The sequence below is a fragment of the Xanthomonas sp. WHRI 6106 genome (assembly GCF_040202405.1).
Classification (GTDB): domain Bacteria; phylum Pseudomonadota; class Gammaproteobacteria; order Xanthomonadales; family Xanthomonadaceae; genus Xanthomonas; species Xanthomonas cannabis.
Genome location: NZ_JBEGFC010000005.1, coordinates 1 through 57,119, shown reverse-complemented (window position 1 = coordinate 57,119; position 57,119 = coordinate 1). Strand labels below are relative to the sequence as shown.

The 57,119-nt window shown below is 66.2% G+C and carries 47 protein-coding genes, 2 tRNA genes, 1 other RNA gene and 2 pseudogenes (1 of these 52 running past the window's edge); 40 read left to right on the top strand and 12 right to left on the bottom strand.

Annotated features, from left to right (window positions below; translation table 11 throughout):
• From ABQZ09_RS09300 to ABQZ09_RS09190, 23 genes are all read left to right on the top strand, one after another.
• A protein-coding gene (locus ABQZ09_RS09300; RefSeq protein WP_002811076.1) for an integration host factor subunit alpha crosses the window boundary here: on the top strand, positions 1-263 show its 3' portion. The gene continues 37 nt to the left of window position 1, outside the view; the window shows 263 of its 300 coding nt (coding positions 38-300); the start codon falls outside the window, past its left edge; it ends in the stop codon at positions 261-263.
• Entirely contained in the window at positions 244-600 is a 357-nt protein-coding gene (locus ABQZ09_RS09295) for a MerR family transcriptional regulator (protein ID WP_005995911.1), read from the top strand. Before ABQZ09_RS09300 ends, ABQZ09_RS09295 begins: the two co-directional genes overlap by 20 nt.
• Positions 601-659: 59 nt before the next feature.
• Positions 660-736 (top strand) — tRNA-Pro (locus ABQZ09_RS09290).
• Positions 737-1,207: 471 nt separating this feature from the next.
• Positions 1,208-1,906, top strand: coding sequence for a polysaccharide biosynthesis/export family protein (locus ABQZ09_RS09285; protein WP_039410841.1), 699 nt, complete (start codon positions 1,208-1,210; stop codon positions 1,904-1,906).
• On the top strand, positions 1,888-3,327 hold the full coding sequence (locus tag ABQZ09_RS09280) for a GumC family protein (RefSeq protein ID WP_228891164.1): 1,440 nt from the start codon (positions 1,888-1,890) through the stop codon (positions 3,325-3,327). Before ABQZ09_RS09285 ends, ABQZ09_RS09280 begins: the two co-directional genes overlap by 19 nt.
• A gap of 243 nt (positions 3,328-3,570) precedes the next feature.
• Positions 3,571-5,025 carry an undecaprenyl-phosphate glucose phosphotransferase gene (locus tag ABQZ09_RS09275; RefSeq protein WP_039410847.1) on the top strand — a complete coding sequence of 485 codons (1,455 nt, stop codon included), beginning with the start codon at positions 3,571-3,573 and terminating at the stop codon, positions 5,023-5,025.
• A 94-nt stretch (positions 5,026-5,119) separates the two neighbouring features.
• Entirely contained in the window at positions 5,120-6,409 is a 1,290-nt protein-coding gene (locus tag ABQZ09_RS09270; RefSeq protein ID WP_349776834.1) for a polysaccharide biosynthesis protein GumE, read from the top strand.
• Entirely contained in the window at positions 6,406-7,497 is a 1,092-nt protein-coding gene (locus ABQZ09_RS09265) for an acyltransferase family protein (protein WP_349776741.1), read from the top strand. The genes ABQZ09_RS09270 and ABQZ09_RS09265 overlap by 4 nt, the downstream gene beginning before the upstream one ends.
• Before the next feature lie 13 nt (positions 7,498-7,510).
• Positions 7,511-8,599: an acyltransferase family protein gene (locus ABQZ09_RS09260; RefSeq protein WP_349776740.1), complete on the top strand. Its 1,089-nt coding sequence runs from the start codon at positions 7,511-7,513 to the stop codon at positions 8,597-8,599.
• A gap of 68 nt (positions 8,600-8,667) precedes the next feature.
• On the top strand, positions 8,668-9,810 hold the full coding sequence (locus ABQZ09_RS09255; RefSeq protein WP_228313979.1) for a glycosyltransferase family 4 protein: 1,143 nt from the start codon (positions 8,668-8,670) through the stop codon (positions 9,808-9,810).
• On the top strand, positions 9,807-10,856 hold the full coding sequence (locus ABQZ09_RS09250; RefSeq protein WP_349776739.1) for a glycosyltransferase: 1,050 nt from the start codon (positions 9,807-9,809) through the stop codon (positions 10,854-10,856). The genes ABQZ09_RS09255 and ABQZ09_RS09250 overlap by 4 nt, the downstream gene beginning before the upstream one ends.
• A 17-nt stretch (positions 10,857-10,873) precedes the next feature.
• Entirely contained in the window at positions 10,874-12,367 is a 1,494-nt protein-coding gene (locus tag ABQZ09_RS09245; protein WP_146093227.1) for a lipopolysaccharide biosynthesis protein, read from the top strand.
• 64 nt (positions 12,368-12,431) lie between these two features.
• Positions 12,432-13,634: a GumK N-terminal domain-containing glycosyltransferase gene (locus ABQZ09_RS09240; protein ID WP_166745124.1), complete on the top strand. Its 1,203-nt coding sequence runs from the start codon at positions 12,432-12,434 to the stop codon at positions 13,632-13,634.
• A gap of 42 nt (positions 13,635-13,676) precedes the next feature.
• Complete coding sequence (locus ABQZ09_RS09235; RefSeq protein WP_349776738.1) at positions 13,677-14,471, top strand: polysaccharide pyruvyl transferase family protein; 795 nt, start codon at positions 13,677-13,679, stop codon at positions 14,469-14,471.
• 4 nt (positions 14,472-14,475) lie between these two features.
• Positions 14,476-15,270 carry a WecB/TagA/CpsF family glycosyltransferase gene (locus ABQZ09_RS09230; RefSeq protein WP_039410871.1) on the top strand — a complete coding sequence of 265 codons (795 nt, stop codon included), beginning with the start codon at positions 14,476-14,478 and terminating at the stop codon, positions 15,268-15,270.
• Between the two features lie 34 nt (positions 15,271-15,304).
• Positions 15,305-15,766 carry a cupin domain-containing protein gene (locus ABQZ09_RS09225; RefSeq protein ID WP_184375160.1) on the top strand — a complete coding sequence of 154 codons (462 nt, stop codon included), beginning with the start codon at positions 15,305-15,307 and terminating at the stop codon, positions 15,764-15,766.
• A 90-nt stretch (positions 15,767-15,856) separates the two neighbouring features.
• Complete coding sequence (locus tag ABQZ09_RS09220) at positions 15,857-16,870, top strand: TraB/GumN family protein (protein ID WP_349776737.1); 1,014 nt, start codon at positions 15,857-15,859, stop codon at positions 16,868-16,870.
• A 223-nt stretch (positions 16,871-17,093) separates the two neighbouring features.
• On the top strand, positions 17,094-18,125 hold the full coding sequence (locus ABQZ09_RS09215; protein WP_228313975.1) for a 3-oxoacyl-[acyl-carrier-protein] synthase III C-terminal domain-containing protein: 1,032 nt from the start codon (positions 17,094-17,096) through the stop codon (positions 18,123-18,125).
• Entirely contained in the window at positions 18,125-18,973 is an 849-nt protein-coding gene (locus ABQZ09_RS09210; protein ID WP_228313974.1) for an MBL fold metallo-hydrolase, read from the top strand. The genes ABQZ09_RS09215 and ABQZ09_RS09210 overlap by 1 nt, the downstream gene beginning before the upstream one ends.
• Complete coding sequence (locus ABQZ09_RS09205) at positions 18,970-19,929, top strand: NAD-dependent epimerase/dehydratase family protein (protein ID WP_228313973.1); 960 nt, start codon at positions 18,970-18,972, stop codon at positions 19,927-19,929. Before ABQZ09_RS09210 ends, ABQZ09_RS09205 begins: the two co-directional genes overlap by 4 nt.
• Positions 19,920-21,074: a glycosyltransferase family 21 protein gene (locus tag ABQZ09_RS09200; protein WP_228313972.1), complete on the top strand. Its 1,155-nt coding sequence runs from the start codon at positions 19,920-19,922 to the stop codon at positions 21,072-21,074. Before ABQZ09_RS09205 ends, ABQZ09_RS09200 begins: the two co-directional genes overlap by 10 nt.
• A 7-nt stretch (positions 21,075-21,081) precedes the next feature.
• Complete coding sequence (locus tag ABQZ09_RS09195; protein WP_349776736.1) at positions 21,082-21,663, top strand: hypothetical protein; 582 nt, start codon at positions 21,082-21,084, stop codon at positions 21,661-21,663.
• Positions 21,653-22,909 (top strand): glycosyltransferase, encoded by a 1,257-nt coding sequence (locus ABQZ09_RS09190; RefSeq protein ID WP_349776735.1) that lies wholly within the window; start codon positions 21,653-21,655, stop codon positions 22,907-22,909. Before ABQZ09_RS09195 ends, ABQZ09_RS09190 begins: the two co-directional genes overlap by 11 nt.
• 190 nt (positions 22,910-23,099) lie before the next feature.
• On the opposite strand, the gene dxs is transcribed toward ABQZ09_RS09190, so the two are convergent.
• The 5 genes from dxs to ABQZ09_RS09165 all read right to left on the bottom strand — a co-directional run bounded on the left by dxs (position 23,100) and on the right by ABQZ09_RS09165 (position 29,213).
• Positions 23,100-25,016, bottom strand: a complete 1,917-nt coding sequence (dxs, locus tag ABQZ09_RS09185; protein ID WP_228314301.1) for a 1-deoxy-D-xylulose-5-phosphate synthase — start codon at positions 25,014-25,016, stop codon at positions 23,100-23,102.
• Between the two features lie 225 nt (positions 25,017-25,241).
• Positions 25,242-25,898: an HNH endonuclease gene (locus ABQZ09_RS09180; protein WP_228313969.1), complete on the bottom strand. Its 657-nt coding sequence runs from the start codon at positions 25,896-25,898 to the stop codon at positions 25,242-25,244.
• Between the two features lie 365 nt (positions 25,899-26,263).
• Positions 26,264-28,057, bottom strand: coding sequence for an acyl-CoA dehydrogenase C-terminal domain-containing protein (locus ABQZ09_RS09175; RefSeq protein ID WP_349776734.1), 1,794 nt, complete (start codon positions 28,055-28,057; stop codon positions 26,264-26,266).
• A 37-nt stretch (positions 28,058-28,094) separates the two neighbouring features.
• Positions 28,095-28,571, bottom strand: a complete 477-nt coding sequence (locus tag ABQZ09_RS09170) for an LEA/WHy family protein (RefSeq protein WP_349776733.1) — start codon at positions 28,569-28,571, stop codon at positions 28,095-28,097.
• Positions 28,572-28,676: 105 nt separating this feature from the next.
• Positions 28,677-29,213 carry a lipocalin family protein gene (locus ABQZ09_RS09165; RefSeq protein ID WP_184554945.1) on the bottom strand — a complete coding sequence of 179 codons (537 nt, stop codon included), beginning with the start codon at positions 29,211-29,213 and terminating at the stop codon, positions 28,677-28,679.
• 179 nt (positions 29,214-29,392) lie between these two features.
• Between ABQZ09_RS09165 and ABQZ09_RS09160 the strand changes: the two genes are divergently transcribed.
• Positions 29,393-29,468: transfer RNA gene (locus ABQZ09_RS09160), tRNA-Phe, on the top strand.
• Between the two features lie 276 nt (positions 29,469-29,744).
• Complete coding sequence (locus ABQZ09_RS09155; protein ID WP_228313965.1) at positions 29,745-30,020, top strand: hypothetical protein; 276 nt, start codon at positions 29,745-29,747, stop codon at positions 30,018-30,020.
• Positions 30,021-30,080: 60 nt separating this feature from the next.
• Here ABQZ09_RS09155 and cho read toward each other — a convergent pair whose 3' ends face one another.
• From cho to ABQZ09_RS09145, 3 genes and pseudogenes are all read right to left on the bottom strand, one after another.
• Positions 30,081-30,935: an excinuclease Cho gene (gene cho / locus ABQZ09_RS09150; RefSeq protein WP_349776732.1), complete on the bottom strand. Its 855-nt coding sequence runs from the start codon at positions 30,933-30,935 to the stop codon at positions 30,081-30,083.
• A 232-nt stretch (positions 30,936-31,167) separates the two neighbouring features.
• Positions 31,168-31,284 (bottom strand): annotated as a pseudogene (locus ABQZ09_RS19890) (KGG domain-containing protein); the annotation flags it as partial.
• Positions 31,282-31,947, bottom strand: a pseudogene (locus ABQZ09_RS09145) (class I SAM-dependent methyltransferase); the annotation flags it as partial. The pseudogenes ABQZ09_RS19890 and ABQZ09_RS09145, both read right to left, overlap by 3 nt.
• A 311-nt stretch (positions 31,948-32,258) precedes the next feature.
• Between ABQZ09_RS09145 and ABQZ09_RS09140 the strand changes: the two are divergent.
• A complete protein-coding gene (locus tag ABQZ09_RS09140) occupies positions 32,259-33,884 on the top strand; it encodes a hybrid sensor histidine kinase/response regulator (RefSeq protein ID WP_184554937.1) in 1,626 nt (541 codons plus the stop codon).
• Positions 33,885-34,061: 177 nt separating this feature from the next.
• On the opposite strand, the gene ABQZ09_RS09135 is transcribed toward ABQZ09_RS09140, so the two are convergent.
• From ABQZ09_RS09135 to ABQZ09_RS09120, 4 genes are all read right to left on the bottom strand, one after another.
• Positions 34,062-34,340 (bottom strand): oxidative damage protection protein, encoded by a 279-nt coding sequence (locus ABQZ09_RS09135; RefSeq protein WP_039410902.1) that lies wholly within the window; start codon positions 34,338-34,340, stop codon positions 34,062-34,064.
• A gap of 22 nt (positions 34,341-34,362) precedes the next feature.
• Entirely contained in the window at positions 34,363-35,436 is a 1,074-nt protein-coding gene (gene mutY / locus ABQZ09_RS09130) for an A/G-specific adenine glycosylase (RefSeq protein ID WP_349776730.1), read from the bottom strand.
• 341 nt (positions 35,437-35,777) lie between these two features.
• Positions 35,778-37,478 carry a signal recognition particle-docking protein FtsY gene (gene ftsY / locus ABQZ09_RS09125; RefSeq protein WP_349776729.1) on the bottom strand — a complete coding sequence of 567 codons (1,701 nt, stop codon included), beginning with the start codon at positions 37,476-37,478 and terminating at the stop codon, positions 35,778-35,780.
• Between the two features lie 171 nt (positions 37,479-37,649).
• Positions 37,650-38,366 (bottom strand): AraC family transcriptional regulator, encoded by a 717-nt coding sequence (locus ABQZ09_RS09120; protein WP_081419243.1) that lies wholly within the window; start codon positions 38,364-38,366, stop codon positions 37,650-37,652.
• A gap of 160 nt (positions 38,367-38,526) precedes the next feature.
• Between ABQZ09_RS09120 and ABQZ09_RS09115 the strand changes: the two genes are divergently transcribed.
• The 14 genes from ABQZ09_RS09115 to ABQZ09_RS09050 all read left to right on the top strand — a co-directional run bounded on the left by ABQZ09_RS09115 (position 38,527) and on the right by ABQZ09_RS09050 (position 56,772).
• Positions 38,527-39,465 carry a proline racemase family protein gene (locus ABQZ09_RS09115; protein ID WP_039410908.1) on the top strand — a complete coding sequence of 313 codons (939 nt, stop codon included), beginning with the start codon at positions 38,527-38,529 and terminating at the stop codon, positions 39,463-39,465.
• Positions 39,466-39,542: 77 nt separating this feature from the next.
• Positions 39,543-40,763: an NAD(P)/FAD-dependent oxidoreductase gene (locus ABQZ09_RS09110; protein WP_349776833.1), complete on the top strand. Its 1,221-nt coding sequence runs from the start codon at positions 39,543-39,545 to the stop codon at positions 40,761-40,763.
• Entirely contained in the window at positions 40,760-41,005 is a 246-nt protein-coding gene (locus tag ABQZ09_RS09105; protein WP_039563793.1) for a 2Fe-2S iron-sulfur cluster-binding protein, read from the top strand. Before ABQZ09_RS09110 ends, ABQZ09_RS09105 begins: the two co-directional genes overlap by 4 nt.
• Positions 40,998-42,311, top strand: coding sequence for an FAD-dependent oxidoreductase (locus ABQZ09_RS09100; protein ID WP_349776728.1), 1,314 nt, complete (start codon positions 40,998-41,000; stop codon positions 42,309-42,311). Before ABQZ09_RS09105 ends, ABQZ09_RS09100 begins: the two co-directional genes overlap by 8 nt.
• Entirely contained in the window at positions 42,308-43,216 is a 909-nt protein-coding gene (locus ABQZ09_RS09095) for a dihydrodipicolinate synthase family protein (protein WP_039563791.1), read from the top strand. The genes ABQZ09_RS09100 and ABQZ09_RS09095 overlap by 4 nt, the downstream gene beginning before the upstream one ends.
• A gap of 50 nt (positions 43,217-43,266) precedes the next feature.
• Positions 43,267-43,343: non-coding RNA, sX9 sRNA (locus ABQZ09_RS09090), on the top strand.
• Positions 43,344-43,564: 221 nt separating this feature from the next.
• Positions 43,565-45,181: an aldehyde dehydrogenase family protein gene (locus ABQZ09_RS09085; RefSeq protein ID WP_349776727.1), complete on the top strand. Its 1,617-nt coding sequence runs from the start codon at positions 43,565-43,567 to the stop codon at positions 45,179-45,181.
• Positions 45,178-46,377: a M24 family metallopeptidase gene (locus tag ABQZ09_RS09080; protein WP_349776726.1), complete on the top strand. Its 1,200-nt coding sequence runs from the start codon at positions 45,178-45,180 to the stop codon at positions 46,375-46,377. Before ABQZ09_RS09085 ends, ABQZ09_RS09080 begins: the two co-directional genes overlap by 4 nt.
• 117 nt (positions 46,378-46,494) lie before the next feature.
• On the top strand, positions 46,495-48,312 hold the full coding sequence (locus ABQZ09_RS09075; RefSeq protein WP_349776725.1) for a DUF885 domain-containing protein: 1,818 nt from the start codon (positions 46,495-46,497) through the stop codon (positions 48,310-48,312).
• Positions 48,309-50,144: a DUF885 domain-containing protein gene (locus ABQZ09_RS09070; protein ID WP_349776724.1), complete on the top strand. Its 1,836-nt coding sequence runs from the start codon at positions 48,309-48,311 to the stop codon at positions 50,142-50,144. Before ABQZ09_RS09075 ends, ABQZ09_RS09070 begins: the two co-directional genes overlap by 4 nt.
• 623 nt (positions 50,145-50,767) lie before the next feature.
• Positions 50,768-52,339: an APC family permease gene (locus ABQZ09_RS09065; RefSeq protein ID WP_349776723.1), complete on the top strand. Its 1,572-nt coding sequence runs from the start codon at positions 50,768-50,770 to the stop codon at positions 52,337-52,339.
• Positions 52,329-54,677: a DPP IV N-terminal domain-containing protein gene (locus ABQZ09_RS09060; protein ID WP_349776722.1), complete on the top strand. Its 2,349-nt coding sequence runs from the start codon at positions 52,329-52,331 to the stop codon at positions 54,675-54,677. The genes ABQZ09_RS09065 and ABQZ09_RS09060 overlap by 11 nt, the downstream gene beginning before the upstream one ends.
• Positions 54,674-56,314 carry a DUF5597 domain-containing protein gene (locus ABQZ09_RS09055; RefSeq protein WP_228313953.1) on the top strand — a complete coding sequence of 547 codons (1,641 nt, stop codon included), beginning with the start codon at positions 54,674-54,676 and terminating at the stop codon, positions 56,312-56,314. The genes ABQZ09_RS09060 and ABQZ09_RS09055 overlap by 4 nt, the downstream gene beginning before the upstream one ends.
• Before the next feature lie 245 nt (positions 56,315-56,559).
• Positions 56,560-56,772 (top strand): hypothetical protein, encoded by a 213-nt coding sequence (locus ABQZ09_RS09050; RefSeq protein ID WP_349776721.1) that lies wholly within the window; start codon positions 56,560-56,562, stop codon positions 56,770-56,772.
• Positions 56,773-57,119: the final 347 nt, after the last annotated feature.

Here is a 57,119-nt window from a genome sequence, read left to right as displayed (position 1 = left end):
TTGACGAGGTCGGTCTGAACAAGCGCGAGGCAAAGGAATTTGTCGACGCGTTTTTCGACGTGCTGCGCGATGCCCTGGAGCAGGGTCGTCAGGTGAAGCTGTCGGGTTTCGGCAACTTCGATCTGCGGCGCAAGAATCAACGGCCCGGTCGCAATCCCAAGACCGGCGAGGAAATTCCGATCTCGGCCAGGACGGTGGTGACCTTCCGCCCGGGCCAGAAGCTCAAGGAACGGGTGGAGGCTTATGCTGGATCCGGGCAGTAATCGCGAGCTACCGCCAATCCCGGCCAAGCGCTACTTCACCATCGGTGAGGTCAGCGAGCTGTGCGACGTCAAGCCGCATGTGTTGCGGTATTGGGAGACGGAATTCCCCAGCCTGGAGCCGGTCAAGCGGCGTGGCAATCGCCGGTACTACCAGCGACACGACGTGTTGATGGTGCGTCAGATCCGGGGGCTGCTGTACGAGCAGGGTTACACCATTGGTGGCGCACGCCTGCGTCTGGAAGGCGACGGTGCCAAGAGCGAGTCGGCACTGAGCAACCAGATCATCAAGCAGGTGCGGATGGAGCTGGAAGAAGTACTTCAACTGCTGCGCCGCTAGGAAAACGCTTCACAAAGCCGCTATAATCGCAGGCCGTCCTCGCGACGGGTGCAGCACTTCGGGGTATAGCGCAGCCTGGTAGCGCACTAGTCTGGGGGACTAGTGGTCGTCGGTTCGAATCCGGCTACCCCGACCAAACAGCAAAGCCCATGTCCTCAGGACATGGGCTTTTTTGTTGCGCTGCAACATTGCATTTTTATGTCCTGGCGTGGCCTGGCCGATACGCAGATCGGCATATCGCATTGCAGCATGAGCCGCATGCTAGCGCCCGGTTTCCACGGTCCGGTTCGCTATGGACCTGGGTCACGGAATGATGCTAAGTGCCCGAAAACGTTCTAGATCATTAGCGAAAGATCAGGATGTGGGTCACGTTTTGTTAACGCGCTAACGACGAACTTGAATCAATAGGCCAACGCCGTCAAAAAAATGGCGAGCTGCGTCTTGCGGTGGATTCTTTCTGTGCCATAGTGCAGTGCAACACGTCATCCCTGTCGTGATCCCGATGTCCTGGGATAAACCTCTCTGTCGTACGTTCGTGCTGGCGTGTTGGCCGGTTGAATGCTGCGCGAGCTCCTGTCCCACCCAACCGAGGCAGCCAGCCACACGCATGAAGAAACTGATCGGACGATTCTGCCAAGGCCTCAGCCTGGCGTTGATCTGCTCGATGACACTGGGCGCTTGCAGCACCGGGAAGGATATGGCGACGTCGTTGCCGCTTCCCGATCCGCTCGCAATGTCGGCGGTGCAACCCGAGTATCGACTCTCCCCAGGCGACCTGTTGCTGGTCAAGGTGTTCCAGGTCGACGATCTGGAGCGGCAGGTCCGCATCGATCAGAACGGTCACATCTCGCTGCCCTTGATCGGCGACGTCAACGCCGCCGGGATGGGCGTGGGGGAACTCGAAAAGATGGTCGCCGATCGCTATCGCGGTGGCTATCTGCAGAACCCGCAAGTGTCGGTCTTCGTGCAGGAGTCCAACGGCCGTCGCGTGACCGTGACCGGCGCGGTCGATGAACCCGGCATCTATCCGGTGATCGGTGCCAACCTGACCTTGCAGCAGGCCATCGCGCAGGCCAAGGGCGTCAGCACCGTGGCCAGCCGCGGCAATGTCATCGTGTTTCGCACGGTCAACGGGCAGAAGATGATCGCGCGTTTCGACCTGACCGAAATCGAAAAGGGTGCCAACCCTGACCCTGAAATCTACGGCGGCGACATCGTTGTGGTGTATCGCTCGGATGCGCGCGTCTGGTTGCGCACCATGCTGGAACTGACCCCCTTGGTGATGGTGTGGCGCGCTTACCGATGAGTATGAATTCCGACAATCGTTCTTCGCCGTCGCATCGCCACGGACACCTTGAACTGGCAGACGTCAGCCTGATGGATTACTGGCGCGCCCTGGTGTCGCAGCGGTGGCTGATCATCCTGATCACCATCGGTGCGGTATTGCTGGCCCTGGTGATCACCTTGCTGATGCCGGAAAAGTATCGGGCCACCAGCACGCTGCAGATCGAGCGTGACTCGCTCAATGTGGTCAACGTCGACAACCTGATGCCGGTGGAATCGCCGCAGGACCGCGACTTCTACCAGACCCAGTACCAATTGCTGCAGAGCCGATCGCTGGCACGCGCGGTGATCCGCGAAGCCAAGCTCGACCAGGAGCCGGCGTTCAAGCAGCAGGTTCAGGAGGCGCTGGAAAAAGCAGCGGCAAAGAACCCGGAAGCGGGCAAGACGGTGGACTCGCGCCAGGCCATCATCGAGCGCAGCCTCACCGACACCTTGCTTGCAGGTCTGGTGGTCGAGCCGATCCTCAATTCGCGTCTGGTCTACGTCAATTACGATTCGCCGGACCCGGTGCTGGCAGCCAAGATCGCCAACACCTATCCGAAGGTATTCATCGTCAGCACGCAGCAGCGTCGCATGAAGGCGTCTTCGTTCGCGACCAAGTTCCTGGCAGAGCGCCTGGAGCAACTGCGCTCCAAGGTGGAAGATTCGGAAAAGACGCTGGTGGCATATTCGACCGACGAGCAGATCGTCTCGGTCGGCGACGACAAGCCATCGCTGCCGGCGCAGAACCTGACCGACCTCAATGCATTGCTTGCGTCGGCACAGGACGCACGTATCAAGGCCGAGGCGGCCTGGCGCCAGGCCGCCTCCGGTGATGCCATGTCGCTGCCGCAGGTGCTCAGCAGCCCGCTGATCCAGACCCTGCGTGGCGAGCAGGTGCGCCTGACCAGCGAGTACCAGCAGAAGCTGTCGACGTTCAAGCCGGATTACCCGGAAATGCAGCGCCTGAAAGCGCAGATCGAAGAATCGCGCAGGCAGATCAATGGCGAGATCATCAACGTGCGCCAGTCGTTGAAGGCCACCTACGATGCATCGGTGCATCAGGAGCAATTGCTCAACGAACGTATCGCCGGCCTGCGCAACAACGAGCTCGACCTGCAAAGCCGCAGCATCCGCTACAACATGCTCAAGCGCGACGTCGACACCAACCGTCAGCTCTACGATGCGCTTCTGCAGCGCTACAAGGAAATCGGTGTGGCCAGCAACGTGGGCGCCAACAACGTGACCATCGTCGACACTGCAGATGTGCCTACGTCGAAGACTTCGCCGAAACTCAAATTGAACCTCGCATTGGGCTTCATCTTTGGCGTATTCCTGGGTCTGGCGGTGGCGCTGGTGCGGTATTTTCTGCGCGGGACCGGGCCGGAAACACGATTGAACTGACATCGTGGTGTTGCAAAACAGTGGTTAATTAAAGTGACAACCGATTCAGCGTGGAAAAGGTTGGATCCCGTATGTTTCGGGCTCCTTCGTTTGAAAGTTTGTCTCTGTTGAAACAAAGGGCTGTCGGGCGATCTGGGGTCGGTAGGTATTACCGCGGTGATCGCTCGACGGAGATGATTGAAAGCTCGCGTGCGACTCGTATGTTCCCCCGCATGCACCGTATCGAGTTTGGAGGACATCCCCATGCTTTTGGCAGACCTGAGTAGCGCGACTTACACGACATCTTCGCCGCGATTGTTGTCCAAGTACTCGGCCGCGGCCGACCTGGTGCTGCGCGTGTTCGACCTGACCATGGTGGTCGTGTCGGGCCTGATCGCCTATCGCATCGTGTTCGGCTCCTGGGTTCCCGCGGCGCCATATCGGGTTGCGATCGGTACCACGCTGCTGTACTCGGTGATCTGCTTCGCGCTGTTTCCGCTATATCGCAGCTGGCGCGGTCGCGGGCTGCTGAGCGAGTTGATGGTGCTGGGTGGTGCCTTCGGCGGCGTCTTTGCGCTGTTCGCGGTGCATGCGCTGATCGTGCAGGTGGGCGAGCAGGTCTCGCGTGGCTGGATCGGCCTGTGGTTCGTCGGCGGGCTGGCATCGCTGGTCGCCGCACGTACCCTGTTGCGCGGCTTTCTGAATCACCTGCGCGCCCAGGGCGTGGACGTGCAGCGGGTGGTGGTGGTGGGCTTGCGCCACCCGGTGATGAAGATCAACCACTACCTGAGCCGCAACCCGTGGGTCGGCATGAACCTGGTGGGTTACTTCCGCACGCCTTACGACATTGCCGTGACAGAGCAGCGCCAGTCGCTGCCGTGCCTGGGCGAGCCCGATGCGCTGATCGACTATTTGAAGGACAACCAGGTCGAGCAGGTCTGGATCTCGCTGCCGCTGGGCGAGCGTGACCACATCAAGCAGCTGCTGCAGCGTCTGGACCGTTACCCGATCAACGTGAAGCTGGTGCCCGACCTGTTCGATTTCGGGTTGTTGAATCAGTCCGGTGAGCAGATCGGCAACACGCCGGTGATCAATCTGCGCCAGGGTGGTGTGGATCGCGACAATTACTTCGTCGTCGCCAAGGCGCTGCAGGACAAGATCCTGGCCGTGATCGCGCTGATGGGCCTGTGGCCGCTGATGGCCGCCATTGCCGTGGGCGTCAAGATGAGCTCGCCAGGCCCGGTGTTCTTCCGTCAGCGCCGCCATGGCCTGGGCGGTCGCGAGTTCTATATGTACAAGTTCCGTTCGATGCGCGTGCATGACGATCATGGCACCACGATCCAGCAGGCGACCAAGAACGACACACGCATTACCCGTTTCGGTGCGTTCCTGCGCCGCAGCAGCCTGGACGAGTTGCCGCAGATCTTCAACGTACTCGGTGGCAGCATGTCGATCGTGGGTCCGCGCCCGCATGCAGCGCAGCACAACACGCATTATGAAAAGCTGATCAATCACTATATGCAGCGCCACTACGTCAAGCCGGGTATCACCGGATGGGCGCAGGTGAACGGCTTCCGCGGCGAAACCCCGGAGCTGCGCACGATGAAGAAGCGCATCCAGTACGACCTGGACTATATCCGTCGTTGGTCGCTGTGGCTGGATATCCGCATCATCGTGCTGACTGCGGTGCGCGTGCTCGGACAGAAGACCGCGTACTGATGAAGGCGGGGAGCGTGCGAGCGGGCGCGTCCGGCGCCGCGGGCGGTTGCACTGCAGCCGCTCCTTTCAAGCAGGCGTGTGCATGCTGATTCGAATGAGCGAGGCGACCCGCGTTCGCTGGCACAATCTGCTGATCGAGCTGACCTTGCTGGTCGGTGTCGGCTACAACCTGGTGCTGGCCCTGATCAATGCGAATGTGTTCACCGTCCGCCCGGTGATCACCTACGCGGTCGAGTTCATGGTGTATGCGGCCTGTTTCCTGCTGGGCCTGGGCTCGCTCAGCCGCAAGCGCATTGCGTTGATCATCAGCGGGCTGGGCTTGATCGTGCTGCTGATGTTCGTACGGTTCCTGGTGAACTGGCAGATCGACCCGAAGTTCTTCCGCGACGCGCTGGTGGTCTTCGCCTTCGTGGTGCTGGGGTCCGCGTACACCGGCTCGCTGCCCAAGCTGTTCATCCGCATGACCATCATCGTCTCGCTGGTCGCCGCGTTCGAACTGGCCATGCCAAGCGCCTACGGCGATCTGGTCAATCCCAAGAGTTTCTTCGTCAATGCGCGCGGGATGAGCGCCGAAGGCTTCTGGAACGAGGACAGCAACCTGTTCGTCAGCGCCACGCGCCCGGGCGAGCGTAATTTCCTGCCGGGTTCCAACCTGCCACGCGCCTCCTCGATGTTCATCGAGCCGGTGACGATGGGCAATTACATCTGCTTCTTCACCGCCATCGTGCTGGTGTTCTGGCGTTGGATGCGTCCGGCTGCCTTGATGCTGTCGGTCGGACTGATCGGCTTCATGATCGTCGCTTCCGACGGACGATTGGCCGCGGGCACCTGCGTGTTGATGGTGCTGCTGACACCCTTGCTGAAGCGCCTCGATCAACGATTGGCGTTTCTGGTGTTCCTGCTGGTGATCATGAGTGCGTGGCTGCTGGTCTGGGTGACCGGGATCACCGCCTACCAAGACACCACGATGGGCCGGGTGTTCTTCACCGTGCATTCGATGAACAACCTGTCGTTCAAATCCTGGATGGGCCTGGATTTTGCGCAGGCGTATCGCTACTTCGACAGCGGCATTTCCTACTTCATCGCCTCGCAGTCGATTGTCGGCGTGCTGGCGTTCCTGTTGTCGTATTCGTTCCTGCTGCTGATGCCCAGCAAGGAAGGGCAGCTATTCAAGAACCTGGCCATCTTTGCGTTCGCGCTGAGTCTGCTGGTGTCCAACGGCTACTTTTCGATCAAGACCTCGGCGCTGTGGTGGTTCGTCTGTGGCTGCCTGTGGCACATGCGTCCAACCTGGTCCGCGTCAGCCGCTCCCCAGACCTCGATCAAGGATGATCCAACGGCAGATGGCGCGCGGCTGCCGTTGCCCGCGGGAGCGGCACGATGAGCGCTGCCACGGCAGCCACATTGCCGGTCACGCCTGCCGCTGGCGACCGGATCACGACAGCGGGTCGTGCGCGCGATCAGCGGATCGATGCGGCCAAGGCGATCGCGATCCTGCTGGTGGTGTTCTGCCATGCCAAGGGCGTGCCGCACGGCATGACCCTGTTCGCCTACAGCTTTCACGTGCCGCTGTTTTTCATGGTGTCGGGGTGGCTGGCGGCTGGCTATGCGTCCCGCACCACCGGGTTGGACCGGCGCTCGTTGGGCAGGCATGCCCGCAGCCTGCTGCTGCCCTACGTGACGTTCTATCTGTTGGGTTATGCGTACTGGTTGTTGACCCGCAATATCGGCGAGAAGGCGGCGCGGTGGGGAAGCCATCCGTGGTGGGAACCGATCGTGTCGCTGTTCACCGGGATCGGCCCGGATCTGTACGTACAACCGCCACTGTGGTTTTTGCCGGTGATGCTGGTGACCGTGATTGCCTACATCCTGCTGCGCCACGTGCTGCCCCCGCTGGTCATCACGCTGGTGTCGCTGGTGCTGGCCTGGATCTGGATGAACTGGTTTCCGGGACAGGGCGTACGGTTGTTCTTCGGCCTCGATGTGCTACCGGTGTCCTTGTGTTTCTACGCGCTGGGCGCGTTGTTGATTCACCTGTCACCGCGGTTGCCGACGTCGCTGCCGATCAGTGCATTGGTGACCATGGTGCTGGCATTCGCGGTCGCGTGGTTGGCCCAGCGCAATGGACGCATCGACGTGAACATGCTGCAGTTCGGGCGCGAGCATGCGCTGTTCCTGCTCAGTGCGGTACTGGGCTCGCTGATGGTGATCTGCGCGGCGCGGTTGGTGCAGGGCTGGGCGTGGGTACAGTGGATCGGCCGCAACACCTTGCTGGTCCTGTGCACGCACATGTTGGTGTTCTTCGTCTTGTCCGGCGTTGCCGCAGTCGCTGGCGGGTTCGGCTCGGCGCGTCCCGGGCTGGGCTGGGCGGTGTTCGTCACGGTCTTTGCGCTGGTGGCATGCGTGCCGATGCGCTGGGTGCTGATGCGGTTTGCGCCCTGGGCCTTGGGTGCGCGCACGGTGACGGCATGAGCGGCGCTGCGGCATGACCACGGCTCCGTACTTGCCCGAGGTGGGACGCGACACGGCAGGCCCGGTCGTGCGGCCGGTGGCTGCGGCGACCCGCGACTGGCAGATCGATGCGGCAAAGGCCCTAGCCATCGTGCTGGTGGTGCTTGGGCATGCCAGCGGCATGCCGCCCGCGTACAAACTGTTTGCCTACAGTTTTCATGTGCCGCTGTTTTTCGTGCTCTCCGGATGGGTGGGCGAACGATTCGGGCGGCGTGCGTTGAATGCAGCGACAGCGGCCAAGCTGGCGCGCACGCTCCTGGTTCCGTATCTGGCTTTTTTCCTGGTGGCCTACGGTGTGTGGCTGTTGATGGCGGTGCTCAATCACGCCTTCCAGCAGCCGGGCGCACGTGCGTGGTGGGATCCGTTGACCGGCGTGCTCTGGGCCAATGGCACGCGTCTGTACGTGCTGCCGGCGTTGTGGTTCCTGCCGGCACTGTTTGTCACGACACTGGCCTACATTGCATTGCGCGCGCGCCTGAGTACGGGCGTGGTGGTGGCGATGAGTTTGCCGCTGGCGCTGGCATGGGCGCGTTGGTTTCCCGCGCTGCAGCTGCGGCTGCCGCTCGCGTTGGACGTGTTGCCGATTGCCTTGTTCTTCATTGCCATCGGCGGCTGGCTGTCGCGCTTTGCCGAGCAGTTGCGCGGCTTCGGTGCAGGGGCCTGGGCGGTGGCCTTGCCGTGCGTGGCGGCGGCCTGGGGACTGCTGGCCGGGTGGAACGGGCAGGTGGACGTCAACAACCTGCAGTTCGGGCATTCGGCCGCGCTGTTCGTGCTGGTCAGCCTGCTGGGAACCGCGATGACCTTGTGCGTGGCCTACTTCGTTCGCAACCGGCGGTGGGTGCAATGGATCGGTACCAATACACTGCTGATCCTGTGCACGCACACCTTGGTGTTTCTGGTGATCACCAGTGTGGTGGTCCGCACCGGCGTGATGGATCGCAGCCTGATCGGTACGCCGGCCTGGGCAATGGCGTTGAGTGCGTTCGCGATCGCCTGCGCTGTGCCGATGCGCATGGTGCTGGTGCGTATTGCGCCATGGATGTTGGGGTTGAAGCGTCAATGATGCGTTTTCAGAATCGACCGTCGTCGCAGCACCTGCGTGCGCGTCGCCGGCACAGGAGATTGGCGTAAATGAAAGTGGTGCATGTCGTCCGCCAATTCCACCCCTCGATCGGGGGGATGGAGGAAGTCGTCCTCAATGTCGCCCGCCAGCATCAGGCCACTAGTGCCGATACGGTGGAGGTGGTGACACTCGATCGCGTGTTTACCGACCCGGGGGCGCAGCTTGCGCCGCAGGAAACCTATCAGGGCCTGCCAATCCGGCGGATCGGCTATCGCGGTTCGTCGCGTTACCCGCTCGCGCCATCGGTGCTGGGCGCGATTCGCTCTGCCGATGTGGTGCATCTGCATGGCATCGATTTTTTCTACGACTACCTTGCGCTGACCAGACCGTTCCATGGCAAGCCGATGGTGGTTTCCACCCACGGCGGGTTCTTCCACACCGCCTACGCATCGCGCATGAAGCAGGTCTGGTTCCAGACCCTGACCCGGGCATCGGCGTTGGCGTATGCGCGGGTGATTGCCACCAGCGAGAACGATGGCGACCTGTTTGCCAAGGTGGTATCGCCAGCGCGCCTGCGCGTGATCGAAAACGGCGTGGACGTGGAAAAATATGCAGGGCAGGGCGCGACGACGCCTGGCCGAACGATGCTGTATTTCGGTCGCTGGTCGGTCAACAAGGGATTGATCGAAACGCTGGAGCTGCTGCAGGCCGCGCTCAAGCGCGACCCGCAGTGGCGGCTGATCATCGCCGGCCGCGAGTACGATCTGAACGAGGCCGACCTGCGCAAGGCCATTGCCGAGCGTGGTCTGCAGGACAAGGTGCAGTTGAGCATGTCGCCCTCGCAGGAGCAGTTGCGCACGCTGATGCAGCAGGCGCAGTTCTTTGTCTGCCTGTCGCGCCATGAAGGGTTCGGCATTGCCGCCGTCGAGGCGATGAGCGCAGGGCTGATTCCCATCCTCAGCGACATCCCGCCGTTCGTGCGGCTTGCCACCGAGTCGGGACAGGGCGTGATCGTCAATCGTGACAGGATCGACGCGGCGGCCGACCAGGTGCAGGCGCTTGCGCTGACCGCTGATGCCGACTTCGCCACGCGGCGTGCGGCCTCGATGGCCTATGTGAGCCGCTACGACTGGAAGCATGTGGTCGGGCGTTACGTGGACGAGTACCACGCCGCGCTGGGTACGCCGCGTCCGCAGGAGACGCTGCGATGAGCGCGCACGCAGCTGCATCGCTGACCCGTGCAGCGGCCCAGCCGCAGGTCACGGTGTTGTTTTCCACCGAAAGGCCCAACGCCAGCACCAATCCGTATCTGACCCAGCTCTATGACGCGCTGCCCGATGCGGTGCAGCCGCGCTTCTTCTCGATGCGCGATGCCTTGTTGTCGCGCTACGACGTGCTGCATCTGCACTGGCCCGAGTACCTGCTGCGCCATCCCAGTGCTACCGGCACCCTGGCCAAGCAGGTGTGCGCGGCCTTGTTGTTGCTCAGGTTGCAGGTCACCGGCACGCCGGTCGTGCGCACCCTGCACAATCTGGCGCCACACGAAGACCGTGGCTGGCGCGAGCGCAGCCTGTTGCGCTGGATCGATCGCCTGACGCGCCGCTGGATCCGCATCAATGCGACCACGCCGCCACGTCCGCCGTTCACCGACACCATCCTGCACGGCCATTACCGCGACTGGTTTGCGACGATGCCGCAGGGCACCACGGTGCCGGGGCGGCTGCTGCATTTCGGCCTGATCCGCCCGTACAAGGGGGTGGAAACGCTGCTGGAGGTGATGCGCGATGTCGGCGACCCGCGCCTGAATCTGCGCATTGTCGGTAACCCTGCCACGCCGCAGATGCGTACGCTGGTGGAAGACGCCTGCGCGCAGGATCCGCGCATCAGCGCATTGCTGGCCTATGTCGAGGAGCCGGTGCTGGCACGCGAGGTGAGCGAGGCCGAGCTGGTGGTGTTGCCGTATCGGCAGATGCATAACTCCGGAACATTGCTGCTGGCCTTGTCGCTGGCGCGTCCGGTATTGGCGCCATGGAGTGAATCCAACGCGGCCATCGCCGAGGAAGTGGGCCCGGGCTGGGTATTCCTGTATGAGGGTGAGTTCGATGCGGCCTTGCTGACGGGCATGTTGGACACGGTGCGCGCGGCGCCGCGCGGGCCGGCCCCGGATCTGTCGCAACGCGACTGGCCGCGCATCGGGCAGCTGCATTACCGCACCTATCTGGAAGCGCTGGGCAAGGACGGAGAAGCCGCGCTGTGACCGCAGCCCCCCCCTCGATGTCATCTTCTCCCACACCTCCGACGCCGCCGCAGCGCAGCCTCGGCTCGCGTGCTGCGGGCGGAGCGGCGGTGACCATGCTGGGCCAGTCGGCCAAGATGGTCGTTCAATTCGGCGGGATCATCCTGCTGGCGCGCCTGCTGACCCCGTACGACTACGGCCTGATGGCGATGGTGACCGCCATCGTCGGTGCGGCGGAAATCCTGCGCGACTTCGGCCTGTCGGCCGCCGCTGTGCAGGCCAAGCACGTCAGCCGCGAGCAACGCGACAACCTGTTCTGGATCAACAGCGGCATCGGGTTGACGTTGTCGGTGCTGGTGTTCGCCTCGGCGCACCTGATCGCCAACTTCTACAAGGAGCCGGCGCTGGTCACCATCTCCCAGGCGCTGGCGGTGACGTTTTTGATCAACGGCATGACCACCCAATACCGCGCGCACCTGAGCCGTGGGCTGCGCTTCGGGCAGGTGGCGCTGAGCGATGTGGGGTCGCAGGTGCTGGGCCTGCTGGCTGCGGTGGCTGCAGCGTTGCTGGGGTGGGGTTACTGGGCGCTGGTGGTGCAGCAGGTGGTGCAGGCGGTGGTGAACCTCGTCATTGCCGCGAGCTGCGCACGCTGGTTGCCCGGCGGCTATCAGCGCAGCGCGCCGATGCGCGACTTCATGAGCTTCGGCTGGAACCTGATGGCGGCGCAGCTGCTGGGATACGCCAGCCGCAACGTGGGCCAGGTGATCATCGGCTGGCGCACCGGTCCGGACGCGCTGGGTTTGTACAACCGCGCGTTCCAGCTGTTGATGATGCCGTTGAACCAGATCAATGCACCGGCCACCAGCGTGGCGTTGCCGGTGCTGTCGCAGTTGCAGGACGACCGCGAACGTTTCAGCGCGTTCTTGCTGCGCGGGCAGACGGTGATGGTGCATCTGATCGTGGCGCTGTTTTCGTTCGCCTGTGCGCTGGCGATGCCGCTGATCGTGCTGGTGCTGGGCGAGCAGTGGCGCGAGGCGGTGCCGCTGTTCCAGGTGCTCACGCTCGGCGGCATTTTCCAGACCGCGTCCTACGCCACGTACTGGGTGTTCCTGGCCAGGGGATTGATGCGGCAACAACTGGTGTATTCGCTGGTCAGCCGCATCGTGTTGATCGCCTGCATCTTCGTCGGCTCGCGCTGGGGTGCGATGGGCGTGGCGATCGGGTATTCGTTCGGTTTGCTGGTGACCTGGCCGCTTTCATTGATCTGGGTCGGCAGGATTTCCGATACGCCGGTCGCTGCGTTGTTCACCAATGCGGTACGCGCAATGGCGGCATACGGTATCGCCGGTGTCAGCGCCTACTACGCCTCGGTGACGGTCGGTGGCCCGCTGTGGGAGCAACTGGCAGTCGGCGCAGCCGTGATGGCCGCGGTGTGCCTGTTGATGCTTGGCATCTGGCCGGCATTCCGTCGCGATGTGATCTCCATCGTCAATATCCGCAAGTTGCTGACGCAGGCCAAGGCACGTCGATGAGATCGACATCGTCTTCGCCCGCGCTCGGTCATGCTTTCTTCCACTCATTCATAGGACACGGCCCATGAGCGCTACACCCGCCGCCGCTGCCGGCATTCGCCGGCCTTGCTATCTGGTCTTGTCCGCCCACGATTACCGCACCCCGCGCCGCGCCAACATCCACTTCATCACCGACCAGCTGGCGCAGCGCGGCACGACGCGGTTTTTTTCGCTGCGTTACAGCCGCCTGTCGCGGATGAAGGGTGACATGCGCCTGCCGCTGGACGACACCGCCAACACGGTGGTCTCGCACAAGGGGGTCGAGTGCTATCTGTGGCGCACGACGGTGCACCCGTTCAATACCCGGCGGGCGTGGCTGCGCGCGGTGGAAGACGCGATGTTCCGCTGGTATGCCGCGCATCCGCCACGTCAGCTGCTGGACTGGATGCGCGAGGCCGACGTCATCGTGTTCGAAAGCGGAATTGCGGTGGCCTTCATCGAGCTCGCCAAGCGCATCAACCCGGCGGCCAAGCTGGTGTATCGCGCATCCGACGGCCTGAGCACGATCAACGTTGCCTCCTACATCGAGCGCGAGTTCGACCGCGTCGCACCGACGCTGGATGTGATTGCGCTGGTGTCGCCGGCCATGGCCGAGGAGATCGCCAGCCGCGACAACGTCTATCACGTCGGGCACGGTGTGGATCACAACCTGGATCAGTTGGGCGACCCATCGCCGTACGGGGAGGGCATCCATGCCGTGGCGGTTGGATCGATGTTGTTCGATCCTGAATTTTTCGTGGTGGCCAGCAAGGCATTCCCGCAGGTCACCTTCCACGTGATCGGTTCGGGCATGGGGCGGCATCCCGGCTATGGCGATAACGTCGTCGTTTATGGTGAAATGAAGCACGTCGAGACGATTGGCTACATCAAGCATGCGCGGTTCGGCATCGCGCCCTACGCCTCGGAACAGGTGCCGGTGTATCTGGCCGACAGCTCGATGAAGCTGCTGCAGTACGACTTCTTCGGTTTGCCGGCGGTCTGCCCGAATGCGGTTGTCGGGCCGTATCAGCAGTCCCGCTTCGGCTATACGCCGGGCAATGCCGAGTCGATCGTTTCCGCAATCAGTCAGGCGCTGGAAGCGCCGCACGTGCGTTACCGTCAGTGCCTGAACTGGTCTGACACCACCGATCGCGTGCTGGACCCGGCCGCGTACCCGGAAACCCGCTTGTATCCGCAGCACACCGGCGCAGCCGCGCGTGCATCTTCGGAGGCCGCGCTCTCGCATTGATGCGGCGCACCTCACCCGTTTGAGTTCAGGAGACCCTTTGTCATGGCCAACGCTTTGCTGCAGAAATGGATAGAACATGCAGAACGTCGTGCATTGTTCTGGTGGCAGCCGAAAAACGCTGGCGTCAACATGGGGGACCACCTGTCCAAGGTGATCGTGTCCTGCGTGCTTTCGCTGCAGGACAAGACGCTGATCGAAAAGCGTGACCTCAGCAAGAAGCTCATCGCGATCGGGTCGGTGCTGCATTTTGCCAAGGACGGCGATACCGTCTGGGGCAGCGGGATCAACGGCAAGATTCCTGCCGAGCGCAATACCTTCAGCACGCTCGATGTGCGTGCGGTGCGCGGGCCCAAGACGCGCCAGTTCCTGCTGGACCGGGGCATCGCGGTGCCGGAAGTCTACGGCGACCCAGGGCTGCTGACGCCGATGTTCTTCCCGGCCGAAGCGCTCGGTGCGGTGAAAAAACGTCCGTTTGCGATCGTTCCGCATTTCAACGAGCCGGTCGAAAAATACAGCGCGTACGCGGACCATCTGGTGTTTCCGAACGTCAAGCCGGCAACCTTCATGAGCCAGCTGCTGGGCGCCGAACTGGTGGTCAGCAGTTCGTTGCACGGCCTGATCCTGGCCGAGGCATACGGCATTCCAGCCGTGTATCTGGACTGGGGCAACGGCGAAGATCGCTTCAAGTACGACGATTACTACTACGGCACCGGGCGCACCCAATGGCACTCGGGCAACAACGTGGAAGAGTGCCTGGCGCTGGGCGGCAACGGCAGCTTCGATCTGGAAAAACTGCAGGCCGGTTTGCTGGCCGCATTCCCTTACGACCTTTGGTGATTCGATGATGCAGGGCCAGCGCGTGGACAGGGACACAACGAGCGGCGCTGCCGCCGGCACTCCGGCCGGAGTGGTGATTCCGCTGGGTGGGTTTCCGGTGTTGTCCACCACCCAGGAAGCGTTCGCGCTGGACCTGTTTCACGCGTTGGCTGCACAGCAGCCGCGCCGGGTCTTTTTTGCCAACACCAACTTTGTCGTGCAGTGCCAGGCGCTGCGGATGCGCATGCGCGAGCCCGGCGTGCGCATCGTCAACGACGGCATCGGGATGGATCTGGCGGCGCGGATGATCCATGGCCGCCGGTTCGCCGGCAATCTCAATGGCACCGATCTGATTCCGTATCTGTGCCGGGAGAGCGCACAGCCGCTCAAGTTCTTCCTGCTTGGCGGCCGGCCCGGGGTCGGCAAGACCGCCGCTGCCACCTTGACCGGTACGCTGGGGCAGCAGGTGGTGGGCATGTGCGACGGTTACGGCGAGTTTGCCGCTGCCGGCGAGGGCCTGGCCGAGCGCATCAATCGCTCGGGTGCGGACGTGCTGCTGGTGGCCTTTGGCAACCCGCTGCAGGAGCGCTGGATCCTCGACCATAGCCACGCGCTGCGGGTGCCGCTGGTGTTCGGTGTGGGCGCGCTGCTGGACTTTTTGTCCGGCACCGCCAAGCGGGCACCGGACTGGGTCCGTCGCCTGCATATGGAATGGATGTACCGCCTGCTCAACGAGCCGCGCCGGCTGCTCAAGCGTTATAGCTGGGATCTGCTGGTGTTCTTCCGTACCTGTCTGCGCGCGGGCAAGCATCTTCCCTGATGCGCAGCGGCGGCGGCTGGCCTAGCATGCGTGCATGCATCCCACTGCCGCCGCCCTGATCCGATCGCTCGCGTTGTCACCCCACCCGGAAGGCGGGCACTTCCGGCGCGTCTACGCCTCCGCGCGCCAGGTCAGCGACAACGGCGTCGCGCGCCCGGCGCTGACTGCGATCCGTTTCCTGCTCACTGCCGGCCAATGCAGCGCCTGGCACCGCGTGGATGCGGAAGAAAGCTGGCATTGGCAGCAGGGCGATGCGCTGGAACTGCTGGTCTACGACGAACGTGACGGGCAACTGCGGCGGTTGATCCTGGACGCGGCCGAACGCGGCGAGCCGATGCATGTGGTTCCTGCGGGCTGTTGGCAGGCGGCGCGCTCGCTGGGTGACTTCACCCTGGTGGGGTGCACGGTGTCGCCGGGATTCGTGTGGGACGGCTTCGCGCTGCTCGACCAGGCGTCTCCCCTGGCGGCGCATCTTGCGACGCTGGTGACGCGCTAGCAGTGCTGCCGATGCTCGGCCGAACGCTTCCCTAACGCAGTGGTCGCAGGCTTGGCGTAATGTCCGCCGCAAACAGGGGGCGACCAGGTGATGCGACACAGGGCAGTGGGATGGGGCGCCGGCTTGCTGCTGGTGTCGATGCTGGCGACCGCCAGCGATCTGGCGATGCAGGACGCGGCCGCGCCGCCCCCGGTGGTCGACCTGGAGGCGCTCGTCGTCCGCGGGGTCCAGCCCGGGCCGGGCCTGTGGAAGGTGCGCAAGGGCGAGCACGTGTTGTGGATCCTGGGCACGCAGTCGCCGTTGCCCAAACGCCTGCAATGGCAATCGTCGGAAGTGGCCACCATCATCGGCCAGTCGCAGCAGGTACTGACGGCGCCGACGGTGCAGGTCGACGCGGACATGGGCTTTTTCGGCAAGCTCACCTTGCTGCCATCGGCGATGCAGGCGATGAAGAACGAGGACGGCCGCGAGTTGCGCGAGGTCCTGCCGCCCGACCTGTACGCGCGGTGGAAAGTGGCCAAGGCCCGCTACATCGGCAGCGATCGTGGCGTGGAACGCAAACGCCCGATGCTGGCCGCCGGCGAGCTGTACCAGGCGGCGCTGAAGCGTGCGGGCCTGGCCCGCTCGCCGGTGATCTGGTCGGTGGTGGAGCGCGCCGCCAAGCGCGCCGGCATCAAGCCCACTCCGACGGCGCTAGACTACAAGATCACCGACCCGCGCCAGGCGCTGAAGGAGTTTCGCGCCGGCGGCCTGGACGATATCGCCTGTTTCCGCAGCATCCTGGTGACGGTGGAGCGCGACCTGCCCACCATGGTCGAGCGCGCCAACGCCTGGTCGGTAGGGGATATCGAGGCATTGCGCCAGCTGCCGCGCGAAGATCCGCAGGCGGCGTGCATGCGCGCGATGGCCAGTTCCGATGCGGCAAGGAAGCGCGGCATCGACGATCTGGAGCGGCGCATGCGCGAGCACTGGCTTGCGATCGCCACCACTGCGCTGCAACGCAATCGCAGCACCTTCGCGGTGCTGCCGATCAGCCGTCTGACGGCCCCGGATGGATACCTGGCCCGATTGCAGGCGCTCGGGTATGCGGTGGAGGCGCCTTGAGCGCCTGACGCGGCAATAGGCGTGGAGGTGCACGGCACCGTTACGCACGCAGTGCATGCCGGAGTTCGCGCGCGATGCCGGACACGCAAGGCTTGCAGCCGTGCCAGCAGGGCGTGCCGCACGCCCTCGTGGGAGCGATGCCGCACTGTGGTGTGGAATGACACTGCAGAGGAATGGGCATCTCGCCATCCAGGACGGTTAGGCCGACTGTTCCAGCCAAGGTATGCTGCGCGCCTTCTTCGCCGAGAGCTCCGTGTTGAACGCATTGCCGCTGCGCATCCTGGGCACCGGGCGCCACGTCCCGGCCAGGCAGGTGACCTCGCAGGCGCTGGACGAGCGCTGGCAACTGCCGGCGGGAACCACCGTTGCCCGGCTGGGTGTCGAAACGCGTTACTACGTGGGCGAGGGCGAGACGGCATCTTCGATGGGCGCCGCTGCCGCGCAGCAGGCACTGGCAAACGCCGGCATCGATGCCGCTGAGGTGGATTGCCTGATCTCGGCCTGCAGCGTGATGGAGCAGCCGATTCCCTGCCAGGCGGTCTTGATCCAGCGTGCATTGGGGCTGGGCGATTCCGGCATTCCGGCATTCGATGTCAACGCGACCTGCCTGAGCTTTCTGGTGGCACTGGACACGGCGGCCAATGCGCTGGCACTTGGCCGCTATCGACGCGTGCTGATCGTCTCCAGCGAAGTGGCATCGGCCGGCCTGGACGACACGGTGCCGGCCACTGCCGGGCTGTTTGGCGATGGCGCCGCTGCAGTGGTGGTCGGGCGCAGCAGCGCAGACCACGGCTCGGCACTGCTGTCCAGCCGGCTGTCCAGCTACGGCAGCGGCGCGGACCTGTGCCGCATCCGCGGCGGCGGCACCCGTGCACCACAGGGCGACGACGACGCACGCGCTGCCTCACGCCTGTTCTGGATGGACGGCCGCGGCGCCTACCGGTTTGCAGCGCGCCATCTGCCCACATTCTGGGAGCAGTTGCTGCGCGAGGCCGGCACCAGCACGGCGCAGCTGCGCTGTCTGGTGCCGCATCAGGCCTCCGGCGGTGGGCTGGATCATGTCGTGCAGACGCTGGGGTTGCGCAGCGAGCAGGTCGTGCGCATCCTGCACGCCACCGGCAACCAGGTGGCTGCCTCGCTCCCGCATGCCTTGCATCACGCATGCGTGGACCGGCAGTTGCAACGCGGCGACGTGTTCGCACTGCTCGGTACCGGCGCCGGCCTGGCGATCGGTGGCATGGTGTTGCGGTACTGATGGCCACGCGCGTGTCCATCGCGCTGTTGCGTGTCGGTCACTGCCGTCATTGCGAGCGCATGGTGCGTGCGGATGGCCACTGGCATGCGGTGGAGTTCCCCGCGTTGAGCGTGTTGATCCGGCATCCGCAGCGCGGAGCGCTGCTCTACGACACCGGTTATGCCACGCATTTTTTCGATGCCACCGATCCCTGGCCGGAGCGTGTGTATCGCTGGACGACACCGGTGACCCTGCCCACGCACGAGACCCTGGGCGCGCAACTGGCGCGGTGCGGCGTGCAGCTGGAGGACATTGCCTGGTGCCTGATTTCGCATTTCCATGCCGACCATATCGGCGGTCTGCGCGACCTGCCGAATGCGCGCTTCATCTGCCTGGGTGCCGATTACCAGCAGCTGCGCAGCTGTTCACGCCTGGGCGGCTTGCGACGTGCCTTGCTGCCGCAGCTACTGCCAGACGACTTCGATCGGCGCCTGCAATTTGCCGAGCAGGCGCCGCAGCGCGCGCTGGGCGGCGCCTGGCAGGGGCTGGGCGCAGCCTATGACCTGTTCGAGGACGGCAGCGTGCTGGCAGTGCCGCTGCCCGGGCATGTCCCGGGGCAAATGGGCCTGTGGCTGCGCGATGCGCATGACCGGCAGGTACTGCTGTGCGCAGATGCGGTGTGGTCCCACGCAACCCTGGCTACCCTGCAGTGGCCGGCGTGGCCGACGCGCCTGCTGATGCACGACTGGCGCGCCTTCCAGCGCACCGTGCATCACCTGCATGGCCTGGCACAGGCGCACCCAGAGCTGGCCATCCTGCCGTCGCACTGCCAACCCAGTCTTGACCGTTACCAGCCGGAGTGGCGATGACGCTGCGCATTCTCGTGACCGGCGCGTCCGGTTTTGTCGGCGGCGCCTTCCTGCGCCGGTTCCAGGGGCAGCCCGGGCTGGAGATCCATGGCATCGGTCGACGTGCCAGCGATCTGCCCAACTACCATCGCATCGACCTGAGTCGGCCGTTCTCGCTGGAGTGGCAACCGGACGTGGTGATCCACGCGGCAGCGCTGGCCTCGCCCTGGGGGACGCGCGCGCAGTTCCAGCTGCACAACGTGCAGGCCACCGCCAATGTCATCGACTTCTGCAAGCAACACGGCTGCCCGCGTCTGCTGTACGTGTCCTCCAGTTCGGTGTTCTACCGGGAAGCGCATCAATACGATCTGGACGAGCACAGTCCGATCGGCCCGCACTTCGTCAATACCTACGCGCAGACCAAATACCTGGGCGAAACCCTGCTGGAGCGCTATCCGGGCCAGGCGTCGGTGCTGCGTCCGCGTGCGGTGTTCGGACCGGGGGACACGGTGCTGTTTCCACGCGTGATCGCCGCCGCACGCAAGGGCGCGCTGCCGCGTTTCATCGGGCAGACCCAGCCGGTGATCGGCGATCTGATCTACATCGATACGCTCTGCGATTACCTCTATCGCGCGGCCACGGCGCCGCAGTTGCAGCGGTCCTACAACCTCACCAACGCGCAGCCGGTGGATGTGCAGCAGCTGTTGCTGGAGGTGCTGGCGCGGCTGCATCTGCCCATGCCGCAACGCCAGGTCCGCATCGGCACTGCGCTGCGCATGGCCAGCGTGGTCGAAGGTCTCTACCGCGTGCTGCGGTTACGTGGCGAGCCGCCGATCACCCGGTTTGGGGTGGGCGTCTTTGCCTATTCCAAGACCTTCAATCCACACCGCATGCTGGCCGATCTGGGCCTGCCCAGTGTTGGTCTGGATGCAGGCATCGAGGCATTCGTGCGCTGGCAGGCTGCACAGTGGGCCTAGCCACGCTCGCCCTGGCTGCCGCGTATCTGGGCCTGCTGCTGATCAAGTCTGCAGCCGCGTTGCGGGTCATGCGCGGCGCGCACCCCGGCCTGGCTGGCGGTATCGCCGCAACGCAGGCCGAGGTGGCCGTGCTGCAACCGATTCTCGGCGGTGATGCGCACCTGCAGGAGGTGCTGGCGTCCAACCTGCGAGCCCTGCCACGGGTGCAGTTCGTGTGGTTGCTGGATGCAGACGACATCGCAGGCAACACGGTGGCCGATGCGCTGATCGCCCGGTTTCCACAGGTGCGGATTGCCCGCATGCTGGTGCCGCCGGCGCCACCGGGCATCAACCCCAAGGCCTGGAAACTGCAGCACGCCTTGCCGGGCGTGCGTGCGCCGATCAGCCTGATCCTGGACGATGACGCGCACCTTGGCAGCCACGCCCTGACGCAGATGTTGCACGACCTCACCCATGCCGACGTCGTGACCGCGTTGCCGTATTACCGCGACAGCGACACGCTGGCGGGGCGCCTGCTCTCGCAATTCGTCAACAACAATGCTGCGCTCACCTACCTGGGCTGGCTGCCGTTTGCGGCGCCGGTGACACTCAATGGCATGTGCTATGCCGCGCGGACTGCGCAGCTGCGTGCCTGGGGCGGCTTTGCCGCACTGCTGGACCAGCTGACCGACGATCTTGCCGTCGCGTCGCTGGTGCGCGAACGGGGAGGGCGCCTGTGGCAATCCACCGCGCCGGTGGAGATGCGCACCGCACTGCCGGACCTGGCGAGCTATGCACGCCAGATGCACCGGTGGATGCTGTTCGGGTTGATCCTGCTGCGGCAGCAACCCGTGCGCGTGCGTGGGGCCATCGTGTTGCTGCAAGGATTGCCGCCGGTCGTGCTGCTGGCCATGTTGCTGTGTGCGTGCATGCCGCCCGCCTGGCCGGGGGCAGCCATTGTGGTTGCCACCTTGCTGCTCCGCGCACTGCTGCTGTGCGCCGTGCAATGGCGCGTGACCGGTGCGCTGCGCCACCGTCCGCTGCTGTCGGTGTGCGCGGAGTGTCTGCAGCCGCTGCACCTGCTGCACGCTGCAGGGGTGCGCACCATCCGCTGGCGCACCCGCCGCTACCGCGTACTCGCGAACGGTCGCTTTCGTGCCGAATGAGCGCCCCTTGCTGCAGATCGCGTTCCTGACCGGGCAGAGCGACCGGGCACGCTGCGCCTTGAGCGCGGAGCAGCAGCAGTTTCTGCAGGCGTTGCAGGGTGCGGGCCGCCGGCTGATCGACTGCAATTACCCGTATCGCCCAGACAGCGCGCCGCATCGGCGCACCCCGCTGTGGCGCGCAAGCCTGTCCAACGCGCGCCAGTATCTGGGCGCGCGCGCCGGGCGCGTCGCATCTGCCGATCGCGCGCGCGTGGCTGCGTTGCTGCAGCACACCCCGATGACCGTGCTGCTGGCCGGCAGTTGCGGCTTGCAGTTGTTGACGGCCCTGCAGTTGCCGCAGTCGGCGCGTGCGCGCCTGGCCGTGTTCGCCTATGGGCCGGTCTGCCGGGCGCCTGACGCGTTCGGGCAGGTCAGCGTGGTGCAGGGGCGCGGCGATTGGCTCTCGCGCGCGCTGTTCGATGGTGCGGTGGCGCACGCGCCGCGCTGTGGCCACATGGACTATCTGCGCAGCGTGAGCGTGCTGGCCAGCTGCCAGGCCTTCGTTGCCGAGGTCGAGCAGTGCTTGCGGAGCAGCCTGCGTGCGGATTGATCTCGTCGCCCCGCCGTACAGCGGCCACCTGCATCCGATCCTGGCCATTGCCCGCCAGCTGACGCCTCACCACGATGTGCGCGTCATCAGTACGCCGGCGGCGCAGGCGCGCATTGCGGCGTGCGGGCTGCGCGCGGTCAGCGTGCTGGACGCGCAGGCCGATCGGGTGCTGCTGGACATTGCCAACCCACCGCATGCGGTAGGCCATCATCCGTTGCGCCTGCGCCGCCAGCTGCACGCCGCGCTCGGCCTGATGGCGCAGCTGGGCGATGCGCTGAAGACGGACTGGCGCGCACGACGGCCGGATCTGGTGATCGTCGATTTCACCCTGCCCAGCGCCGGGCTGGCCGCGCAGGCGATGGGGATCGCATGGTGGACCAGCATGCCGTCGCCGTGCGTGATCGAAACCGGCGACGGGCCGCCGGCCTACTTCGGTGGGCTGCTACCGGCCACCACCCTGCGCCAGCGCATGTGGCATGCGCTGGCGCGGCGGCTGACGCGCGGCTTCAAGCGCAGCTTGCATGCCTGCTATCGCCGCCAGATGCGCGCGTGCGGGTTGCCGGCGCTGTACCGCCGCGACCGCAGCGAGGCGGTGTATTCGCCGCAGTGCATCCTGGCGCTGGGCGTGCCCGCGTTCGAGTTCGCCCAGCGCTGGCCCGCCGCCTCGCGCTTTGTAGGGCCACAACTGTGCACGCCGCCGTCCGAGGTGGCGCCTCCCGGCTTCGTCGACGGGCGCCGGCATGTGCTGGTGACGCTGGGCACGCATCTGCAGTGGGTCAAACAGCGCGTGGACGAGGTATTGCGCGCGCTGGCGCCGCGGTTCCCCGAGGTGATCTTTCATTTCAGCGATGGCGATACGGCCGCGCCGCAGCAGCAGGGGCAGGGCAATTATCAGCGACTGCCGTACGTGGATTACGTGCAGCATCTGCCGCGGTACGCGCTGGTCGTCCACCACGGCGGTGCCGGCATCCTCTACGCCTGTCTGGCAGCGGGGCTGCCTGCGATTGTGTATCCGCTGGACTACGACCAGTTCGACCACGCCGCGCGTCTGCAGGCCGCCGGTGCGGCAACCTGGCTGCGCAATCTGGATGAGCTGCCGGCGCGACTGGACGACGCCCTTGCCGCGACCGAGCCGCCGTGCGGCGTACGTCGCCTGCAGGCGGAGCTGCAGGCGATCCACGCGCAGCAGCGCGTCGTGCAGCTGGTGCAAGCGTTCGCAGGTACCGGCGCGCTACTGCAGGAGTGACGCCACCGCGCCAGCGACGCCCGCGGCGGCATGGTGGCGTGCAGGCGGCACAGGCTGGCCGTACCTATTGAAGCCCAGGCAAGCCCCCGCATGTGGGCCAGGGACACAACGCGCGTCACAGGCGGGCCCGGTCAGTGCAGCCCGGGCGTTCCCCAGGCGCCAGCCGAACCGCGCGGGGCGCCGGTTGAAATCAACCCGCCGCTGCGTTCAATGGCGGCGTGTGGGTCGTCATCAGTTGCGGCCAGCGCTTGAGCACCGCAGCGCGGATGCCGGCCTGGTCGATGCCGGCTTCGGCCAGCAGGTCTTCGCGGCTGGCGTGATGCTGGAAGCTGTCCGGCAGGCCCAGCTGCAGCATCGGCATGGTCACGCCCTCGGCATTGAGCAACTCGGACACGCCCGAGCCCGCACCGCCGGCAACCACATTGTCTTCGATGGTGACGAAGCCGTCGTGGGTCCTGGCCAGCTCCAGCAGCATGGTCTTGTCGAGCGGTTTGACGAAGCGCATGTTGACCACGGTCAGGCCAAGTTCGCGGCCGACCGCTTCCGCGGCTTCCACAGTCACGCCAAAGCCCAGCAGCGCAATGCGCGACCCGTTATGACGCAGCTGCGCCTTGCCGATGGGCAGGGTGGCCAGCGAGGCGTCCAGCGCCACGCCGGGTCCGGTGCCGCGCGGGTAACGCACTGCGGCCGGGCCTTCGTAACGCACGCCGGTGCTCAGCATCTGCCGGCATTCGGCTTCGTCGGCCGGTGCCATGACCACCATGTGCGGCACGCAGCGCAGGAAGCTCAGATCCAGGTTTCCGGCATGGGTGGCGCCATCCGGGCCGACCACGCCGCCCCGGTCGATCGCGAACAGCACGTCCAGCTGCTGCACCGCCACGTCGTGCACCAGCTGGTCGTAGCCGCGCTGAAGGAAGGTGGAATAGATCGCCACTACCGGCTTGGCACCTTGCGTGGCCATGCCGGCGGCCAGCGTCACCGCGTGTTGCTCGGCGATCGCGACGTCGAAATAGCGCTGCGGGTATTCCTTGCTGAAACGCACCAGGCCGGAGCCTTCGCGCATCGCCGGGGTGATCACCAGCAGCTTGGGCTCGGCCGCCGCCATGTCGCAGACCCAGTCGCTGAACACGTCGGTATAGGTCGGCTTCCTGGCGCCGGCCTTGGCCACCAGGCCCTTGCTCGGGTCGAACGGGCCCACGGCGTGATAGCCGATCTGGTCGCCTTCGGCCAGCTCGTAGCCCTTGCCCTTGGTGGTGATGACGTGCAGCAGCTGCGGGCCCTTGAGGGTCTTGAGGGTCTTGAGCGCGCTCACCAGGCTGGGCAGGTCGTGGCCGTCGATCGGGCCGGTGTAATGGAAGCCCATTTCCTCGAACAGGGTGGACGGCACGAACATGCCCTTCCAGTGCTCCTCCCAGCGCCGCACGAAGCGCGCGGTGGGATTGTTCTTCTTGTCGCCGAGGATCTTCTTGCCGCCCTCGCGGATGGCATTGAGGGTACGGCTGCCGCTGGCACGGCCCAGCATCTTGGTCAGCCCGCCCACCGCCTCGGAGATCGACATGCGGTTGTCGTTGAGCACCACCAGCAGGTTCGGCTCCGGGTCCATCCCGCCGGCGTGGTTGAGCGCCTCGTAGACCATGCCGGCGGTCATGGCGCCATCGCCGATCACGGCGACCACCTTGCGGTCGTCGCCGTTGCGCTGCGCGGCGATCGCCATGCCCAGCGCGGCCGAGATCGAGGTGGACGAATGGCCGACGCCAAAGGTGTCGTAGATGCTCTCTTCGCGCTTGGGAAACGGCGCCACGCCGTCCTTCTGCTTGACCGTGTGGATCTGGTCGCGACGGCCGGTGAGGATCTTGTGCGGGTAGGTCTGATGCCCGACGTCCCACACCAGCTGATCGACCGGCGTCTGATACAGGTAGTGCAGGGCCACGGTGAGTTCGATCACGCCCAGGCCGGCGGCAAAGTGCCCGCCGCTCTTGCCCACCGATTCGATGAGATAGGCACGCAGCTCGTCGGCGATCGCCGCAAGATCGGCCTCGTCGAAGCTGCGCAGGTCGTCGGGGGTCTGGATGCGGGACAGGCGCGGGTAGCGGGTGGAGTCGATCATCATCGTGTCAATCTTCTGAAACCACATTGTCCTCCCCAGGCGAAGGCCGGGCAAGCAAACCGGTTCAGCTGTCAGCCGGCGGTAATGGTCGAGCGCGCCATCGTGAGCGCTTTGCAGCGTGGTCGGTGGCGCACGCGGCCAGTGCTACCGCAGCGATCGCCATGGCGCTTGCGCCGTTGCCGTCCCTGCACTGCATCGACGCGTGCGCCGCAGGGCACCCGCGCCCTACAGCGACAGCTTCGAGCGCTTGGGCAGCTGCGCACGCAGGAAGGCCATCTGGTCCGACAGGATATTGCGGTTGGACAGGATCAGGTGCTCGATCCAGCTCGGCCGGTACGGCACCGCCAGCAGCGGCATGTGCGCCTGCTGCGGCGTGCGGTTGGCCTTGCGCGAGTTGCACTGGAAGCACGCGGTGACCACGTTCTCCCAGGTATCGCGCCCGCCCTTGGAGACCGGCATGACGTGGTCGCGGGTGAGGTGCGGGCGGCTGAAGTGCTGGCCGCAGTACATGCACAGTTGCGAGTCGCGCGCGAACAGGGCGGTATTGCTGAGCGTCGGGGTCGGGTCCAGCGCACGCGAGCGGGCGTGGCCGCGCGCGGCGATGATCGGGTGCAGCTCCAGTGTGCTGCGCTCGCCGGTCACCCGCGAAATGCCGCCGTGGATCTGCATGCAGGGCTCGCCCAGCGTCCAGGACACCGCATCGCGTGCATACAGGCAGGCGGCATCCTGCCAGTTGATCCAGTCCAGCACCCGGCCGTGCGCATCGAGCGACAGCAGGCGCAGGCTGGGAAGTGGCTGGATCGCAGCGACAGCGCTGCCCGCGACCGGGGCAGAGGCGCCTCCGGGGAAGATCACATCACATACGTGCGTGTCTGTCTCCATCGGGACAACAGCTTATACCCGATCGTTGACAGTTTGTGTATCGCGGCGAACGGCGTTGGCGCGTGTCTTGCAATCAAGGGCCAGCACGTCCCCGCCCAGCCGCTCCGGCGGCGATGCCGCCGCGCTGCGCCACCAATGTTCAGACCCGTTGCAGGCCTCACTTAGCCACAGGAACTCACTCGGGCGCAACGTGTTGCCGATCGGTACCGCCTCGTCGCGGCCAGGTCCGCTCCTACGACAGCGGCGAAATCTTGCGATGTTGCCGTAGGAGCGCACCCGGGCGCGATATCTTGCCGATCGGTACCGCCTCGTCGCAGCCAGGTCCGCTCCTACGACGGCGGCAGACCCGGGCTATGCGATGGCGCTCAGCCTTCGCCGAACAGCTCCGCGTCCAACGTCATCAACGGCGCGGCGCCGCTGCGGATGGTGGCGGCGTGGGTCAAGGTGCGCGGCAGGATGCGGGCGAAGTAGAAACGCGCGGTCTCGCGCTTGGCGCGCTTGAACTCCTCGCCATGGGCCGACGCGTCGGCCGCGGCAACGCTGCGCGCCCACCAATACGCCAGCACCACGTAGCCAGAATAAAACAGGTAGTCGTAGCTGGCCGCGCCCAGCTCGTCGGGGTTGCGCGCGGCGCGATCGAGCACGTCGCGGGTCAGCATGGCCCATTCGCTGGCCTTGTCGCGCAGCGGCTTGATGAACTCGGCCAGTGCCGCGTTGCCTTCCTGCGCATTGGCGAAGGTTTCCAGATCGGCCAGGAACAGCTTCAGGCCGGCAGCCTGGCTGGCGGCGGTCTTGCGGCCGATCAGGTCCAGCGCCTGGATGCCGGTGGTGCCTTCGTAGATGGTGGTGATGCGCGCGTCGCGCGCCAGCTGCTCCATGCCGTATTCGCGGATGTAGCCGTGGCCGCCGAAGCACTGCAGCGCGTGGTAGGTGTTTTCGATCGACCACTCGGTCTGGCAGGCCTTGGAAATCGGGGTGAGAAAGCTCACCAGCGTTTCGGCATCGGCGCGTTCTTGCTCGGATTCGCCGCGGTGGGCCACGTCGACAAGGCTGGCAGCGTGCAGCGCCAGCAGGCGGCTGCCTTCGGTCAGCGACTTGATGGTCAGCAGCATGCGGCGCACGTCCGGATGCACGATGATCGGGTCGGCCGGCTTGTCGGGGAATTTGGCGCCACTGAGCGCGCGCGACTGCAGGCGCTCGCGGGTGTAGCGCAGGGCGTTCTGATAAGCGCGCTCGGACAGCCCGATGCCTTGCAGTCCCACGCTCAGGCGGGCGGTGTTCATCATGGTAAACATCGCCTGCAGGCCCTTGTGCGGCTGCCCGACCAGGTAGCCCTGAGAGCCTTCGAAGTTCATCACGCAGGTCACCGAGCCCTTGATGCCCATCTTGTGTTCGATGGAGCCGCAATGCAGCGCGTTGCGCTCGCCCACCGTGCCGTCACGGGCCACCTTGAACTTGGGCGTGACGAACAGCGAGATGCCCTTGGCGCCGGCCGGTGCGTCCGGCAGCTTGGCCAGCACCAGATGCACGATGTTGTCGGTGAGGTCGTGCTCGCCGGCGGTGATGAAGATCTTGGTGCCGGTGATGGCGTAGCTGCCGTCGGCGTTGGGTTCGGCACGGGTCTTGAGCAGGCCCAGGTCGGTGCCGCAATGCGGCTCGGTCAGGCACATAGTGCCGGTCCAGCGGCCGTCGATCAGCGGCTTGAGAAAGACCTCCTGCTGCCAGGCTTCGCCATGCTGGCGCAGCGCTTCGGTAGCGCCATGCGAGAGCAGCGGGAAGTTGCCCCAGGCCAGGTTGGCCGAGTTGATCATCTCGTTCAGCGGCACACCCAGCAGATGCGGCATGCCTTGGCCGCCAAACTCCGGCTCGGCGGTCAGGCCATTCCAGCCGCTGTCCACGAACTGGTCGTAGGCGGCGCGGAAGCCGGGCGGAGTGGTCACCGCATGGGTGCTCTTGTCGAAGGCGCAGCCGATTTCGTCACCCACGCTATTGAGCGGCGCCAGCACTTGCGAGGTGAAGCGGCCGGCCTCTTCGAGCACGGCGTCGATGATGTCGGTGCTGGCCTCCGTGTAGCCGAGGCGGGCGAACAGCGCTTCGGCGCCAAGCACGTCGTGCAGGGCAAAGCGGAAATCGGTCAGCGGGGCGGCGTAGCTGCTCATGTGGGATCCTTGAAGCGGGTGCGGGAGGGCGTGCGCGTCAGCGCAGCACGCCGTTGAGGCCGGGGGCCGGGCTGAGCGTGTTGCGCGATTCCACCGCGAACTCGCGTTGTTTCTTGTCCTGGGGGGTGGCCCAGACGGTGCCCTTGAGCGTGTACGGCAGCGATCGGCCACCGGCCAGCACGTCGGCCACGGTGATCCGCCCCAGCGAGGTGGGCTGCACGGTGACGGTGACGATATCGGCGGTTTCCGGGCCGATGGACATGCCCACCGCCTGGTCGAGCTTGCCGGCCACCTGCTCGCCGGCAGAGATCTCCAGCGCCACGCGCTCGAACTGCATCGGGATGCTGCTGTAGTTCTGCAGGCGCAGGTCGACCGACCAGTTGCCATCGGCGCGGACGGTGAGCTGCTGGATGCTGGCGGCCGGCTCGGACACGCGGCGCACCGCGCCGCCGCAAGCGCTCAACAGCAGGCCACAGGCCAGCGACACGATCAGGAGGCGGGAGGCACGATGCATGTAAGGGATCCTTGGCGGCTGAGGCGGCGCCAAGAATACTACGCAGTACGGACGCCGCCTTGCGCCCGATGCCAGCCCCGCCTGCCCGGGAGCAGGGTGCCCGGCTCACAGCACGGGCGCGGCCACGATCAGCGGCGACAGGTCGTAGCCCATCTGCGTGGCACGGGCCTTGAGCTGCTCGAACTGCGCACGCGGCATCTGTGGCGAGCGCGACAGGATCCACAGATAGTTGCGATCCGGCTCGCCGACCAGCGCCCATTGATAGTCCGGGTCGAGCGCGATCACCCAATAATCGGCCCAGACCAGCGGCAGCCAGCTCAGCCATTCGGGCGCGAAGCGTACCTGCAACTGCCCCGGATGGCCGTCGACCGGTCGCGCCACGCCATCGGCCTGGGTCAGGCTGCCATCGGCGGTGCGGCAGCCATTGCGCACGCCGATCAAGCCATCGTCGCGCAAGGTGTAGCTGGCGGTGATATCGCTGCGGCACTTTTTCTGAAACGACACCGGTAGATGCGCGATCTCATGCCACTGCCCTGCGTAGCGCGAGATATCCAGCTGCGGAACCGCGCGCACCGTTTGCTGCGCGGACGCAGCCAGTGGCAGCAGGGCGAGGCACGACCACAGCAGGCAAGACAGGCGCATGACGATCTCCGATGGACGCGCGCAGGCTAGGCGATGCGCCTCCCTGCGCGGCGTGAACCGGTGCAAGAAATCAGGCGACGCCACCACCCTGCAACAAAGTTGGTCACAACGCTTGCCCAAAGTGCGCCTGCTCGCTATGATGCGCCTCCTCGCAACGCAGGCATCGCGTTGCAGGTAGTGGCCGAGTAGCTCAGTTGGTAGAGCAGGGGATTGAAAATCCCCGTGTCGGCGGTTCGATTCCGTCCTCGGCCACCATTTTCAAGCCTGCGTTCGCAAGGCTTTCCGGTTAGATCCGGATCCGTCGTCTTCCCCTCGTTGCACGTTATGTTGTCCCAGCCCGGGGCGATTGCGCTAACGCGTGCGTTTTCATGCGTGCCGGATATCGGCGCCGCGCTGGCATCGACGCTGTGGCGCGATGGCAATGCTGCTCCGCTGTCCAGATCGTCCGGCTGCAGCTGCTGTTGCGCATCTGTGCGGATGTTGCAGCGGGTTTCCACGTCATCTTCAACCTGGCGCGGCAATACTGTGCGCATGACGCACAAGACTCTTCGACGCACCTTGATCCATGGCTACTGCGGTGAATTCCGCGTGGAGACCATGGAAAGTCAGGCCCCGGGCGACACCCGCTGGCTGTCGACCGCGTTCGTTTATCACCGCGACCGTGCGGCGCCGGTGGCCACCATCGAGGGCGCCGGCGAAGGCGAGTATCGCGGTGACGCGCGCGAACAGGCATTGCGTGTGGGATCGTGCCTGGCAGATTTTCTGGACCCGAAGGAGTACCGGGCGGGCCCGGCCGAAGAGGGTTAGCAGCTCGCCGGTTGGTGCGGGCGCCTGGTGCGCTCCGGCGCGGCGCCGCGCCGACGCGCATCAAAGCAGCGCCACGCAGTGCAGATGGGTGTGCAGGCCTTTGCGCAGGATGCGATAACTGTCGCGATCGAAGTCTCCCGGCGCCGACTTCAGTTTGCGCGCGGCGGCCAACGAGGCCGTGCTGCCCAGGTAGTGCCAGTCGCGCAGCACGTGGAACTGGGTCAGATGCGCGCCCTGTTCCTTCACCGCCACGGCGCCGGGAAATGGCCAGACGGCCTGTTCCAGGTGCCCTAGCGCGTCGCGCAGACGTTCCTCGTGGTCGCCCAGCGTTTCCGCTCCATGGCAGGCGCCGGCGCAGCGTTTGAGCATGGCGCGGAAGCATGGCCGGCCGGCAGCGACGCTCTCCAGCCCCAGCAGTCCGTAGCAAAGGCGGTCGCGATCGGCCAGCCGCCGTAGTGTCTCCTTGGCGGCGCGCGGGCTCGAGTACAGCCCGTACAGCCACGGTGTCAGCGCGGGGTCGCTCTCGGCCGAATGCACGATGGACACCTCGCCGCGATACAGCCGGATCGAAAACTGGCGCGGCACGCGGCGCAGCTTCTGGTTGTACAGCGGCCGCATCGATTTGATCAGTTGCGACTCCAGCAGTTGCGCGCCCAGATCGCCGGCCATTTCGATCACGCTCACCCGGCGGGTCTGACGCAGCAGCGCGGCTTCGCGGGGCGTACGGAAATGATCCATCACCCGTCCGCGCAGATTGATGCTCTTGCCGATGTATAGCGGCAGTCCGTCGTCCTGCCCGTGGAAAAGATACACGCCCGGCGTGGCGGGCAGGGTTTCCAGCGCGCTGCGCAGATGCTCGGGGTAGGTGTACTCCACCGGGCTCAGGCCGCGCCGGGTGCGCTCACTCCGGGCCATGGGGCGACCGGGGCTGCAGTGAGTGGCAAGCGCCGGCGTGCTCGGGCCGATGCGGACATGCCGATCGATGTGTGGTGTCTGCGATCGCGCTGATGCGCGATGCAGGTGCGCTCATGCCGGGGCGGCATCGTGGCCGGGTGGTGTGTGTCATCGGGCGCGAGCGTGCCAACCCGCCGTCTCATCCGATGAGACTCGGCCGCTGCCGCTGCCGCTGCAATCAACACCGCGCTACTTAGCGATTGTTGCCGCCACCACTGGCCTGACCACCCTTCTTGCCGGCTTCGCGTGCCTCTGCGGAGCTGAACTCGTGCGCGTTGCCGCTTTCATGAGCCGCCTGGCCGCCCTGGGCCGGCGGCGAGGCATCCATGTTGCGGCGATAGACGAACAGGCGCGGCGCCTTGGCTGCCTGTGCCGGGGCCTGGCGTTCGCCGGCGATCAACGAGAATCCGATCTCGGCCAGCATGCGCGAGAGCGCGTTGGCGTTGCCGCGGCCCGGGTCGCTGATCACGATCTCGCACGCGGGTTTGGCCAGGGCGGGGATCAGCTTGGCCAGCATGGTGGCGTGGCGGGTTTCATAGAGCACATCGCTGGCGATGATCATGTCGAACTGCCCCATGGTCGGCGCGCAAGTGTCCCAATCGAGCCGGCGATACGGCACCGCGTCCAGCCCGTTGAGCGCAGCGTTGTAGGCCAGGAACACTTCCGCCAGCGGATGGTGGTCGCTGGCCACCACGTCGGCGCCGCGCCGGCGCAGCACCAGGCTCGCCAGCCCCAGCCCGCAGCCGAGCTCGAGAATGCGCCTGCCCTCGATCGGACGGGTGGCCATCGCCTCGGCCAGCAACTGGCCTGCTGGCCACACCTGGCCGAACAGGCTCCACTGCGCCGAGGAAATGCCGGCGTCGGCAGCGGCCTGGTCCGGGTCGGCGTATTGCTGCTTGTCCGCCAAGGCGCGGATGACGTAGGTCTGCTGCCCGAAGGTCAGTTCGTGAATCTGGGTCTGGTAGCCCGACATGGTGGCATCGCATGGGTGGCCAGGCATCAGCACCGGCAGGGAAGACGCACGCGCGACGCCGCCGCAGTGGCAGAGCGAAGGCGCAGGAGCTGCAAACAACCCGCGCATGCTACGGCAAAACGGCGCGCACGCGGTCGCGTGGGTCTGCGTGGGAGGGCAGGGCCGCTGCCGGAGTGCACGGCGACCCAGCCGGTTGCATTCGGTTGCATCGGCGCGCGCGGCCGTACGGCAAAGGCTCATGGATGTGACGGGTCAACTCACCGGGCCCAACTAGAATGTCGCCACGGGAATAGCCCCGCGGAGAACACCACTTGAACGATTCCCGTCACGGAGAGCTGCGCGCGCCTCATATCAGCGAATCCCGCAGCCTGCCTGTGGAGAAGCACCGCTCGGATATCTTTTTTGCCGCCGTGGAAACCACGCGCATGCCGATGACGGTGACCGACCCGCATCTGCCGGACAATCCGATCGTGTTCGCCAATCGCGCGTTCCTGGAAATGACCGGGTATTCGGCCGACGAGATCATCGGCAACAACTGCCGCTTCCTGCAGGGCCCGGAGACCGACCCGGCCAGCGTGCAGGACGTGCGCGAGTCCATCGACAACCGCCGCGAATTCGCCACCGAGGTGCTCAATTACCGCAAGGACGGGTCCTCGTTCTGGAACGCGCTATTCGTCTCGCCGGTGTTCGACGACAAGGGCAACCTGGTCTACTTCTTCGGCTCGCAGCTGGATGTGAGCCGCCGCCGCGACGCCGAGGATGCCTTGCGCCAGGCGCAGAAGATGGAAGCGCTGGGGCAACTCACCGGTGGCATTGCGCACGATTTCAATAACCTGCTGCAGGTAATGTCCGGGCACCTGGAAGTGATCCAGATGATGGCGGCCGCCAACGCGGGCAGCAATGCCGATCGCATCGCGTTCAGCGCCGAACATGCGGCCGCGGCTGCGGCCAAGGCCGCCACGCTCACCCAGCAATTGCTGGCGTTCTCGCGCAAGCAGAAGTTGCGCGGCCGCGTGGTCAATCTCAATACCCTGGTGGCGGGCATGAACAACATGGCCGAGCGCGCGCTGGGTGGCGGCATCACCTTGCGGCAGTTGCTCGAAGAGGGGCTGTGGAATTGCCAGATCGATACCACGCAAGCCGAGGTGGCACTGCTGAACGTGTTGATCAACGCACGCGATGCAATGGCGCAGGCCGAGCGTAAGGAAGTCACGGTGCAGACCCAGAACGTGGAGATCACCAGCCACGATCTGGCAATGCATCACCAGCTGGCGCCCGGACGCTACGTGAGCATCGCGGTGAGCGATACCGGCAGCGGCATGCCGCCGGAAGTGGCCAGCCGCGTCATGGAGCCGTTCTTCACCACCAAGGAGGAGGGGCAGGGTACGGGCCTGGGGCTGTCCATGGTGTACGGCTTCGTCAAGCAGTCCGGCGGCACGGTGCGCATCTACAGCGAGGTGGACCAGGGCACCACGGTACGCCTGTATTTCCCGGCTTCCAGCGAATTCGAGAACGACTTGCAGGCGGCCAAGAGCCGCGCGATCGACAAGGGTGGCGACGAGACCATTCTGGTGGTGGAAGACAAGCAGGACGTGGCGGTGGTGGCCAAGATGTTCCTGGAAAATGCCGGGTACCGCATTCTGTCCGCATCGAGCGGGCGCGAGGCGATCGAACTACTGGAACAGCACCCGGAGGTGGATGCGTTGTTCACCGATCTGATCATGCCCGGCGGCATGAATGGCGTGGTGCTGGCACGCGAAGCGCGTCGCATGCAGCCCAAGTTGAAAGTGCTGCTGACCACCGGCTACGCCGACGCCAGCATCCAGCGGACCGACGTGGGCGGTGCGGAATTCGACGTGGTCAACAAACCCTACACGCAGAAGGAATTGCTCAAGCGCATCCGCATGCTGCTGGATGGCCCGACTGGCGTGGGTTAGGCGCTGGAGGGGCAGGGGCGATGGCGTTGATCGGCATCGCCTGCATATGACAGCGTCTCGGGCGAGGGGGCATGTTGGCCGATCGGTTGCCGGTGCAGCCCTCGCCTGATTGGCATTCAACAAGCCGGGCCGCAACCACTCCGAATCCCCAATCTCCAATCCCCAATCTCCGCCCAGCTATTCCTCGCCCAGCGGTGCCACATAGCCTTCGGGCTTGTCGGCATTGCGGTCGAACAGGAACTTCTGCAATTCGGCCTCGAGAAACGCGCGGTGCTTGGGGTCGCGCGGTGACAGCCGGTTTTCATTGATCAGCATGGTCTGGTGTGCCAGCCACGCCTGCCAGGCGGTCTTGCCGATGTGCGCGAACACGCGCTGGCCCAGCTCGCCGGGGTAGGGCACGAAATCCAGGCCGTCGGTGTCGCATTGCTGGTACTGGCAGAACACGGTGCGGGACATGCGAATTCCTTTGAAGGCGTGCTTAAAGCGTGTCGAGCAATTTGCGGATCGGTGCCGGCAAGCCCAGCGAGCCGAGATCGGCGCGCGCCACCCAACGCAGGTCGTCATTGTCGCGCACCGTTGCGCGCAGCGCGACCTTGCGCAGGCGCAAGGGCTGCAGGTGCAGCCGGTAATGGCTAAAGGTGTGCACGAGCGGCGCCATCGCATCGGCGCGTTCGTAGTTGCCTTCGATGTGGGTGGCGAACCAGCTGCGCAGGCCGCTGTCGGTCTCCGCCTGCGGCAGGGTCCACAACGAGGCCCAGATGCCGGTCGGCGGGCGGCGTTGCAACAGGATCTCGCCGTGCAGGTTTTCCAGCAGCAAGGCGGTGGCTTCGCGCTCGGGCAGCTCCTTGCCGGGTTTGGGAGTGGGCAAGGCATCCACCAGGCCGTCGCGGCGGGCGACGCAGTCCTGCTGCAGCGGGCACACGATACACGCCGGTCTGGCGCGCGTGCACAGCGTGGCACCGAAATCCATCTGCGCCTGCGTGTAGTCGGCCAGTCGTCCCGCCGGCACATGCGCAACATGGGCCCAGGCCAGTTGCCATAGCTGCTTTTCCACCACCGGCAGGCCGGGGTAGCCGGCGATGCCGTGGACGCGCGTGAGCACACGCTTGACGTTGCCATCCATGATCGGAAAACGCTCGTTCCAGGCCTGGCTCAGGATGGCGCCGGCCGTGCTGCGGCCGATGCCCGGCAGCGCAAGCAATGCATCGAAGTCGCGCGGCAGCTCGCCATCGTGCAGGGCGACGCAGTGTTTGGCGGCGGCATGCAGGTTGCGCGCGCGGGCGTAGTAGCCCAGCCCGGCCCAATGCGCCATCACGGTGTCATTGTCGGCTGCCGCTAGATCCGCCAGCGTAGGGAAGCTCGCCACGAATTTATGGAAATACGGAATGACCACCGCCACCTGGGTCTGCTGCAGCATGATCTCCGACAGCCACACCCGGTACGGCGCACGTGGATGCTGCCAGGGCAGATCGTGGCGACCGTGGCCGTCGAACCAGTGCAGCAGGCGCTCGACGAAGGCATCAGCAAGGGGCGTGGCGTGGTCGGCTGGCATGGTGCTCTGCTGGCGGTGGAGGGCAAGGGTGTCGGGAGGGGGAGTGAAGCTGCTACGCGCGTGGTGCGGCGCGTCCACTCACCACAGCGGAAACGTCATTCCGACCAGGCACCGTTCGCAGAAACATCCCGCATCCCCAGGCCAATGCGGTGGTGTGGGCACACGGTACTAAGCCACCGACGCATCAGCGCGGACTGGCGTGTGCAGTGCTGCAGGCAAGGGCTGGCAAACGTCAGTACACGTCGTGCCTGCGACCAGTCACACGATACCTGCTGCATGTTGCAACCAGCCCGCAGCGCTTGCGCGTACAGCGGTTGCAGATGCGGGCTGGCATCTTCCAATCAACCGCCCAAGGCGTCCGGCAACAGTGCGTCGACGAAGGCGACCGGGTCGAAGACGCGCAGGTCTTCCGGGCGTTCGCCGATGCCGGCAAAGCGGATCGGAATATTGAACTCGCGCGCCAGCGCAAACACCACGCCACCCTTGGCGGTGCCATCGAGCTTGGTCACGACCAGGCCGGTGACGCCGACCGCCGCATGGAACTGGCGCAGCTGCGAGATGGCGTTCTGGCCGGTGGTGCCGTCGATGACCATCAGCACTTCGTGCGGCGCGGCGGCGTCGATCTTGCCGAGCACGCGGCGGATCTTGCCCAGCTCGTTCATCAGCCCGGTCTGGGTGTGCAGGCGGCCGGCGGTGTCGGCGATCAAGACGTCGGTGCCGCGCGCCTTGGCGGCCTGCAGCGCGTCGAACGCCACCGAGGCGGCATCGGCATTCTGCCCCTGCGCAATCACCGCCACACCGTTGCGGTCGCCCCAGGCCTGCAGCTGCGCCACGGCAGCGGCGCGGAAGGTGTCGCCGGCGGCCAGCATCAGGCTGTTGCCGTCGTCCTTGAAGCGCTTGGCCAGCTTACCGATGGTGGTGGTCTTGCCAACGCCGTTGACGCCGACGGTGAGCACCACGAAGGGCTTGTGCGAGCGGTCGATGACCAGTGGCTTGGAGACCGGCTGCAGCAACGCGATGAGATCGGCGCGCAAGGCCTTGAACATGGCCTGGGCATCGACGAATTCGCGCGACTTCATGCGCTTGCGCAGGCCTTCGACCAACGCGGTGGTGGCGCCGATGCCGACGTCGGCGGTGATCAACGCAGTCTCGATCTCGTCGAGCAGGTCGTCGTCGAGCTTGGGGTTGCGCGAGAACAGGCCACCGAAGCTGCGCGCGAAGGTGCTGTTGCGCAGGCGCTCGCGCCAGCCGGGTTTGCCCGCCGGTGCAGCCGGCAGGGCGTCGCGCTGGCCGACGATGCTGTCGTCCTGGGTGGCCGGCAGCGGACTGCTGACGATGGCCGGTGCGGTGACCACTGGTGTCGTGCTCGCGGCCGGGGCGGCGGCAGGCGGTGCGGAGGCGGCAGGCGGTACGACGGCGGGCGGAGCAGCAACAGGCGGTACGACAGCAGGCGCAGCGGCAATAGGCGCAGCGGCAACAGGCGTCGCGACGACCGGCGTCGGGACCGGCGCTGCGGGCGTCGATGGTGGCGATTGCAACAGCGACTGCGCCGGTGTTGCAGGTTCCGCGGGCGCCGTTGCCGGCGAGGTCGGTACGCCGTGTGGCTGCGCCACCACTGGCGGCACCACCACCACCGGCGCCGGTGCGATGGGTGCGGCGGCAGGCGCCGGGTCCGGTAGTGCCTGCAAGGCCGATGGGGCCGGCGCCGCAGGGGCGGGCGGCGTGTTCGGCACCGCCGCCACGCTCTGCGCCTGGCCGGTGCGGGCGGCGATGTCGCGTGCCAACGCCTCAGCCGGTGTGGCGGGCGCGGCGTGCTCGGCGGCCGGCGTTGGCGGGTCCGCCGCTACCGGTGAGGGCGTGGGCGCTGGCGTAGCGGCAGGTGCTGTGCCGATCTGCGCAGGTGGCAGGGCCTCGACGGGCGATGCAGGGGTGGCGGCAGACGGCGCGGTGGGAAATGCGGCTGCCAGTTCTTCCAGGCTGTAGCGCGAGGTACGCGAGCTGTCGGGCGTGGTGGGCTTGTTGCGGCGAAAAAAGCTGGCCATTGGCAACGCAGTAGGGGAAACCCGAAATTCTACCATCGGGGTCCGGTCTCACCTTGACGCGCCCTTCAGTGGCGCCCCTCGCCACCACGGCGGCAGCACATCACGCTCGGGCCCGCAATGCTGCCGAATTCGGCATTTGTGCCGGCCGTGTGTCAGCGCATGATGGGCGCCTTACAGCTGGCCCTTGAGCGCGCGGTAATCGCGCGGAGTCATGCCGACGGTGGCCTTGAACTGGCGCGCGAAGGCGCTCTGGTCGGCAAAGCCGCAGCGTTGCCCGATGCTGGCGATACTGTCCTCGCCATACAGCAGCCGCATCGCCGATTCGATGCGCAACTTGGTCAGCAGTTGCTGCGGGGTGACCTGGAAGACGCGGCGGAAGTGCCGCTCCAGCTGCGCCACCGACAGCCCGGCCAGATCGGCCAGCGCCTGCACGCGCAGGTTGTCGCCGAAGTTGGCCTGCATGTGTTCCATCACCTGGCTCAGGCGTTCGTAGGCCGAATGCCGGCTATCGGGCTGGCCCAGATCACGCGAGATGCCGACCACGCCGATCACCTCGTTGGCCTCGCACAGCGGGCGCTTGAAGGTCAGGCACCAGCCCGGCAGGCGGTTGGGATACAGGTGCACTTCGAGCTGGTTGTCGATGAGTTCGCCAAGCAGGACGCGACGGTCCTGCATCATGTAGCTGCCGCCCAGCGGCAGGGGGAAGACTTCCAGCGGCGACCGACCGATGATCTCGCTGCGCAGCTTGCGCCCCAATCGACGCACCAGGGTGAGGTTGCAGTGGGTGTAGCGGCCCTCGCTGTCCTTGATGAAGAACACCACGTCCGGCAGCGCATCGAACAGCGTCTGCATTTCCAGCGCGGGCAGGTTGAGGTCCATCAGGGTCATGGTAGCGGTCACGATTTGACGGTTGCACGAAGGTGCAACCCAGCAATGATCCTAGCGCAAACGCGCGGCGATGCATCGGGTTGGTAATTGTGCAGATTTCCGCATTTTGATTTCGCATTGCACGCTAGTCGTGCGCGGGCCGGCAGTGGGAGCATGCGCCATGCACAGCATCGACGTGATCGACTCTCATACGGCCGGCGAGCCCACCCGCGTGGTCCTGGCCGGCTTCCCCGATCTGGGCGATGGCGACCTGGCGCAGTGTCGCGAGCGGTTCGGCCGCGAGTTCGACCAGTGGCGCAGCGCGATTGCCTGCGAGCCGCGCGGCTCGGACACCATGGTCGGCGCGTTGCTGCTGCCGGCGCGCGACCCGAGCGCCTGCACCGGGGTGATCTTCTTCAACAACGTCGGTTATCTGGGCATGTGCGGACACGGCACGATCGGTGTGGTGCGCACGCTGGCCGAGCTGGGGCGAATCGCGCCGGGCAGGCACCGTATCGAAACGCCGGTGGGCACGGTGGGCGTGGAGCTGGCCGACGACGGCACCGTGTGGGTGGACAACGTGGAAAGTTATCGCGCGGCTGCCGGTGTGGTGGTGGACGTGCCGGGGCATGGCGCGGTGCGCGGCGATGTGGCCTGGGGCGGCAACTGGTTCTTCATCACCGAGCAGGCGCCATGTGCGCTGGACCTGGCGCATCAACGCGCGCTCACTGCCTACACCGAAGCGATCCGGCTGGCGCTGCAGGCCGCCGGCATCACCGGCGAGGGTGGTGGCGAGATCGACCATATCGAAGTCAACGGCGCCGCACCCGATGGCAGCGGCGTGGCGCGCAATTTCGTGCTGTGCCCGGGGCTGGCCTACGACCGTTCGCCGTGCGGCACCGGCACCAGCGCCAAGCTGGCGTGCCTGGCCGCCGACGGCAAGCTGGGCGAGGGCGAGCGCTGGGTGCAGCAAGGCATCCTGGGCAGTGCGTTCGAAGGCAGTTATCGCCTGAGCGGGCGCGGTATTGCGCCGCGCATCAGCGGGCAGGCGTACATCACTGCGCGCGCGCAGCTGCTGATCGACCCGGCCGACCCGTTCGCCTGGGGCATCGTGGCCTGATGGAGGCCGTGCGGCCCGCGCCGGTGGTTGCGTCGGCCATGGCGTCGGCCGAACTGGTGCCTGATCCCATTGCCGGCATGTCTGCTGCGCTGCCCGCGTCGCCATCGCCCGCGACGGCATCTGCGCCGGCGCCGGGTTCCGTGGCCGGACCTGAATCCGGCTCTGCGCCGTCTGCCGCCTCCACGCGGCGCAGTTACGACCTGATCGTGGTCGGTGCCGGCATCGTGGGCGCCGCCTGCGCCGAGGCTGCGGCGGGCGAGGGGCTGCGGGTGGCGATCGTCGAACCCGGACCGATCGGCGGCGGCGCCACCGCCGCGGCGATGGGGCACCTGGTGGCGATGGACGACGACCCGGCCGAGCTGGCGTTGTCGGCGTATTCGCTGCGCCTGTGGGAGCGCTTTGCCACGCTGAGCGATGCCGAATTCAGCCGCTGCGGCACGCTGTGGGTGGCCCGCGACGCGCGCGAACTGGCGGCGGTGCCGGCCAAGATCGCGCGCCTGGCCGCTGCCGATCTGCAGGCAGAAGCGATCGATGCGGCGCAGTTGTATGCGCTGGAGCCGCAGCTGGTGCCGGGCCTGGCCGGCGGCATGCGCGTGCCCGGCGAGGCGGTGGTGTATCCGCCGCGGGTGGCGCGGCATCTGGTGAGCCTGGCCTGCAAGGCCGGCGCGCAGGTATTTGCCGGCCGCCGCGTTGCGCAGTTGCAGGAGCATGCAGTGCGCCTGGACGACGGGCAGGTGCTTGCCGGAGCGGTGCTCGTGGCCAGCGGCGTGGCCTTGCCGCAGTTGCTGCCCGAGCTGGCGTTGCGCCCGCGCAAGGGCCATCTGGTGATCACCGACCGCCACCCGGGGTTGATCCGGCATCAGCTGCTGGAACTCGGTTATGCCGATTCGGCGCATGGCGCCGACGACACCAGTGTGGCCTTCAATGTGCAGCCGCGGCCGACCGGGCAGATATTGATCGGCTCCTCGCGCCAGTTCGGCGAGCACGATCGCGCGTTGTCGATGCCGGTGCTGCAACAGATGTTGCAGCGCGCTTTTGCGTATCTGCCGGTGCTGCGTGAGTTGCAGGCAATTCGCGTATGGACCGGGCTGCGCCCGGCCACGCCGGATGGGCGGCCGTATCTGGGGCTGGTGCCCGGCCGGCGCGATGTGTGGGTGGCCGCCGGTCACGAGGGGCTGGGCGTCACCACGGCGCTGGGGAGCGCACGGGTGATCGTGGACAGCCTGCTCGGGCGCACGCCGGCCATCGACCCGATGCCGTACGCCCCGGCGCGTGCCGTGCAGGGCACGGCCGCATGAGCGCGACAGTGCGGTTGCACGTGGATGCGCAGCCGGTCGAGGTGCCGGCCGGTGCCAGCGTGGCGGCTGCCGTGGCGCAAGCCACGCTGCAGTTCCGGCGATCCAGCAGCGGGCAACCGCGCGCGCCGTTATGCGGCATGGGCGTGTGTTTCGAATGCCGCGTGCGGATCGATGGTATCGGCCAGCAACGCGCCTGTCTGGTGGACGCACGCGATGGCATGCAGGTGCGCACCGATGGCTGAACACGTGCTGCATTTCGATGTATTGGTGATCGGCACCGGGCCGGCCGGGTTGGCCGCCGCGCACGCCGCAGCCAGTCACGGTGTGCGCGTGGGCGTGGTGGACATGCAGCCGCGTGTGGGCGGGCAGGTGTGGCGCAGCGATGTGCAGCACGGTGCGCCGGCCGATGCGCGCGCGCTGCTGCAACAGGTGCAGGGCAATGCGGCCATCACGCTGCTGACGCGCACGCAGATCCTGCTGGCGCAACCGGGCTGGTTGTTGGCCGATGGCCCGGACGGCACGCAGCAACTGCATTACGCCGCCCTGGTGCTGGCCACCGGTGCGCGCGAATTGCTGCTGCCGTTTCCGGGCTGGACCTTGCCCGGCGTCACCGGTGCCGGCGCGGCGCAGGCGCTTGCGAAGCAGGGTTGGCCGCTGAGCGGCAAGCGTGTGCTGGTGGCCGGCAGTGGCCCGCTGCTGCTGGCCAGTGCGGCCACCTTGCAACGGCATGGCGCGCAGGTGCTGGGCATCCACGAACAGGCCTCGTCAACGGCGTTGCGCCGGTTCGCGCTGCAGTTGTGGCGCTGGCCGGGCAAGGCCGCGCAGGCTGCCGCGTTGCGCCTGCAGCTGCACGCAGTGGCGTATCGCGCCGGCAGCGTTGTGGTTGCCGCGCATGGCGATACGCAGCTGCGCGAAGTCGAACTGGAAGGGCCCGGCGGCCGCACGCGCATCGCATGCGATCACCTGGCGGTGGGCTATGGCCTAGTGCCCAATACCGAGCTTGCGCAATTGCTGGGTTGCCAGCTGCAGGCATGTGGGGCGCACCAGCAGGTGCAGGTGGATGCGCTGCTGCGCACCAGCGTCACCCAGGTGTTTGCCGCCGGCGAAGCCTGCGGCATCGGTGGGCGCGATTGCGCCTTGATCGAAGGCGCGATGGCCGGGCACATGGCCGCCGATGCGCCGGAGGCCGCGTTGCGCCTGCAACCACGGCGGCGCGCCGCGCGTGCGTTTGCCGACCTGTTGCAGCAGCAGTTCGCGCTGGACCCGCGCATCCGCGCGCTGGCGCAACCGGACACGCTGATCTGCCGCTGCGAAGACGTGCCGCTGGGCGCACTGGACGACTTCAACGATGCGCGCGACGCCAAGCTGGCCTCGCGCTGCGGCATGGGCGCCTGCCAGGGCCGCATCTGCTCCGCTGCGCTGGCCGAACTGGGCCGTTGCCCGCCCGAGCTTTCCACCGACGCCGGCCGCCGGCCGCCGTTGTTCCCGGTCCGCCTCGCGGCGCTGGCCGACTCGTTCACTTCCGACTCGCAAGGGAATCACCCATGAGCATTGCTGCGTTCTGGCACGGCGTGTTGCCGGCCATCACCACCCCGTTCACCGCCTCGGGCGACATCGACCACGACTTCCTCGGCAAGCATGCCAACCAGCTGGTGGATGCCGGTTGCACCGCAATCGTGCCGCTGGGCTCGTTGGGCGAGGCCGCCACCTTGAGCGTGGACGACAAGCTGGCGATCCTGCGCACGCTGGTCACCGCCTTGAACGGCCGCGTGCCGGTGGTGCCGGGCATCGCCAGCCTGGCCACCGGCGAGGCGGTGGCACTGGCCAAGGCGGCCAAGGACATCGGCTGCGGCGGCCTGATGGTGCTGCCGCCGTACGTGTACTCCACCGACTGGCGCGAAATGGGCGCGCATGTGCGTGCGGTGATCGGCGCGACCGACCTGCCGGTGATCCTGTACAACAACCCGGTGGCCTACAAGACCGATTTCGGCCCGGCGCAGATCGCCGAGCTGGCCGCCGAATTCCCCAACCTGCAGGCCGTGAAGGAATCCTCCGGGGACGTGCGCCGCTTTGCCGCGCTGCAGGAACTGCTGGGCGATCGGCTGGCGCTACTGGTCGGCATGGACGATGCCATCGTCGAAGGCCTGAGCATGGGCGCCAAGGGCTGGATCGCCGGCCTGGTCAATGCGTATCCGAAAGAATCGGTGCGCCTGTTCGAACTCGCACGCGACGGCGGTTACCCGGCGGCAAAGGAGTTGTATCACTGGTTCCTGCCGCTGCTGCGCCTGGACACCGTGCCCACCTTCGTGCAGCTGATCAAGCTGGTGCAGGCAAAGGTGGGCATGGGGAGCGAGCAGGTGCGTGCGCCGCGGCTGGTGGTGGCCGGCGCCGAGCGCGATGCCGCGTTGAAGGTGATCGAGCATGCCATCGCCACGGCGCCGAAGAGCAGCTAGCAACACGACTGCGCCGCCGCCAGGCGGGCGCGGTCGGTGCTCGGATCGGCATGTGCCACTCGTACACTCCGACGCTGAGCGCGCTGCCCGCACCCGCCTGACGACTGCGCGCTACGTTCTGTTAGCCGCTCTCGGTTGTCCTGATGGCGTACGGCCATCGCACGCTGCGTCTACTCGCAGGCACAGCGTGCGGCGCGTGCGGATTCGCCCCACGCGCCGTGCCTGCGCGTGGGGCAAGGCGTCGGCGGCTGCGGATGTGGCCTGCAGTGCTGCATCCTCATCGCTTCTCTGGCCGGCCGCTGGCGCACAGTGCGCAGGCCCTGCATCCCTGTTACCGAAGGTGCCGCAATGAACGACACGAACCACTCCTTTCCCATGACCGCCGCCGAGGTGCTGCTGGCAGGCCAATGGCAACCCAGCCGCCACGCGGCCGGCAGCTTCCGCGCTGCCGACCCGACCACCGGCGAGCCGATCGGCCCGCAGTTTCCGATCAGTGGCGCGGACGATGTGGAAGCCGCCGTCGCCGCAGCGCAGGCGGTGGCAGCGGAACTGGCGGCTGCACCGGTGGAGCGCATCGCCGCCTTCCTGGACGCCTATGCCGACGCGCTGGATGCCGATGCCGACACCCTGGTCGCGTTGGCGCATGCCGAAACCGCGTTGCCCGCGCCCACACGCTTGCGTGGCAACGAACTGCCGCGCACCAGCGGGCAGCTGCGCCAGGCCGCGCAGGCGGTGCGCACGTACAGCTGGACCCATCCCGTCATCGATCGCGCGGCCGATCTGCGTTCGCACCTGGCGCCGCTAGGCAAGCCGGTGCTGGTGTTCGGCCCGAACAATTTCCCGTTTGCGTTCAATGCCATTGCCGGCAGCGATTTCGCCAGCGCGATCGCAGCGCGTAACCCGGTGATCGCCAAGGCGCACCCGCTGCATCCGGCCACCAGCCAGCGCATGGCGCAGCTGGCGCATCAGGCGCTGGTTGCGGCCTGTCTGCCGGCGGCGGCCGTACAGTTGCTGTATCACTTCGACAACGCCATCGGCGTGCGGCTGGCCGGCGATGCGCGGCTGGGCGCGATTGGCTTTACCGGCAGCCGTGCCGGTGGCCTGGCGCTGAAGGCAGCGGCCGACGCAGCAGGCGTGCTGTTCTACGCCGAGCTGTCCAGCGTCAACCCGGTGTTCCTGTTGCCCGGCGCGCTGGCCGAACGCGGCGATGCGCTGGCGCAGGAGTTCTTTGCGTCCTGCACGCTGGGCAGCGGGCAGTTCTGCACCAATCCGGGTGTGGTGGTGGTGCCGCACGGTGTGGCCGGCGATGCGTTTGTTGCGGCCACCAAGGCCCACTTCGAAGCGGCCATGCCGATGGTGCTGTTCTCCGCAGCCGGTGTGGACGGTGTGCAACGCGGGGTGGCCAGCCTGCGCGCTGCCGGTGCCAGCGTGCTGGCGGGCGGGCACACCGGCGAGGATGGCTACCGCTATGCGCCGACCTTGTTGAGCGTGGATGCGCAGGCGTTCATCGCCAACCCGCAGGCACTGCAGGCCGAAGCGTTCGGCCCGGTGAGCCTGCTGGTGCGCGCAGCCGACGCAGCGCAGATGGCGCTGGTGGCGGCTGCATTCGAAGGCAATCTCACCGGTACGCTGTATCGCGCCGGCGATGGCAGCGACGATGCGGCCTGGCAGGCCATCGCGCCGGTGTTGCGCGCGCGGGTCGGGCGGCTGATCAACAGCAAGATGCCAACCGGCGTGGCCGTGAGCGCCGCGCAGAACCACGGCGGCCCGTTCCCGAGCACCGGGCACCCGGGCTTCACCGCCGTGGGCATGCCCGGTGCAATCCGCCGTTTTGCGGCCCTGCACAGTTATGACGCGGTGCCCGATGCACTGCTGCCTGCGGAATTGCGCCAGCGCAATCCGCACGGGGTGGCGCGGCTGGTCGATGGGCAATGGAGCACGGCTGATCTGGGAGCAGGTGCATGAGCGCACAGATCGGCGGGCTGTCGCTGGAGCAGGCGCGCGCGCAGCTGGCGCCGTGGACGCAATGCGCCGCGCCGATCGCCGCGGACGAATACGAGCGCCGCATCGAACGCGCACGCAGCCTGATGCGCAGCCAGGGCGTGGATGCGCTGTTGATCGGCGCCGGCACCTCGCTGCGCTATTTCACCGGCGTGCCATGGGGCGCGAGCGAGCGCCTGGTGGCGTTGCTGCTGACGTTGAATGGCGAGCCGGTGCTGCTGTGTCCTGCGTTCGAAGAAGGCTCGCTGGACGCGGTGCTGAAGATCCCGGTGGCCAAGTACTTATGGGAAGAACACGACGACCCGTATGCGCTGGTGGTGCAGGCCATGGACGAGCGCCACGCGCATGCCTTGGCGCTGGACCCGGGCATTGCCTTCGCCGTGCACACCGGTCTGCGCGCGCATCTTGGCACGGCGATCCGCGATGCGGGGGCGATCGTCGACGGCTGCCGCATGCGCAAGTCGCCAGCCGAGCTGGCGTTGATGCAGCAGGCCTGCGACATGACCCTGCTGGTGCAGCGGCTGGCCGCCGGCATCGCGCACGAGGGCATCGGGACCGATCAACTGGTGCGCTTCATCGACGAGGCGCATCGCGCGCTGGGCGCGGACAACGGTTCGACCTTCTGCATCGTGCAATACGGCCACGCTACTGCTTTCCCGCATGGCATCCCGGGCGTGCAGCACCTGCGCGAAGGCGAGCTGGTGCTGATCGACACCGGCTGCACCGTGCAGGGCTACCATTCCGATATCACCCGCACCTGGATCTATGGCACGCCCAACGCCGCGCAGCAGCGCATCTGGGACCTGGAGCAGGCCGCGCAGGCAGCGGCATTTGCGGCGATCCGCCCCGGTGTGGCCTGTGAGGCAGTGGATCAGGCCGCGCGCACGGTGCTGGAAGCCGCAGGGCTGGGCCCGGACTACAGCTTGCCCGGCCTGCCGCATCGCACCGGCCACGGCTGCGGTCTGGCGATTCATGAGGCACCGTATCTGGTGCGCGGCAATGCGCAGCCGCTGCAGCCGGGCATGTGCGCCAGCAACGAGCCGATGATCGTGGTACCCGGTGAGTTCGGCGTGCGGCTTGAAGACCATTTTTATGTCACCGACGCGGGCGCGCAGTGGTTTACGCCGCCGTCGCTGGCGATCGATCAACCGTTTGCGTGAGCCTGCCCAGATTTACGCGCGCGTAGGAGCGCACCCGGGCGCGACGGGCATTCCCGAGTAAAGCCATTCGCGCTCAGGCGCGCTCCTATCGCTGTCTTTGCATCTTGGAGTAAATGCATGAACCACCTGCGTCCTGTCGCCATCGGCCTGCTTGCCGCCGCATTGTTTACCGCCTGCAAGCCAGCACCGCCGGCATCGGAAACGGCGTCCGCTACCACTGCCTCGGCCAATAGCGAACAAGCCGCCAAGGCCTTCGATGCGTTGCTGGACAAACAGTGGCAATACCAGCTGCAGCACAACCCGGAGTTCGCCAGCATCATCGGCGACAAGCGCTATAACGACCGCTGGAGCGATTATTCGCTGGAAGCGGTGCAGGCGGAGCGCGCCGCAACCGCGGACCTGCTCACGCAGTTTGAAGCAGTGGATGCCAAGGCGCTGGACGAGCAACGCCAGCTCAGCCTGCAGATGATGCTGGGTCAATTGCGCGACAAGCTGGAAGGCATCGACCTCAAGACCTACACGATGCCGCTGGAGCCCATCGGCGGCGTGCAGTTGGCGCTGGCCGGGTATGGTGATGCGTTTCCGTTCGAAAACGCCAAGGATTACCAGGATTACATCAAGCGTCTGCAGACGATCCCGACCGTGATCGAGCAAGTCATCGCGGTGTCGCGCCAGGGCGCGACCGATGGCCTCACTCAGCCGCGCTATCTGTTGGAGCGCCTGCCCGAGCAGATCGACAAGATTGCCGCGTTGACCGGCGAGCAGAGCCCGTTCGCCTCGCCGCTGAAAAAGCTCGATGCGGCGGTGCCGGCCGATCAACGCGACGCGCTGCGTCAACAGGTGCTCGCCGCGATCGATCAGCAGGTGCGCCCGGCCTACGGCAAATTGGCTGCGTTCGTGCGCGACGAATACGCCGCGCAAGGGCGCGCGCAGGAAGGCGTGTGGTCGCTGCCCGATGGCGAGCGCCGTTATCGCTACGCCGTCCACACCCAGACCACCGCCGACATGGCGCCGGAGGAGATCCACCAGATCGGATTGAAGGAAGTGGCACGCATCGAGGGGGAGATGACGGTGATCGCCAAGGCGCAGGGTTTTGCGGATCTGGCCAGCTTCCGCAAGGCGGTGGAGACCGACAAGCGCCACTTTGCCAGCTCCGGCGAACAGATCCTGCAGCAATACCGGCAGTACATCGCGGCGATGGAGCCGGAACTGCCCAAGCTGTTCGGGCATCTGCCCAAGACGCCGCTGGAGGTACAGGCGATGCCGGCCTTCCGCCGCAGCGCACCCGGCGCCGAGTATTGGCAAAGCAATCCCGAAGGCACCAAGCCGGCGATCGTGAAGGTCAACACCAGCGACTTCGCCAGCCGCACGCTGATCAACATCGAAACCACCGCCTATCACGAAGGCGTGCCCGGGCATCACCTGCAGATCTCGCTTGCGCAGACGCTGCCCTTGCCGCCGTTTCGCCAGCAGGCTGGCTACAACGCCTATATCGAAGGCTGGGCGCTGTATGCCGAGCAGCTGGGCAAGGAGATCGGTTTCTTCAAGGACCCGTACAACGACTACGGCCGCCTGTCCGGCGAGTTGCTGCGCGCCAACCGGCTGGTGCTCGACACCGGTGTGCACTACAAGCACTGGAATCGCCAGCAGATGGTGGACTTCTTCCACGCGCATCCGTCCGACGACGAGCCCAGCATCCAGTCCGAAACCGACCGCTACATCGTGTGGCCCGGCCAGGCGCTGGGCTACAAGCTCGGTCAGCTGCAGATCCTGGCATTGCGCGCGGAAGCGGAAAAAGAGCTGGGCGATCGTTTCGATGTGCGCGCCTTCCACGATGCGGTGCTCGGCGGCGGCGCGATGCCGCTGGCACTGTTGCAGCAGCGCGTGCGGCAGTGGATTGCGCAGGCCAAGGCGGCGCCGGAGGCACGCGGATGAAGACCAGCCGCGTCTGGCGCGCGAGCGCATTGAGCGTGTTGATTGCATCCAGTCTGGGCGCCGCCACCGTGCAGGCGCAAGCCGCAGCACCCGCATCCGCAGCAACGACGCAAGACAGCGCGGCGGCGCGTTTCAAAGCGCTGTACACGCGCGAATGGCGCTGGCGGCAGGCGCAGTTGTCCGGTGCGGTGGATGAAGACAACCAGGCCACGCAGGAGCAGCAATCCGATCATCTACCCAAGGTGGACGTGGCCACGCAGAGCCAGCGCACGGCGTACTGGCAACAGGCGTTGAAGGAACTGGATGCCATCCCGCAGGCGCAGCTGCCGGCCGAAGATCAGGTCAGTTACCAGGTGTACCGCCAGCAATTGCTGGTGCTGCTGGATCAGCAGCGTTTTCGCGCCTGGGAAATGCCGTTCAACAGCGACTCGGCGTTCTGGAGCGACCTGGGCTTCAGCGCCGAGGCCAAGTTGCGCACGCGCGAGGATTATCAGCGCTATCTGAAGATGCTGGCCGATATCCCGCGCTATTTCGCCGAGCACACCGACAACATGCGCGCCGGGCTGGCGCGTGGTTTCAGCCAGCCGAAGGTCACGCTGACCGGCCGCGATCAATCCATCGCCGATGTGGCGCAGGCCAAGGGTCAGGCCAATCTGTTCTACGCACCGTTCAAGCAGATGCCGGCCACCGTGCCGGCAGCGGTGCAGGCGCAACTGCGGGCGCAGGCCGAGGGGACCATCAACGCGCAGGTGGTGCCGGCGTATGCCAAGTTGCTGGACTTCATCCGCACTGAGTATCAGCCGCGTGCGCGCACCACGCTGGCCGGTGAAGCGCTGCCGGATGGCAAGGACTATTACCGCGCGCAGATTCGCGAGTTCACCACGCTGGAGGTGAGCCCCGATCAGATCCACCAGATCGGTCTGGACGAGGTTGCCAAGCTGCGGACGCAGATGGACCAGACCATCGCAGCCAGCGGCTTCAAAGCGCCGGCCGGGCAGGCGGTGTTTCCGGCATTCCTGCATTTCCTGCGCACCGACCCGCAGTTCTATGCCAAGACGCCGGACGAGCTGCTCAAGCAGGCGGCGTGGATCGCCAAGCGCGTGGATGCCAAGGTAGGCGACTACATTGGCCGGCTGCCGCGCCGCCGCTTCGCCATCGAGCCGGTGCCGCCGGAGCTGGCGCCGTTCTATACCGGCGGTCGTGGCGGCCCGGGCATCTATCTGGTCAACACCTACAACCTGCCGTCGCGGCCGCTGTACAACCTGACCGCGCTGACCTTGCATGAGTCTTCGCCCGGCCACGCATTGCAGATGCCGTTGGCGGCGGAGGCGCAGGGCTTGCCGGAGTTCCGCCGCTACGGCTACATCTCCGCGTATGGCGAAGGCTGGGCGTTGTATTCGGAGTACCTGGGCCAGGAAATGGGCATGTACGACACGCCCTATGACCGCTTCGGCTATCTCACGTATCAGATGTGGCGTGCCTGCCGGTTGGTGATCGACACCGGTCTGCATCACAAGGGCTGGACGCGCGAACAGGCGCAGGCGTACCTGCGCGACAACACCGCGCTGAGCGAACACGAAGTGACCACCGAGGTGGACCGCTATATCGCCTGGCCGGGGCAGGCGCTGTCGTACTACCTGGGCGAGTTGAAGATCATCGAATTGCGGCACAAGGCCGAAGCCGCGCTCGGCGAGAAGTTCGACATCCGCGCCTTCCACGACGCGATCCTGGAAACCGGTTCGGTGCCGCTACCGGTGCTGGAGCAACGCATCGACCGTTTCATCGGCGATGGCGGGAAGTCGCCTTGGGCGCAGGAGGTGTCGAAGCAGTAGCAATGCTGAGCCCCTCTCCCCGAGCCAGAAGGCACAGTTTGCGCGCCACTGGCGCGCGTACCTTGGAGCGCCCGCGCCAGTGGCGCGGGCCGGGGCGCGAAGCGGGGGTTGGGTGAGGGTACGGGGCGAAGCCACGCAGGTCGAAATGGCACGAAGCTGCGCCCGCACCCTCATCCGCCCCGTCGGGGCACCTTCTCCCGGGGGGAGAAGGGGGCGTCGTTCAAGCCCCTCTCCCCCCGGGAGAGGGGTTGGGGTGAGGGTACGGGGCGAAGCCACGCAGGTCGAAACGGCACGAGGCTGCGCCCGTACCCTCATCCGCCCCGTCGGGCCCCCTTCTCCCGGAGGGAGAAGGGGGCGTCGTTCGAGCCCCTATCCCGACGGGGCGAGAAGGCACAGTTTGCGCGCCACTGGCGCGCGTGCCTTGGAGCGCTCGCGCCACAAGCGCGGGCCGGGGCGCGGAGCGGGGGGTGGGGTGAGGGTACGGAGCGAAGCTGCTCAGGGTCGAAATGGCACGAGGCTGCGCACGTACCCTCATCCGCCCCTTCGGGGCACCTTCTCCCGGAGGGAGAAGGGAACAGCAGCAGCAGTTAGAAATCGGCTAAAACCTTTCCAACGGGGGCACCATGGCCACGCAAGGCAAGTTCCACAAGCGGCTCAGCCTGACCGACCTGACCTTTATTGGGCTGGGTTCGATCTTCGGTTCCGGGTGGTTGTTTTCGGCCAGCCATGTGTCCTCGATTGCGGGGCCGGCCGGCATCGTGTCGTGGATTCTTGGCGGCATCGCCGTCTTGCTGCTGGGCCTGGTCTATTGCGAACTCGGTGCGGCGTTGCCGCGCGCTGGCGGGGTGGTGCGCTACCCGGAGTATTCGCATGGTGCCTTGCTCGGCTCGCTGACTGGCTTCATCACGCTCATCGCGTTTTCCAGCTTGATCGCGATCGAAGTGGAGGCGGCGCGGCAATATGCAGCGGCGTGGTTCCCGTGGTTGAGTCAGCCCAACAGCACGCACCCCAGCATCTGGGGCTGGCTGGTGCAGCTGGCCTTGCTGGTGCTGTTTTTCCTGCTCAATTACTTCAGCGTCAAGACCTTTGCGCTGGCCAACAACATCGTCAGCATCTTCAAGTTCCTGGTGCCGATCCTGGTGATCGTGCTGCTGATGAAGCACTTCAATGCCGGCAATCTGAGCATGCACGGGTTCGCGCCCTCGGGCATGGCCGGGGTCGAAGCGGCGATCTCCGCCGGCGGCATCATCTTCGCGTATCTGGGGCTGACCCCGATCGTGTCGGTGGCCAGCGAGGTGCGCGACCCGCAGCGCAATATTCCTATCGCCCTGATCCTGTCGGTAGCGCTGTCCACGGTGATCTACGTACTGCTGCAGCTGGCGTTTCTGGGCAGCATTCCGGCCGCACAGCTGGCGCAGGGGTGGACTGGCATCGACAAGGCCTTCTCGCTGCCGTACCACGACATTGCACTGGCCCTGGGCATGGCGTGGCTGGCGGCGCTGGTGATCTGCGATGCGATGGTGTCGCCCAGCGGTACCGGCAATATCTACATGAATGCCACCCCGCGCGTGGTGTACGGCTGGGCGCGTAGCGGCGGATTTTTGCCAGTGCTGACGCGGGTGGACCCGGCGTCGGGCATCCCGCGTCCGGCGTTGTGGTTAAGCCTGGGCTTGTCGATCTTCTGGACCTTGCCGTTCCCGTCCTGGGAGACCTTGATCGGCGTGGTGTCGGCCGCGCTGGTGCTGAGCTATGCGGTGGCGCCGGTGACGGTGGCAGCCCTGCGCCGCAGCGCGCCGGACTTGCCGCGCCCGTTTTTCGTCCGCGGCCTGGCGGTGCTGGGGCCGCTGTCGTTCATGGTGGCGGCGTTGATCGTGTACTGGTCCACCTGGCCCACCTTGTCGTGGCTGCTTGGCTTGCAGGTGGTCGCGTTCGCGCTGTACGTGCTGTATCGCCTGCCATCGCGCGAAGGCCGCACCCGCCTGTTGCGGCAGGTGCGCGCGTCGTTGTGGCTGATCGTGTTCTTCGTGCTGGTGATGCTGGTGTCGTGGGCCGGCACCTTCGGTGGACACGGCTGGATCGCGCATCCGTTCGATACCTTGAGCGTGGCAGTGATCGCGTTCTTCATCTACCACTGGGGCGCGCGCAGCGGCCTGCGCAGCGACGAGCTGGCGCTGGAGGAAGACGATGGTGAGTGATGCCTTGCGATGCGCCTGCCTGACGCAGGCATCGCGCGCCGTGGCCGCCTGCCTGCTGTTGCTTGCAACCGCTGCGCAAGCCGCACCCAGCGTGGCCGATTACCAACGTTCGCTGGCCCTGCGCGCGCACTGGAGCACGCTGACCGAGAACGTCGCCTGGCCGGCGCACTGGCAGGACAACGGCAGGTTCCATTACCGCAAGACGGTGCCTGGTGGGTTCGCTTTCATGCGCGTGGACGTCGCCACGTTGCACAAGCAGCCCGCCTTTGATCAGGCGCGCGTGGCCCAGGCGCTGCAGGCAGCCACCGGCACTGCCTATGCGGCGTTGATGTTGCCATTCGAGCGGTTTGCGTATGCGCAGGAAGGCGCGCGTGAGGACGGGGCGATCGTGTTCGCCATCGAGGACGCCGCGTGGCGCTGTACCTTGACCACCTACCGCTGTGCGCCCGACGATCCCGGCCGGCAGCCGCAGGGGCAACAGCGGCCGCGTGGCTTTGGCGTGGTACGCGACCCGGACGTGGCGGCCGATACCACGCCACGCCGTTCGCCCGACGGGCAGTGGGAGGCGCTGGCCGATGGCTGGAACCTGGTCGTGCGCCGGGTGGCCGCCGGCCAGCTGGTCCAGCGCACCGACGATGGCCGTGCGGAAGACTATTTCGATCCGGAGAGCATTGCCTGGTCGCCTGATTCGCAGCAGCTGGCGGTGTATCGGGTACGGCCGGGCACTGCGCGCCGGGTGACCCGTGTGGAGGCCGCACCGGCCGGGCGCCTTGAGCCGGTGGTGCACACCCAGCTGTATCCCAAGCCGGGCGATGCGGTGGATGTGGAACGGCCGGTGCTGCTGGCCGTGGATGGCAGCCGGCGCGTGGTGGATAACGCCTTGTTCGCCACGCCATATTCGTTGTCGCCGCTGCAATGGCGCAGCGATGGCCGCAGTGTGAGCTTTGAGTATGTGCAGCGTGGCTTTCAGCATATGCGGGTGATTGCGGTGGATGCGCGCACTGCACGCGCGCATGTGGCCGTTGGCGAAGATGCGCGCACGTTCGTGTATGCCGATCGCAGCTTTCGCCACGACGTGGATGGGCGCGGCGATGAGGTGTTGTGGATTTCAGAACGTGACGGTTGGCGGCACCTGTATCTGTTCGATGGCCGCAGCGGCAAGGTCAAACGCCAGATCACCCGCGGGCAGTGGGTGGTGCGCGATGTGCTGCGCGTGGACGATGCGCAGCGCCGCATCTGGTTCGCCGCCAGCGGCATGGACGCCGGCAAGGACCCGTACTACCGGCAGCTCTACCGCGTGGATTTCGATGGCCGCCACTTGACCCGGCTCACCCACGCCGATGCGGATCACGATGTGGCCATTGCCGACGACGGCCGGCATTACGTGGATGTGTATTCGCGCCCGGATCTGCCGCCGGTGATGGAGCTGCACGCCATCGACGGGCAACTGCTGCACACCGTTGAGCGCGGCGATATCGGCAGGCTGCAGGCCGCCGGCTGGCGCGCGCCGGAGACCTTCGTGGCCAAGGGCCGCGATGGCACTACCGATATCTGGGGCATGGTGGTGCGCCCGCGCGATTACGACCCGCGCAAAACATACCCGGTGATCGAAAACATCTACGCCGGGCCGCACGACGCCTTCGTGCCCAAGACGTTCTGGCCGTTCGGCTACCACTCCGGCGGCGACAAGCAGATCGGCATGCAGGCGCAGGCCGATCTGGGTTTCATTGTGGTGATGATCGATGGCATGGGCACCGCCAACCGGTCCAAGGCGTTTCACGATGTGGCGTGGAAAAACCTGGGCGATTCCGGCTTTGCCGACCGCATCGCCTGGCATCGCGCGCTGGCCGCGAAGGATCCGTCGTACGACATCAGCCGGGTCGGCATCTATGGCGCATCGGCCGGCGGGCAGAGCACGCTGGGTGGACTCGAACGCCATCCGGAGTTCTACAAGGTGGGCGTGGCGTTTGCCGGTTGCTACGACAACCGCATGGACAAGATCAGCTGGAACGAGCAGTGGATGGGCTGGCCGGTGGATGCGAGCTATGCGCAGGCATCCGGCGTGGTCAACGCCAGCAAGCTGCAGGGCGACCTGCTGCTGGTCGTCGGTGAGCAGGACAGCAATGTCGACCCGGCCTCCACTGCGCAGGTGGTCGATGCCTTGATCAAGGCCGGCAAGCAGTTCGACCTGCTCAACGTGCCTGGTGGCGAGCATTCGGTGGGCCGCTCCAGCGGGCCGATCGACTACGTGCAACGCCGTCAGTACGACTTCTTCGTGCGCCACCTGCGCAACGAACCCACGCCGCACTGGAACTCACTACCGTCCGAGGCGCGATGATGCATGTGCTTGCCCTGAAAATACCGCAGCCGCGTGGCCGCCTCGCGGCGCTGCTGTGGTCGCTGGTGATGTTGGCCGCTAGCGTGCCGTTGCTGGCCAGTGCCGAAGAACTGCCGCGCTTCGTCACCCAGAACGGCCGTCATGCGCTTTTTGTCGATGGCGCGCCATACACCGTGCTGGCCGCGCAGCTGCACAACTCCAGTGCCTGGCCAGCCGTGCTGCCCAAGGCACTGGACGAGGTGGTCGCGCTGCACGCCAACACCGTGGAAGCACCTGTGTACTGGGAGCAGTTCGAGCCGGCGCCTGGCCGCTTCGATACCACCAATGTGGATGCACTGATCGCCGGCGCACGCAAGCGCGGCCTGCGCGTGGCCTTGCTGTGGTTCGGCAGCTGGAAGAACGGTCAGATGCATTACGTGCCGGAATGGATCAAGCGCGACGAGACCACGTACCCACGCATGCGCGATGCCAACGGCGAACCGGTGGATGTGCTGTCGCCGCATGCGGCGGCCAACATGCAGGCCGATGCGCGTGCGTTCACCGCGTTGATGCAGCACCTGCGCAAGGTGGATGGCGACCGCCACACGGTGATCCTGGTGCAGGTGGAAAACGAGCCCGGTGCGATCGGCACCGTGCGCGACCATGGCCCGGCCGGCGAGGCCGCGTTCGCACAACCGGTACCGGCCGAGATTGCGCGCGCACTGGGCAAGCCGCAGGGCAGCTGGCAGCAACTGTTCGGCGCCGAAGCGGCCGAAGCGTTCAACGCGCATGCCACCGCCGCCTACATCGAGCAGGTGGCCGCCGCCGGCAAGCGTGCGTATCCGCTGCCGCTCTACGTGAACACCTGGCTGCGCTACAAGGGCAAGCGTTATCCGGGCATGGACTATCCCTCCGGCGGTGCCACGGTGAACATGTTCGCGCTATGGCGTGCGGCCACGCCGTCGATCGACTTCATCGGCACCGACATCTACACCAACGATTACAACGAATACACCAAGGTCATCGGCCAGTACGCGCGGCCCGACAACCCGGCCTGGGTGTCGGAAACCGGCTTCGAAGCGGCCACCGCGCCCTATCTGTTCCATGTGCTGGGGCAGGGCGGGGTGGGCTTTTCGGTGTTCGGTATGGATGGCAACCCCGACAGCGAGGCCAATCGCGCCGCAATCGCTGCGCACGCGGCCAACTTCAAGCTGCTTGCGCCGATGCAGCGAATTCTGGCGCAGGCCGCCTTCGACGGCCGGCTGCAGGCAGTGGCCGAACAACCCGGCACGCCGCAGCGCACGCTGCGCTTCGGCGAGTGGGAGGCCAAGGTATCGTTCGGCGCGCCACTCTGGGGCGATGCGCCGCCCATTCTGCCCGGCAATGACGACCATGCAGGCCGGCTGCTGGTAGCCCAGTTGGGGCCGGAAGAATTTCTGGTGACCGGCATGGCTGCGCGCATTGAATTTTTTCGCAACGCGGCCGATACCCGTCATGGACAACTGTTGCGGGTAGAGCAGGGGCGGTATGTCGATGGGCGCTGGCAAGTAGAAAGGCAGCTCAACGGCGACCAGACCGACTACGGGCTCAACTTCGGGCGTGTGGATGCGGCCGGCAATGTGCCTGTGGTGTTGCGCGTGCGGGTGGGCACGTATTGAGCATGGGCGAGGCGACCGTGCAGCCGTGAGGCCGGCGTTGTCGCAGTTGCCAGGTAGGACATGTGGATGTGCAGCAGGTAGGGCGCAGTTGCTGTTCGCTGGGTCCATCCGCGTAAGAAGGCTAGCCAGCGGTTAGCTTGCGGTAAACGCGACAGCAGCGCGGCGCGATTGTGATCGGCGCTGCGCCGGCTGGCGAGTAAACGCGCGTCCTGTCTTTTTTTCGTAGTTTTTGCACCGGAGCCATCATGAGCATCAACAGCATCGCCAGTTCCGGAATGCAGGTGGCCGCACTGCGCCAGCAGGTAGCCGCCAGCGTGGTCGATGCCAGTGCGGATCCATCGGCGCCGGCCACCGATCTGGTGGAAGGGCTGTCGGCACGCAACGATTTCCAGGCAAATGCCACCGCGCTGCGGCGTTCCGACGAGATGTTGGGTAGCCTGCTGGACGTGTTGACCTAAGCGGTGCGGAGTGGATGACTGCCCTTGTCGTCCCGATACAAGGGGTACACGGCTGTCGGTGTGGTCGCGTACCTGCGGACATCCGCCTGCTGTTTGGCTGCAAGGACTAGTGGATGTGGTCGGTGCGCATAGCTTTCGATCAAACAGCCAGCAGAATTCCGGTGCGGTAATTTTGTTCTTCAATAAAGCCGCCAGCTAACTATCTGGTGGGGCACCGCGCACTCGACGTCTTAGCGTTTGCTGCAGGGCCCTTGCCCGCCCACCGTCGCGGGACACGCCGTGAATCCGTCCCTGGAGCAACTGTGTTGATCAGGATCTCGATCCGCGAGCTCTGATCGGTTTCCTTC

Excerpts from the sequence above, each read along its gene's own strand:
- ABQZ09_RS09235 (WP_349776738.1), top strand. The coding sequence starts at position 13,677 with ATGGCCAACGCTTTGCTGCAGAAATGGATAGAACATGCAGAACGTCGT.
- ABQZ09_RS09075 (WP_349776725.1), top strand. The coding sequence starts at position 46,495 with ATGAACCACCTGCGTCCTGTCGCCATCGGCCTGCTTGCCGCCGCATTG.
- ABQZ09_RS09210 (WP_228313974.1), top strand. The coding sequence starts at position 18,125 with ATGGCCACGCGCGTGTCCATCGCGCTGTTGCGTGTCGGTCACTGCCGT.
- ABQZ09_RS09135 (WP_039410902.1), bottom strand. The coding sequence starts at position 34,340 with ATGTCCCGCACCGTGTTCTGCCAGTACCAGCAATGCGACACCGACGGC.
- ABQZ09_RS09285 (WP_039410841.1), top strand. The coding sequence starts at position 1,208 with ATGAAGAAACTGATCGGACGATTCTGCCAAGGCCTCAGCCTGGCGTTG.
- ABQZ09_RS09070 (WP_349776724.1), top strand. The coding sequence starts at position 48,309 with ATGAAGACCAGCCGCGTCTGGCGCGCGAGCGCATTGAGCGTGTTGATT.
- ABQZ09_RS09275 (WP_039410847.1), top strand. The coding sequence starts at position 3,571 with ATGCTTTTGGCAGACCTGAGTAGCGCGACTTACACGACATCTTCGCCG.
- ABQZ09_RS09115 (WP_039410908.1), top strand. The coding sequence starts at position 38,527 with ATGCACAGCATCGACGTGATCGACTCTCATACGGCCGGCGAGCCCACC.
- ABQZ09_RS09245 (WP_146093227.1), top strand. The coding sequence starts at position 10,874 with ATGTCATCTTCTCCCACACCTCCGACGCCGCCGCAGCGCAGCCTCGGC.
- ABQZ09_RS09180 (WP_228313969.1), bottom strand. The coding sequence starts at position 25,898 with ATGGAGACAGACACGCACGTATGTGATGTGATCTTCCCCGGAGGCGCC.
- cho (WP_349776732.1), bottom strand. The coding sequence starts at position 30,935 with ATGGCCCGGAGTGAGCGCACCCGGCGCGGCCTGAGCCCGGTGGAGTAC.
- ABQZ09_RS09175 (WP_349776734.1), bottom strand. The coding sequence starts at position 28,057 with ATGAGCAGCTACGCCGCCCCGCTGACCGATTTCCGCTTTGCCCTGCAC.
- ABQZ09_RS09225 (WP_184375160.1), top strand. The coding sequence starts at position 15,305 with ATGCATCCCACTGCCGCCGCCCTGATCCGATCGCTCGCGTTGTCACCC.
- ABQZ09_RS09155 (WP_228313965.1), top strand. The coding sequence starts at position 29,745 with ATGACGCACAAGACTCTTCGACGCACCTTGATCCATGGCTACTGCGGT.
- ABQZ09_RS09270 (WP_349776834.1), top strand. The coding sequence starts at position 5,120 with ATGAGCGAGGCGACCCGCGTTCGCTGGCACAATCTGCTGATCGAGCTG.
- mutY (WP_349776730.1), bottom strand. The coding sequence starts at position 35,436 with ATGCCAGCCGACCACGCCACGCCCCTTGCTGATGCCTTCGTCGAGCGC.
- ABQZ09_RS09110 (WP_349776833.1), top strand. The coding sequence starts at position 39,543 with ATGTCTGCTGCGCTGCCCGCGTCGCCATCGCCCGCGACGGCATCTGCG.
- ABQZ09_RS09265 (WP_349776741.1), top strand. The coding sequence starts at position 6,406 with ATGAGCGCTGCCACGGCAGCCACATTGCCGGTCACGCCTGCCGCTGGC.
- ABQZ09_RS09260 (WP_349776740.1), top strand. The coding sequence starts at position 7,511 with ATGACCACGGCTCCGTACTTGCCCGAGGTGGGACGCGACACGGCAGGC.
- dxs (WP_228314301.1), bottom strand. The coding sequence starts at position 25,016 with ATGATCGACTCCACCCGCTACCCGCGCCTGTCCCGCATCCAGACCCCC.
- ABQZ09_RS09120 (WP_081419243.1), bottom strand. The coding sequence starts at position 38,366 with ATGACCCTGATGGACCTCAACCTGCCCGCGCTGGAAATGCAGACGCTG.
- ABQZ09_RS09255 (WP_228313979.1), top strand. The coding sequence starts at position 8,668 with ATGAAAGTGGTGCATGTCGTCCGCCAATTCCACCCCTCGATCGGGGGG.
- ABQZ09_RS09060 (WP_349776722.1), top strand. The coding sequence starts at position 52,329 with ATGGTGAGTGATGCCTTGCGATGCGCCTGCCTGACGCAGGCATCGCGC.
- ABQZ09_RS09295 (WP_005995911.1), top strand. The coding sequence starts at position 244 with ATGCTGGATCCGGGCAGTAATCGCGAGCTACCGCCAATCCCGGCCAAG.
- ABQZ09_RS09065 (WP_349776723.1), top strand. The coding sequence starts at position 50,768 with ATGGCCACGCAAGGCAAGTTCCACAAGCGGCTCAGCCTGACCGACCTG.
- ftsY (WP_349776729.1), bottom strand. The coding sequence starts at position 37,478 with ATGGCCAGCTTTTTTCGCCGCAACAAGCCCACCACGCCCGACAGCTCG.
- ABQZ09_RS09170 (WP_349776733.1), bottom strand. The coding sequence starts at position 28,571 with ATGCATCGTGCCTCCCGCCTCCTGATCGTGTCGCTGGCCTGTGGCCTG.
- ABQZ09_RS09080 (WP_349776726.1), top strand. The coding sequence starts at position 45,178 with ATGAGCGCACAGATCGGCGGGCTGTCGCTGGAGCAGGCGCGCGCGCAG.
- ABQZ09_RS09240 (WP_166745124.1), top strand. The coding sequence starts at position 12,432 with ATGAGCGCTACACCCGCCGCCGCTGCCGGCATTCGCCGGCCTTGCTAT.
- ABQZ09_RS09105 (WP_039563793.1), top strand. The coding sequence starts at position 40,760 with ATGAGCGCGACAGTGCGGTTGCACGTGGATGCGCAGCCGGTCGAGGTG.
- ABQZ09_RS09095 (WP_039563791.1), top strand. The coding sequence starts at position 42,308 with ATGAGCATTGCTGCGTTCTGGCACGGCGTGTTGCCGGCCATCACCACC.
- ABQZ09_RS09205 (WP_228313973.1), top strand. The coding sequence starts at position 18,970 with ATGACGCTGCGCATTCTCGTGACCGGCGCGTCCGGTTTTGTCGGCGGC.
- ABQZ09_RS09230 (WP_039410871.1), top strand. The coding sequence starts at position 14,476 with ATGATGCAGGGCCAGCGCGTGGACAGGGACACAACGAGCGGCGCTGCC.
- ABQZ09_RS09055 (WP_228313953.1), top strand. The coding sequence starts at position 54,674 with ATGATGCATGTGCTTGCCCTGAAAATACCGCAGCCGCGTGGCCGCCTC.
- ABQZ09_RS09085 (WP_349776727.1), top strand. The coding sequence starts at position 43,565 with ATGAACGACACGAACCACTCCTTTCCCATGACCGCCGCCGAGGTGCTG.
- ABQZ09_RS09165 (WP_184554945.1), bottom strand. The coding sequence starts at position 29,213 with ATGCGCCTGTCTTGCCTGCTGTGGTCGTGCCTCGCCCTGCTGCCACTG.
- ABQZ09_RS09215 (WP_228313975.1), top strand. The coding sequence starts at position 17,094 with ATGCTGCGCGCCTTCTTCGCCGAGAGCTCCGTGTTGAACGCATTGCCG.
- ABQZ09_RS09100 (WP_349776728.1), top strand. The coding sequence starts at position 40,998 with ATGGCTGAACACGTGCTGCATTTCGATGTATTGGTGATCGGCACCGGG.
- ABQZ09_RS09050 (WP_349776721.1), top strand. The coding sequence starts at position 56,560 with ATGAGCATCAACAGCATCGCCAGTTCCGGAATGCAGGTGGCCGCACTG.
- ABQZ09_RS09220 (WP_349776737.1), top strand. The coding sequence starts at position 15,857 with ATGCGACACAGGGCAGTGGGATGGGGCGCCGGCTTGCTGCTGGTGTCG.
- ABQZ09_RS09250 (WP_349776739.1), top strand. The coding sequence starts at position 9,807 with ATGAGCGCGCACGCAGCTGCATCGCTGACCCGTGCAGCGGCCCAGCCG.